The organism is Pseudomonadota bacterium (assembly GCA_039193195.1).
Classification (GTDB): Bacteria; Pseudomonadota; Gammaproteobacteria; order Steroidobacterales; family JBCBZW01; genus JBCBZW01.
The window spans coordinates 57672-114754 of record JBCCWS010000012.1; the positions used below are offsets into that span (position 1 = coordinate 57672).

The 57083-nt window shown below is 64.4% G+C and carries 59 protein-coding genes (2 of these 59 cut by a window edge); 9 read left to right on the plus strand and 50 right to left on the minus strand.

What is annotated here, in order from left to right:
* Both mfd and AAGA68_12125 read left to right on the plus strand, forming a co-directional pair.
* On the plus strand, positions 1–190 hold the 3' portion of the coding sequence (mfd, locus tag AAGA68_12120) for a transcription-repair coupling factor (GenBank protein ID MEM9385801.1). The gene continues 3299 nt to the left of window position 1, outside the view; the window shows 190 of its 3489 coding nt (coding positions 3300–3489); the start codon falls outside the window, past its left edge; the stop codon is at positions 188–190.
* A 47-nt stretch (positions 191–237) separates the two neighbouring features.
* Positions 238–1167, plus strand: a complete 930-nt coding sequence (locus AAGA68_12125; protein ID MEM9385802.1) for a CsiV family protein — start codon at positions 238–240, stop codon at positions 1165–1167.
* Between the two features lie 222 nt (positions 1168–1389).
* Here AAGA68_12125 and AAGA68_12130 read toward each other — a convergent pair whose 3' ends face one another.
* The 20 genes from AAGA68_12130 to AAGA68_12225 form a co-directional block, all read right to left on the minus strand.
* The gene (locus tag AAGA68_12130) at positions 1390–1956 is read right to left on the minus strand and encodes a hypoxanthine-guanine phosphoribosyltransferase (GenBank protein ID MEM9385803.1); all 567 of its coding nucleotides are present in this window, start codon (positions 1954–1956) and stop codon (positions 1390–1392) included.
* A gap of 85 nt (positions 1957–2041) precedes the next feature.
* A complete protein-coding gene (locus AAGA68_12135) occupies positions 2042–2545 on the minus strand; it encodes a L,D-transpeptidase (protein MEM9385804.1) in 504 nt (167 codons plus the stop codon).
* 10 nt (positions 2546–2555) lie between these two features.
* Entirely contained in the window at positions 2556–3944 is a 1389-nt protein-coding gene (gene rlmD / locus AAGA68_12140) for a 23S rRNA (uracil(1939)-C(5))-methyltransferase RlmD (protein MEM9385805.1), read from the minus strand.
* Between the two features lie 177 nt (positions 3945–4121).
* Positions 4122–4523, minus strand: a complete 402-nt coding sequence (gene acpS / locus AAGA68_12145; protein MEM9385806.1) for a holo-ACP synthase — start codon at positions 4521–4523, stop codon at positions 4122–4124.
* A gap of 3 nt (positions 4524–4526) precedes the next feature.
* Positions 4527–5282 (minus strand): DNA repair protein RecO, encoded by a 756-nt coding sequence (gene recO / locus AAGA68_12150; protein ID MEM9385807.1) that lies wholly within the window; start codon positions 5280–5282, stop codon positions 4527–4529.
* Positions 5279–6220, minus strand: a complete 942-nt coding sequence (gene era, locus AAGA68_12155) for a GTPase Era (protein ID MEM9385808.1) — start codon at positions 6218–6220, stop codon at positions 5279–5281. The genes recO and era overlap by 4 nt, the downstream gene beginning before the upstream one ends.
* A 59-nt stretch (positions 6221–6279) precedes the next feature.
* Complete coding sequence (gene rnc / locus AAGA68_12160) at positions 6280–6957, minus strand: ribonuclease III (GenBank protein MEM9385809.1); 678 nt, start codon at positions 6955–6957, stop codon at positions 6280–6282.
* Entirely contained in the window at positions 6954–7364 is a 411-nt protein-coding gene (locus tag AAGA68_12165) for a DUF4845 domain-containing protein (protein MEM9385810.1), read from the minus strand. The genes rnc and AAGA68_12165 overlap by 4 nt, the downstream gene beginning before the upstream one ends.
* 14 nt (positions 7365–7378) lie before the next feature.
* Positions 7379–8377, minus strand: a complete 999-nt coding sequence (lepB, locus tag AAGA68_12170) for a signal peptidase I (protein MEM9385811.1) — start codon at positions 8375–8377, stop codon at positions 7379–7381.
* An 80-nt stretch (positions 8378–8457) separates the two neighbouring features.
* Positions 8458–10263 (minus strand): translation elongation factor 4, encoded by a 1806-nt coding sequence (lepA, locus tag AAGA68_12175; GenBank protein ID MEM9385812.1) that lies wholly within the window; start codon positions 10261–10263, stop codon positions 8458–8460.
* An 88-nt stretch (positions 10264–10351) separates the two neighbouring features.
* Positions 10352–11338 carry a MucB/RseB C-terminal domain-containing protein gene (locus AAGA68_12180; GenBank protein ID MEM9385813.1) on the minus strand — a complete coding sequence of 329 codons (987 nt, stop codon included), beginning with the start codon at positions 11336–11338 and terminating at the stop codon, positions 10352–10354.
* Positions 11338–11985 (minus strand): sigma-E factor negative regulatory protein, encoded by a 648-nt coding sequence (locus tag AAGA68_12185; protein ID MEM9385814.1) that lies wholly within the window; start codon positions 11983–11985, stop codon positions 11338–11340. The genes AAGA68_12180 and AAGA68_12185 overlap by 1 nt, the downstream gene beginning before the upstream one ends.
* Positions 11986–11996: 11 nt before the next feature.
* Entirely contained in the window at positions 11997–12572 is a 576-nt protein-coding gene (gene rpoE / locus AAGA68_12190; protein ID MEM9385815.1) for an RNA polymerase sigma factor RpoE, read from the minus strand.
* Positions 12573–12683: 111 nt separating this feature from the next.
* Positions 12684–13178 carry a hypothetical protein gene (locus tag AAGA68_12195; protein MEM9385816.1) on the minus strand — a complete coding sequence of 165 codons (495 nt, stop codon included), beginning with the start codon at positions 13176–13178 and terminating at the stop codon, positions 12684–12686.
* Entirely contained in the window at positions 13147–13407 is a 261-nt protein-coding gene (locus AAGA68_12200; GenBank protein ID MEM9385817.1) for a succinate dehydrogenase assembly factor 2, read from the minus strand. The genes AAGA68_12195 and AAGA68_12200 overlap by 32 nt, the downstream gene beginning before the upstream one ends.
* A 58-nt stretch (positions 13408–13465) precedes the next feature.
* Positions 13466–14248, minus strand: a complete 783-nt coding sequence (locus tag AAGA68_12205) for a succinate dehydrogenase iron-sulfur subunit (protein MEM9385818.1) — start codon at positions 14246–14248, stop codon at positions 13466–13468.
* 39 nt (positions 14249–14287) lie between these two features.
* Complete coding sequence (gene sdhA / locus AAGA68_12210) at positions 14288–16078, minus strand: succinate dehydrogenase flavoprotein subunit (protein ID MEM9385819.1); 1791 nt, start codon at positions 16076–16078, stop codon at positions 14288–14290.
* A complete protein-coding gene (sdhD, locus tag AAGA68_12215) occupies positions 16075–16470 on the minus strand; it encodes a succinate dehydrogenase, hydrophobic membrane anchor protein (GenBank protein MEM9385820.1) in 396 nt (131 codons plus the stop codon). The genes sdhA and sdhD overlap by 4 nt, the downstream gene beginning before the upstream one ends.
* A complete protein-coding gene (gene sdhC / locus AAGA68_12220) occupies positions 16467–16871 on the minus strand; it encodes a succinate dehydrogenase, cytochrome b556 subunit (protein MEM9385821.1) in 405 nt (134 codons plus the stop codon). The genes sdhD and sdhC overlap by 4 nt, the downstream gene beginning before the upstream one ends.
* Positions 16872–16928: 57 nt before the next feature.
* Complete coding sequence (locus tag AAGA68_12225; GenBank protein MEM9385822.1) at positions 16929–17120, minus strand: DUF1674 domain-containing protein; 192 nt, start codon at positions 17118–17120, stop codon at positions 16929–16931.
* A gap of 98 nt (positions 17121–17218) precedes the next feature.
* Here AAGA68_12225 and AAGA68_12230 point away from each other — a divergent pair, with 98 nt between their 5' ends.
* Both AAGA68_12230 and AAGA68_12235 read left to right on the plus strand, forming a co-directional pair.
* Positions 17219–18136 carry a hypothetical protein gene (locus AAGA68_12230; protein MEM9385823.1) on the plus strand — a complete coding sequence of 306 codons (918 nt, stop codon included), beginning with the start codon at positions 17219–17221 and terminating at the stop codon, positions 18134–18136.
* Between the two features lie 113 nt (positions 18137–18249).
* Positions 18250–19323 (plus strand): LacI family DNA-binding transcriptional regulator, encoded by a 1074-nt coding sequence (locus tag AAGA68_12235; GenBank protein MEM9385824.1) that lies wholly within the window; start codon positions 18250–18252, stop codon positions 19321–19323.
* A 12-nt stretch (positions 19324–19335) separates the two neighbouring features.
* Here the strand turns inward: AAGA68_12235 and lysS are convergent, their stop codons facing one another.
* The 3 genes from lysS to AAGA68_12250 all read right to left on the minus strand — a co-directional run bounded on the left by lysS (position 19336) and on the right by AAGA68_12250 (position 23144).
* Complete coding sequence (lysS, locus tag AAGA68_12240; protein ID MEM9385825.1) at positions 19336–20865, minus strand: lysine--tRNA ligase; 1530 nt, start codon at positions 20863–20865, stop codon at positions 19336–19338.
* A 26-nt stretch (positions 20866–20891) separates the two neighbouring features.
* A protein-coding gene (gene prfB / locus AAGA68_12245; protein ID MEM9385826.1) for a peptide chain release factor 2 occupies positions 20892–21990 on the minus strand; the annotation gives its coding sequence in 2 pieces (ribosomal slippage) (positions 20892–21914 and positions 21916–21990; 1098 coding nt in all).
* Between the two features lie 14 nt (positions 21991–22004).
* Positions 22005–23144 carry a hypothetical protein gene (locus AAGA68_12250; GenBank protein ID MEM9385827.1) on the minus strand — a complete coding sequence of 380 codons (1140 nt, stop codon included), beginning with the start codon at positions 23142–23144 and terminating at the stop codon, positions 22005–22007.
* Positions 23145–23230: 86 nt separating this feature from the next.
* On the opposite strand from AAGA68_12250, the gene AAGA68_12255 reads away from it, so the two are divergent.
* Positions 23231–23599, plus strand: coding sequence for an Mth938-like domain-containing protein (locus tag AAGA68_12255; protein MEM9385828.1), 369 nt, complete (start codon positions 23231–23233; stop codon positions 23597–23599).
* Positions 23600–23606: 7 nt separating this feature from the next.
* On the opposite strand, the gene AAGA68_12260 is transcribed toward AAGA68_12255, so the two are convergent.
* Genes AAGA68_12260 through surE form a run of 4 tightly spaced genes read right to left on the minus strand, consistent with a single transcriptional unit; the run spans position 23607 to position 26463 of the window.
* Positions 23607–24413: a peptidoglycan DD-metalloendopeptidase family protein gene (locus tag AAGA68_12260; protein ID MEM9385829.1), complete on the minus strand. Its 807-nt coding sequence runs from the start codon at positions 24411–24413 to the stop codon at positions 23607–23609.
* Between the two features lie 30 nt (positions 24414–24443).
* A complete protein-coding gene (locus AAGA68_12265) occupies positions 24444–24995 on the minus strand; it encodes a YqaA family protein (protein MEM9385830.1) in 552 nt (183 codons plus the stop codon).
* Between the two features lie 41 nt (positions 24996–25036).
* Positions 25037–25708: a protein-L-isoaspartate(D-aspartate) O-methyltransferase gene (locus tag AAGA68_12270; protein ID MEM9385831.1), complete on the minus strand. Its 672-nt coding sequence runs from the start codon at positions 25706–25708 to the stop codon at positions 25037–25039.
* Positions 25705–26463, minus strand: coding sequence for a 5'/3'-nucleotidase SurE (gene surE, locus AAGA68_12275; protein ID MEM9385832.1), 759 nt, complete (start codon positions 26461–26463; stop codon positions 25705–25707). The genes AAGA68_12270 and surE overlap by 4 nt, the downstream gene beginning before the upstream one ends.
* 122 nt (positions 26464–26585) lie before the next feature.
* Between surE and AAGA68_12280 the strand changes: the two genes are divergently transcribed.
* Entirely contained in the window at positions 26586–27146 is a 561-nt protein-coding gene (locus AAGA68_12280) for a Smr/MutS family protein (protein ID MEM9385833.1), read from the plus strand.
* A gap of 5 nt (positions 27147–27151) precedes the next feature.
* Here the strand turns inward: AAGA68_12280 and AAGA68_12285 are convergent, their stop codons facing one another.
* The 10 genes from AAGA68_12285 to AAGA68_12330 form a co-directional block, all read right to left on the minus strand.
* The gene (locus AAGA68_12285; GenBank protein MEM9385834.1) at positions 27152–27916 is read right to left on the minus strand and encodes an enoyl-CoA hydratase/isomerase family protein; all 765 of its coding nucleotides are present in this window, start codon (positions 27914–27916) and stop codon (positions 27152–27154) included.
* Positions 27913–28935 (minus strand): tRNA pseudouridine(13) synthase TruD, encoded by a 1023-nt coding sequence (locus AAGA68_12290; protein MEM9385835.1) that lies wholly within the window; start codon positions 28933–28935, stop codon positions 27913–27915. The genes AAGA68_12285 and AAGA68_12290 overlap by 4 nt, the downstream gene beginning before the upstream one ends.
* A gap of 65 nt (positions 28936–29000) precedes the next feature.
* Positions 29001–29312 (minus strand): septum formation initiator family protein, encoded by a 312-nt coding sequence (locus tag AAGA68_12295; protein ID MEM9385836.1) that lies wholly within the window; start codon positions 29310–29312, stop codon positions 29001–29003.
* A gap of 10 nt (positions 29313–29322) precedes the next feature.
* The gene (gene eno / locus AAGA68_12300; protein MEM9385837.1) at positions 29323–30627 is read right to left on the minus strand and encodes a phosphopyruvate hydratase; all 1305 of its coding nucleotides are present in this window, start codon (positions 30625–30627) and stop codon (positions 29323–29325) included.
* Positions 30628–30672: 45 nt separating this feature from the next.
* On the minus strand, positions 30673–31506 hold the full coding sequence (kdsA, locus tag AAGA68_12305; GenBank protein MEM9385838.1) for a 3-deoxy-8-phosphooctulonate synthase: 834 nt from the start codon (positions 31504–31506) through the stop codon (positions 30673–30675).
* A gap of 16 nt (positions 31507–31522) precedes the next feature.
* The gene (locus AAGA68_12310; protein MEM9385839.1) at positions 31523–33169 is read right to left on the minus strand and encodes a CTP synthase; all 1647 of its coding nucleotides are present in this window, start codon (positions 33167–33169) and stop codon (positions 31523–31525) included.
* A gap of 108 nt (positions 33170–33277) precedes the next feature.
* Positions 33278–34639: a tRNA lysidine(34) synthetase TilS gene (gene tilS, locus AAGA68_12315; protein MEM9385840.1), complete on the minus strand. Its 1362-nt coding sequence runs from the start codon at positions 34637–34639 to the stop codon at positions 33278–33280.
* 11 nt (positions 34640–34650) lie between these two features.
* Positions 34651–35616 (minus strand): acetyl-CoA carboxylase carboxyltransferase subunit alpha, encoded by a 966-nt coding sequence (locus tag AAGA68_12320; GenBank protein MEM9385841.1) that lies wholly within the window; start codon positions 35614–35616, stop codon positions 34651–34653.
* Between the two features lie 160 nt (positions 35617–35776).
* Complete coding sequence (dnaE, locus tag AAGA68_12325; GenBank protein MEM9385842.1) at positions 35777–39298, minus strand: DNA polymerase III subunit alpha; 3522 nt, start codon at positions 39296–39298, stop codon at positions 35777–35779.
* Positions 39295–39903 carry a ribonuclease HII gene (locus AAGA68_12330; protein ID MEM9385843.1) on the minus strand — a complete coding sequence of 203 codons (609 nt, stop codon included), beginning with the start codon at positions 39901–39903 and terminating at the stop codon, positions 39295–39297. Before AAGA68_12330 ends, dnaE begins: the two co-directional genes overlap by 4 nt.
* A gap of 216 nt (positions 39904–40119) precedes the next feature.
* On the opposite strand from AAGA68_12330, the gene ppk2 reads away from it, so the two are divergent.
* Positions 40120–40908 (plus strand): polyphosphate kinase 2, encoded by a 789-nt coding sequence (gene ppk2 / locus AAGA68_12335; protein MEM9385844.1) that lies wholly within the window; start codon positions 40120–40122, stop codon positions 40906–40908.
* Between the two features lie 11 nt (positions 40909–40919).
* Here the strand turns inward: ppk2 and lpxB are convergent, their stop codons facing one another.
* The 13 genes from lpxB to rpsB all read right to left on the minus strand — a co-directional run bounded on the left by lpxB (position 40920) and on the right by rpsB (position 54028).
* Positions 40920–42110 (minus strand): lipid-A-disaccharide synthase, encoded by a 1191-nt coding sequence (lpxB, locus tag AAGA68_12340; protein ID MEM9385845.1) that lies wholly within the window; start codon positions 42108–42110, stop codon positions 40920–40922.
* A 26-nt stretch (positions 42111–42136) separates the two neighbouring features.
* Complete coding sequence (gene lpxA, locus AAGA68_12345; protein ID MEM9385846.1) at positions 42137–42910, minus strand: acyl-ACP--UDP-N-acetylglucosamine O-acyltransferase; 774 nt, start codon at positions 42908–42910, stop codon at positions 42137–42139.
* On the minus strand, positions 42907–43374 hold the full coding sequence (gene fabZ / locus AAGA68_12350) for a 3-hydroxyacyl-ACP dehydratase FabZ (protein ID MEM9385847.1): 468 nt from the start codon (positions 43372–43374) through the stop codon (positions 42907–42909). The genes lpxA and fabZ overlap by 4 nt, the downstream gene beginning before the upstream one ends.
* A gap of 19 nt (positions 43375–43393) precedes the next feature.
* Positions 43394–44434 carry a UDP-3-O-(3-hydroxymyristoyl)glucosamine N-acyltransferase gene (gene lpxD, locus AAGA68_12355; protein MEM9385848.1) on the minus strand — a complete coding sequence of 347 codons (1041 nt, stop codon included), beginning with the start codon at positions 44432–44434 and terminating at the stop codon, positions 43394–43396.
* A 16-nt stretch (positions 44435–44450) separates the two neighbouring features.
* Positions 44451–44966 carry an OmpH family outer membrane protein gene (locus AAGA68_12360; protein ID MEM9385849.1) on the minus strand — a complete coding sequence of 172 codons (516 nt, stop codon included), beginning with the start codon at positions 44964–44966 and terminating at the stop codon, positions 44451–44453.
* Positions 44967–45017: 51 nt separating this feature from the next.
* A complete protein-coding gene (bamA, locus tag AAGA68_12365; protein ID MEM9385850.1) occupies positions 45018–47459 on the minus strand; it encodes an outer membrane protein assembly factor BamA in 2442 nt (813 codons plus the stop codon).
* A complete protein-coding gene (gene rseP / locus AAGA68_12370) occupies positions 47456–48829 on the minus strand; it encodes an RIP metalloprotease RseP (GenBank protein MEM9385851.1) in 1374 nt (457 codons plus the stop codon). The genes bamA and rseP overlap by 4 nt, the downstream gene beginning before the upstream one ends.
* 154 nt (positions 48830–48983) lie before the next feature.
* Positions 48984–49832 carry a phosphatidate cytidylyltransferase gene (locus AAGA68_12375; protein MEM9385852.1) on the minus strand — a complete coding sequence of 283 codons (849 nt, stop codon included), beginning with the start codon at positions 49830–49832 and terminating at the stop codon, positions 48984–48986.
* Between the two features lie 57 nt (positions 49833–49889).
* The gene (uppS, locus tag AAGA68_12380) at positions 49890–50657 is read right to left on the minus strand and encodes a polyprenyl diphosphate synthase (protein ID MEM9385853.1); all 768 of its coding nucleotides are present in this window, start codon (positions 50655–50657) and stop codon (positions 49890–49892) included.
* A gap of 3 nt (positions 50658–50660) precedes the next feature.
* A complete protein-coding gene (gene frr, locus AAGA68_12385; protein MEM9385854.1) occupies positions 50661–51218 on the minus strand; it encodes a ribosome recycling factor in 558 nt (185 codons plus the stop codon).
* 65 nt (positions 51219–51283) lie between these two features.
* Positions 51284–52018 carry a UMP kinase gene (gene pyrH, locus AAGA68_12390; protein MEM9385855.1) on the minus strand — a complete coding sequence of 245 codons (735 nt, stop codon included), beginning with the start codon at positions 52016–52018 and terminating at the stop codon, positions 51284–51286.
* Positions 52019–52055: 37 nt separating this feature from the next.
* Positions 52056–52934, minus strand: coding sequence for a translation elongation factor Ts (gene tsf / locus AAGA68_12395; GenBank protein ID MEM9385856.1), 879 nt, complete (start codon positions 52932–52934; stop codon positions 52056–52058).
* Positions 52935–53074: 140 nt separating this feature from the next.
* Positions 53075–54028, minus strand: coding sequence for a 30S ribosomal protein S2 (gene rpsB / locus AAGA68_12400; protein MEM9385857.1), 954 nt, complete (start codon positions 54026–54028; stop codon positions 53075–53077).
* 211 nt (positions 54029–54239) lie between these two features.
* Here rpsB and map point away from each other — a divergent pair, with 211 nt between their 5' ends.
* Complete coding sequence (map, locus tag AAGA68_12405) at positions 54240–55007, plus strand: type I methionyl aminopeptidase (protein ID MEM9385858.1); 768 nt, start codon at positions 54240–54242, stop codon at positions 55005–55007.
* A gap of 3 nt (positions 55008–55010) precedes the next feature.
* On the plus strand, positions 55011–57083 hold the 5' portion of the coding sequence (glnD, locus tag AAGA68_12410; protein ID MEM9385859.1) for a [protein-PII] uridylyltransferase. 669 nt of this gene lie beyond the right edge of the window; 2073 of the gene's 2742 nt are visible here — the first part of the coding sequence; the start codon lies at positions 55011–55013; the stop codon falls past the right edge of the window.

Sequence of the window (57083 nt, forward strand, 5' to 3'; positions counted from 1 at the left end):
CATCGAGTTCCGGGCCAAGGCCAACGTCGACCCGGCGCAGCTCATCGGCCTCATTCAGAGCGATCCACACACCTTCCGCTTGGACGGTCAGAGTATCCTTCGCTTCAAGGCAGACATGGCCGATGTTGAGGATCGGATCGAACAGGTTCGAACGCTCCTAAGCGCGCTCGGCGCAGGCACCGCCGCGTAAGACCGTCAGCGAGCCGGGCGCGTCGAGGAAAAGGGGAACGTGAATAGATGACAGTGCACGGCCGATCGCGCCCCCACACGGGCGCAAGCTATCAGGGTTATCGCCCCGCGGCGGCGATGGCAGTCGCCTTCCTGGCGCTCCCATTGGGTAGCGTTGCACAAACCGAGTCGCAGCTGCGCGCCTACGCGGTGGAGATCATCTTGTTTCGGCCCCTGCAGCGATCGGATCTGGATGAACGCCAGTGGCGCGAAGCCGCCGACGCTACCGCGGCCGGCGACGCCGCGGCACTGGACCAGCTCAGCGCACCGCTAGAGGATGAGAGTGCCCAATCGCCGTCGGAACCGGCTCCCTTCGCCGATGGCTTCGGGTACTTGAGCGCTGAGGGCCTACCGCCTGTGTATCGCTACGAGGCGCCGCTTCCGGAGCGCTTTGCCGATATGGCGCCGGACACGCGCGAGCTGTCCACGCTCTTCGACCGCCTGCGCCGATCTAGCGCGTACGAACCCTTACTGCACGAGCGCTGGATGCAGCTGACCTACCCCCGCGACGTTGCCAACCCCCGTCCAATCACCTTGCAGCGCGACGACCTCTCGATAGACGGCACTGTGAAACTCGCCGTCGAGCGCCGTCTTCACCTGGAGCTTAGTCTCACCCTTTCGCAAGCGGGAAGTGTGAACTACGAGCTTCAGCAAGCCCGAGTGATGACCAGCGGAGAGCTGCACTACGTCGATCACCCAGCCTTCGGTGCTGTCTCACGGATCACCCCTATCGAGCTGCCTGAGGGCTACCCGGACGCGCTGCTCGATGATCTGCTAGAGGACGCTCGTTTGTACGGCGCCGACCCCGTTCGACGCATGCAGAGCATCCCGTGGCCTCCTCCCGCACCGCCGCCGGCCGAGGCGATGCCGAACGAGTCGTCGGACGAGACATCAGGGGATGAGATGCCACCTAAGAGCGACTCAGATGTCGCTCCCTGAAATGAATGTCGTGGTCTTAGTACTTAGCGGCAGTTTTCGTAGACTTCACAACAAGGCCCAAAAAGGCCGATTCTGGTGCGATTCTTGGGCAGTAACGTGCGTAAACGCGTCGTCAGCGAAAATGCGTCATAAATTTGGTCGCGGTCGCCACGCCAAACACCGGCTCGTCAGTTAGCGCATCCGATAGCGCGCCATAGCTCAAGGCGCAGCTGGAGTCGCGAATCAGTCGGCTGACAGTGCCCTTAGCTCAGGTAAGCCGCGGAAGTATTCCTCGTAGTCCATTCCACATCCGAACACGTAGCGATCGTCGATTTCGACGCCGATGAAATCGGGCCGGTACTCGGAGATGTAGCGCTCTCGCCGTTTCATGACGAAGGTCGCGCTGTACACGGCAGCCGCACCCGCACCCCGGCAGTACTCCACAATGGCTTCCAGGGTTTGGCCGTAGTCGAAGATGTCATCGACCACCAACACGGTGCGCCCCTCTAAGCTCGTGAACGGCTCGGCGCGCCAAGTGAGCTCGCCACCTTCCAGCCCACCTGCATAGCGACTGGCGTGAAGGTAGTCGAGCGTAAAGGGCACCGTGAGGCGCGCCATCACCTGTACCGCTGGGTACATCCCGCCCTTTAACACTGGCAATAGAAGCAGATCGCTGTCGCCGAGAACCTCGCCCAGAGATTCGTTGATTCGCCCGGTCATGGTGTCGAAGGCGTCGGAAACCGCCTCGCTGCTGTAGAGCAACTCGGAGGTGCGCAGTACGTCCACCAGTTCCTGTCGCGAGCGCTGCATCTGGGTCTCCGTTCAGTCCCTTGGGAAGTGTTGCGCGAGGTCGGAAGGAGCCCGCATCGCGCGCAGCGCAGCATACACCAGCTATTCAACCCGTCGCAGCGCTCGCCGCAATCGTCACGGGAGTGCCTACCGGCACGTGGTCGAACAACCAAAGCACATCATCATTGCGCATTCGCACACAGCCGTGGGAGGCAGGACGCCCCATAGGCTGATCGTCCGGCGTGCCATGGATGTAGATGTAGCGACGCATGCTATCCACGCGCCCGAGACGATTTAATCCGGGCTCCGTCCCGCTGAGCCAGAGAATCCGTGTCAGTATCCAGTCGCGCGCCGGAAACTGGACATCCAGCTGGGGCGACCAGATCTCGCCCGTTTCACGACGACCGACGAACACCGCGCGCAGGGGAGCGCCATCCCCTATGCGCGCCCGAACGACGTGCCGCCCGAGAGGCGTCTGCTCACTGCCCATCTGTTGCCCGATACCACTGGCGGCCGTGGATACAAGGAAACTCTGCGCGTGCCCGTGACCGTCCGACCACCGCAAGCGCTGGGAGGCGATATCCACATGTACGCTAATGGACCGTTCCATAGACAGCCCCTCAGCGCCCGCGCTCGAACACTGCGATCGACTCGACGTGGCCTGTATGCGGGAACATGTCGATCACGCCCACCTGACGCAAGCGATAGCCATGTTCATTCACCAGCTTACCAGCGTCCCGCGCGAGCGTACCAGCATGGCAGGAGACGTAGCAGATCCGTGCTGGCTTCCAGCGCCTCACCATCGGCACTACGCCGTGCGCGCCGGCGCGCGAGGGATCGAGCAGGAGTGCATCGTAAGCGCCCTTCGCCCATGGGAACGGTGTGATGTCTTCGGAGAGATCCGCCACGTGGGCCTGGATCTTGCCTTCCAAGCCGTTGCGTAGCGCATTGTCACGCAAGCGAGCTACGAGCGCTCCCTCCCCTTCCACCGCCACCACCTGCGATGCCCGCCGCGCCAAGGGCAAGGTGAAGTTACCGACGCCGGCAAACAGATCGAGGACCTTCTCATCACCTTGCAGCGCGAGCAGCTCTACGGCCCGCTCCACCATTCTCTCGTTCAACCGCGCGTTGATCTGCACGAAGTCACCTGGCAGGAAACCAATCGTGACTGCGAAGGCTGGTAAGGTGTAATGGAGCGTGGGCGATGGCGCGCCGTCTACGTCGACGACACTTTCGGGCCCCGCCGCTTGCAAACAGAGGCAAACGCCATGTGCGCGCTCGAACGCGCGTAGCGCGCTCAGGTCCGCACTGGATAGCGGTGCCAGATTGCGTAGCACGAGTACGGTCGCGTCCTCGCCCTGAGCCACCTCGATCTGCGCGATTCGCTCGCGCACTGTGAGCGCCCTGATGAGCTCGGACAGTGGGTGGAGCAAATGCCCAACCGGCGCGCTGAGAATCTCGCAGCTGTCTATGTCGGCGATGGTCGGGCTGAGACGCTCGCGGAAACCGACCAGCACCCGTCCCTTCGATCGCACGTGGCGCACCCCGAGGCGCGCCCGGCGACGGTAGGCCCAAGGCTGCGCGGTGAGAGGCTCCAACACACGCTCGGGCGTGACTTGCCCGATGCGCGAGAGGTTCTCGAGCAACACGCGCTGCTTCGCCTCGATTTGATCGGCCGCGGTGATGTGTTGCATCGAGCAGCCACCGCAGATTTCGAAGTGCTTACAGCGAGGCGTGATGCGTCTATCGCTGGGCTCGAGAATCTCGAGCAACTCGGCCTCATCATGGCGGCGGTGGCTGCGGCGCCGGGCGATGCGCACAAGTTCGCCTGGAAGCGCTCGTGAGACGAACACAACCTTCCCATCGATATGGGTAACACCACGGCCGTCATGAGTAAGATCATCGATTCGTACGGTCTGCGCCGCACGCTTGCGCGGGCGGGGCTTGGCGCCGGACGCACCGGCGCGCGAACCCTTGCCGCGCATCGGCGATTGCTCACGATCCGTCAACGCGCGCTCACCTGCTCGCCGCCTCCCGGTGTCTCGGCCGGTGAGTTCGTCGAACTAGTCGCGCCTGTTCCTGGGCGCGGCGCGACGACGCGCGTGGCAGGGCCCACGGGCGTAGGTGCGACGCACCTCGGGGTAAAGAGTAGCTGCGAATTCTCCAATGGCTAGCCGTGCAGAACCCTAGTGTGCGCTCGGCCCCGCCTGGGCACGCAACAGCACGGCCACAGCCACGATCAAGCCAGCCTCGTCGGTGAGGGTGAGGAAGCCCTCTCCCACGCCTAGCCGCTCGCGCACCTCCTCGCCGCGCGCCGAGAAGATCGGCGAGGGGCGTCCCGCCTCGTCGGACGCCACTCCAACATCACGCACCCACAGCCCGCGGGCAAAGCCCGTGCCGAGGGCCTTAACGATGGCCTCCTTGGCAGCGAAGCGTTTAGCTAGGTAGCGAGCCTTGTGCTTCGTGGTGGAGAAGCGCTCGAGCTCTTCGGGCATGAGGATACGTTCGGCGAAGCCCTCGCCATGGCGAGCATAGATATTCTCGATGCGCTCGATTGAGATTAGGTCAGTGCCGATGCCGTAAATCATGCGCTAGCGCTCCGCCGTCGAGCTTGCTGCGCTTGTGCGCCGACGGCGCACGGTGGCTTTCGCGACCTCCCGAGTGCGCAAGGCGCGCCCCCCAAGCTGGCGCTGCAGCGCCTCGCTGAGAAGTTGGCGAGCTACCTGCAGGTGCTGAGCCTCCTCAAGGCGCTCGGCGGCCAGGGCAAGCAGAGCCTCGCCCGACACCACGGTAGCGCCTTCGGCAACGCCCGCAGGCTCCGGGCCGCTCTCTGCGTAGTAATGGTAATCGCAACCGCCCTGCACTGGACGGCCGCTTAGGCCCTCGTGGGTGAGATTGAGCCCGTAGCCCAACGCGTCGAGTAGGCGCTTCTCGAACAAGCGCAGGGCGCGAGCCGCAGACTGATCATCCCCCGCCGACGCGAGGGAACGGATCACGACCTGATAGTCATCGAAGACCTCGGGATGCGGATCCTGGCGCTGCAGCAGCTTGAGCAACAGCTCGTTAACGTAGAAGCCGGCCATCAGCTGTGCAGGAGGGAGGCGAGGAGAGGCTCGGTCGCGCTCCACGGTGGCCAAGGTGCCAAGCTCGCCCCGCCCGGCCCAGCTCACGAGCAGCGACTGGAAGGGCTGCAAGAGCCCGCGTGATTTAGATCTTGCGCTGCGAGCCCCGCGGGCGATGACACCGACGCGCCCATGATTGGCCGTGAGCAGCTCGAGCAACAGAGAACTGTCCCGATAGGGGTGGTGGTGCAGCACCCACGCCGACTCGAGTTCGCACCGACTCACGGGTTCTCGTAGCCGAGTGAACGCAGCGCTTGCTCGTTGTCGGCCCAGTTAGCCTTCACCTTTACCCACAGGCGCAGGTCTACCGGCACGCCCACCTCACGCTTTAGCTGCAAACGCGATGCACGACCGGCCTCTCGCAGATTCAGTCCACCCTTGCCGACCACGATCGCCTTCTGCCCCTCGCGCTCCACCCAGATGAGGGCTTGGATACGCAGACCGCGCCCTGCCTCAACGTATTCCTCGATCTGCACCGTCAGGCCGTAGGGAAGTTCCTCACGTAGACGCATCGTGAGCTTCTGACGAACGATCTCCGCGGCCCGGAACTGAGCATTGCGATCGGTCACCTGATCTGCGGGAAACAGCATGGGGCCCTGCGGCAGGCGATCGACGACCGCCCGCTCCAGGGCCTCGAGATTTTCCTTCTTGGTGGCCGATACGGGCACCACCGCCGCGAACTCGGCGCGCTTACTAAGCTCCTCCAGAAAGGGCAACAGCCGATCGCGAGGGCGCGCTTGGTCGATCTTGTTGACGACGGCGATCACGGGCAGCTGCGTCGCCCGCAACTTCTCCAGGGCTTGCGCGTCCTCGGCCCGCCACTGGAGCGCTTCGACTATGAACAGCTCCAGATCGGCTTCGGCAGCCGTGGAGACGGCAGTGCGGTTGAGATAGCGATTCATCGCCCGCCCGCCGCTGTGGCGATGCATGCCGGGCGTGTCCATGAAGACGAGCTGGTAGTCCTCGCGCGTACGTATGCCCAGGATCCGATGCCGGGTGGTCTGCGGGCGCGGGCTCACGATGCTCACGGGATGCTCGACAAGTGCGTTCAGCAGCGTCGATTTGCCTACATTCGGTCGGCCGACGAGCGCCGCAAAGCCGCTGTGAAAGACCTTTGGCGCCGGCGAGGGCGTGGAATGTTCGGGGGAGTCCGTCTCACTCATGCGCGTAGCTTGGGGCCATGCGTCGCTGCCCGCAAGCGAAGCGGAATCCTCCAGCTGCCCTATTCGCCGGCTGCCTCTAGCCGTTCCAGCATCAGCGCAGCTGCGCGCTGTTCCGCAAGCTGGCGACTGGTGCCGTCGCCTCGGGTGAGTAGGGCAAGGTCTTCCACCGCACAGCTGGCAGTGAACCGCTGGGCGTGCGCCTGTCCCTGGGTGGCGATGAGCTCGTAACGCGGCAGTGCGAGGGCGCGCGCTTGAAGCAGCTCCTGCAAGCGAGTCTTGGGATCTTTCTGGGCGGCATCGGGCAGATCGCTCAAGCGCGACCCGAACAGGCGTAGCACGCAACCACGGGCCGCATCGAAACCGGCGTCGAGGTAGATCGCACCGAACAGTGCCTCCAGCGCATCGGCCAGAATCGACGACCGTCGGAAGCCCCCGCTACGGTGTTCCCCGACGCCGAGATGAAGGTAATCGCCAATGGAGAGTTCGCGAGCCACGTCGGCCAGCGTGTCTCGCTTGACCAAGCTGGCACGCAGGCGACTGAGCTCTCCCTCACGGGCCTGGTCTCGAGCCCGGAATAGCGCTTCGGCGATGACCAGCCCCAACACAGCGTCGCCCAGAAACTCCAGGCGCTCGTTGTTGCGTCCGCCCGCGCTGCGATGGGTAAGGGCCGCCGCCAACAGTTCGCCGTCCGCAAACTCATGGCCGATCGCCCGCGTGAGTTTGCGCAGGTCTGTCAATTGTCGCGAGCGATGGACACGGAGTGGTCGAAGCGCACGAGGAAGTGCACGTTGGCGATGAAAGGCACTTCGTTCTCATACTGGGCCGTCATGCTCATGAAGTCACCGTCGCGCTCCACCTTCACGTCGCGATACCGGATGATGTCGATCATCTCGATATCGAAGCGCTTCTCCAGCGCGGCGAGCAGTTCCAAGCGGCTCGCGTTCTCTCCCTCAAACTCGTTCTGGACGCTCGTCATGGCTCCCACCACCTTCATGTGGCCGATGTATACGGGGATCAGCCGAAACACGCCCAAAGCAATAAGGGCCAAGCCGGCCAAGATGACGATCAAGGTGGGCAGGGTTACCCCCCGGCTGCCACGCCAGGGGGGGGCGATACCGGGATTCACGGTCGAGGTACTGGGCATGCTTGACAAATCCCCTAGGTGATGCTGTCGCCGAAGCGGCCGAAGCGAATTCCTGGCAAGCCGAAACCGGACGGCAGCTTGACGCTGAGCCAGACGATTTCAGCCCGTCCCACGAGGTTCTCTTCGGGCACGAATCCGACAGCGTTGAGGTAGCGGCTGTCCTGACTGTTGTCGCGATTATCCCCCATCATGAAGTAGTGACCGGCGGGCACCACCCACTCACCGCTTCCGTGCCTGTAGTTAGGTCGCTCGATCTGCAGCACATCGTGAACACGCTCTCCCAAACGCTCCCTGAGGAGCACCTGGGGCTCAGGCGACTCCTCCGCACCGGGACCGGTGTAGCGTTCGATAGGCTCCATCTCCACTCGCTCACCGTTGATGAGTAAAACTCCGTTGAGGTAAGTCACCGTGTCACCGGGTAGGCCGATCACCCGCTTGATGTAGTTGGTTCGGTTGTCCGAGGGCAGGCGAAACACCACGACCTCGCCGCGCTCCGGTTCGCCGAAATCCAGCACCTCTGAGCGCAGTACGGGCAAGCGAATGCCGTAGGAGAACTTGTTGACGAAGATGAAGTCGCCGACTAGCAGGGTCGGCACCATCGAAGCTGAGGGGATGCGGAAAGGCTCGAACAGGAACGAGCGGACCACGAGCACTAGCAAGATGACGGGGAAGAACGAGCGCGCGTACTCCACCGCAGGTGGCTCTGGCGCCTCCTCCCCCAGCGCCTCGATGCGCCGCTTGCGCAGGAAACCGACCTCCAGGGCGTAGACAACACCCGTCAACAGGGCACCCACGACGAGCGCTAGCTCCAAGCCCTCGATCAGGATGGTCCACCACAGGAGGGCGATGACGAGGGTCCACGCGAAGACCGTTCGCGCAGAGCTGATCCAAGCCGGCGGTGCTTCGCCCCGCGCCTGTCGTCCGCTTCGCATCAGAACCAAATCACCGACGACGATCGCACCACTAATCGCAGCGATGATGAGCACGGTCGGTAACGATAGGAGTTTGAACATCAGGAACGGCTCGCTTTCGGCGTTAGGTTAGTAGGCGTGGGGTAACCGGGCGAGGGGGTAAGCGCGAAGGCGCTGGCGCCCTACTTCTTGCCCCCGCCCGAGTCGGCGCGCAGCACCGCGAGGAATGCCTCCTGGGGCACATCCACGGAGCCGAGCTTCTTCATTCGCTTTTTGCCTTCTTTCTGCTTTTCGAGCAGCTTGCGCTTGCGCGACACGTCGCCGCCATAGCACTTTGCGGTCACGTTCTTCCGCAGCGCTTTGACGTTGCCGCGAGCCAGCACATGGCTGCCAATTGCTGCTTGTACCGCAACGTCGAACATCTGCCGAGGAATCAGCTTGACCATGGCTTCCACCAGCTCCCGACCGCGCCGCTGCGCGTTGTCCTTGTGAGTAATGATGGACAAGGCGTCCACTCGGTCGCCGTTGATCAGCAAGTCCAGCCGCACAAGTGGCGCCGCCTGGAAGCGCTCGAAGTGGTAGTCGAAGGAGGCGTAGCCGCGGCTCACGGATTTTAGGCGGTCGAAGAAGTCGAGCACGACTTCAGCGAGCGGCAGTTCGAACTCAAGCTGCACCTGCGAGGCGGTGTACTGCATGCGCTTCTGTACACCGCGCTTTTCTATGCACAGGCCGATGACCGCCCCCACGTGTTCCTGGGGCACGAGGATGCTGCCGCGAATGATCGGCTCACGCAGCTCCTCGATGTCGTTGACCTTCGGCAGATCACTCGGGTTATCGAGCTTGATCGTCTCTCCGGCGGTCGTCAGCAACTCGTAGATCACGGTGGGCGCCGTGGTGATCAGGTCCAGGTTGTACTCACGCTCTAGGCGCTCCTGCACGATCTCCATGTGCAGCATGCCTAGAAAACCGATACGGAAGCCGAAGCCGAGGGCCGCGGAGGTTTCCGGCTCGTAGTTCAGGGCCGAGTCGTTGAGGGTGAGCTTCTGGAGTGCCTCGCGAAAGTCCTCGTAGTCCTCGGAATTGACCGGGAACAGGCCCGCGAATACTCGTGGCTGCACCTGCTTGAAGCCAGGCAGCGGCTCGGCACATGGCCGCTTCGGGTGGGTGAGCGTATCGCCCACAGGGGCCCCGCCGATGTCCTTCACGCCGGCGATCACAAAGCCCACATCGCCAGCGCTGATACTGTCCGTGTCGAGCATCTTCGGGGTGAAGCGGCCAACCCGGCTCACCTCGTAGTCTTGGCCCGTGGACATCACGCGCATGCGCTGCCCCTTGCGCAGCTCGCCGTTGACTACGCGCACGAGGGACACCACCCCAACGTAGTTGTCGAACCAACTGTCGATGATCAAGGCCTGCAGAGGCTCCCCAGTGCTCCCCTCGGGGGAGGGGATACGCTTGACCAGTTCCTCCAAGAGGTCTTCGACCCCGATACCGGTTTTAGCGCTCACGCGCACCGCATCGAGCGCCTCGAGGCCGATGATGTCCTCGATCTCCTGGGCCACCCGGTCCGCATCGGCGGCCGGCAGGTCGATCTTGTTAAGAACCGGCACCACCTCCAGCCCCTGCTCGATGGCCGTGTAGCAGTTCGCCACGCTCTGCGCCTCGACCCCCTGGGCGGCGTCGACAACGAGTAGGGCGCCCTCACACGCCGCCAACGACCGAGAGACTTCGTAGGAGAAATCCACGTGGCCGGGCGTATCGATGAAGTTCAGCTCGTAGGTCTCTCCGTCGCGCGCCTTGTAACGAAGGTGCACGCTCTGGGCCTTGATGGTGATGCCGCGCTCGCGCTCGATATCCATCGAGTCGAGCACCTGGGCCTCCATCTCGCGCTCCGTCAGGCCGCCGCAGATCTGGATGAAGCGATCGGCCAGCGTCGACTTGCCGTGGTCGATGTGCGCGATGATCGAGAAGTTTCGGATATTGTCCATGGGGGCGGAGTATACCCGCCGTCCGCCAGCGAACTGCGGCCGGGCGTCACGTGTCACGAGCTTCGGGCAGCGAGCAGAGGGTGAGGCCCTAGGGCTCGGGGGGGGCCGCCGGGCGAATCGAACGGCCGATCATGGTGACCGTGTCGGCCGGCACCTCGCCAATGACGACGATCTGATAGGCACCGAGCGTGCGCGAGAAGGCGTTCGCCGCGCCCAGCTCAGCGAAGGTGGTGCGTGCGCGACGGGCGGCGCGGGTCCGCTCGATAAAAACGGAGACGGACGCCAGGCCGTCAGAGTAGACCAGGTGTTCGGCCGTCGGCCCTTCCTCAGCGAGCTCGCGCGTTGCGATCGAGAGCCGAAAGCCGCGCGGCAGGCGGTCCGCAGTCCACTCGGTTTCGGCACGCAACTCATGCTCGGCGACCGGGGAAGGGTGAAGGGTTCGATAGCCATCGCTGGGCAGGGTGGGCGCCAGCAACGCCTCATCGACGGTCGCTGGAAACGCGATCTCGGTGAAGTGCATCAACTCCACCACACGGCCGTGTTCTCCAACGGTCATCGTCTTCAGCGGCATGGCTGTAGCCGTATCCAACCAGAACTGGTAACCAAAGCGAAAGCGGTCTAGAGGTCGCACGGCGATGCGGCGAGTGCGGCGACCGGCCACTCGCTCCTCGCCGAGAAAGGTGATGTTGTAGAGGTCCTGTACGCCGCCTTCGTAGTTCGGCAGGGCCGCCCGCAGTGGGCTCTCCCCGCCCGAATCGATTACGACGGCGCGATCGGCTGGCATCGTGCAACGGGTCACCTTGTCCTGGCGTAGCACCTCGCGCTCAGGGCCGTCCAAGGACAGCAGTCGCTCGGCGACGGGGGAGCGCCCGGTAGCGGCCCGGTGTACCACCTGCATCGTCCGGGATTCGCTGCCGGACAGATGCACGAAGGTACCCGTGTAGTTCAGCCCGTCGACGGCCGCATTCATGCGCTGCAGCCAGGCCAGTGGCTCGCCAGCGCTGACGCTCGTGCTCGCCAACAGGAGGAACGTGAGCCCCACCGGTGCGCGGGACGTCGCTGGGCGGATGTGCATCACTGCTGGTTGTCCTGCGAGGCAGCCTCCTCCTCATCAGCGGGGCGCGTCGCCGGCTGCAGATGGTCGTAGGCGCGCTGCGACGCCACGAAATCCGGGCGCACGGTTGGGCCCACCGTGCTCGCGTGCTTGAGCAGATAGCTGGCGAAGGCCGCATTGCCGGGCACCTCTACCAGCACGCCCTCACCTCCCGCGGACGTCACCGGCGGCACGGTGGGGAACAGGGCCTCTTCAAGCGCCGTCTCGCCAGAGTCCGCAAGCGTGGGTCCCGCATCGGGCCGCGGTAGCACCGTAAAGACCACCACGCCAGCCACCAGCGCTGCGGCGGCTACGCGGGCGAGGGGCAGCAGGCCACCGCTCGCCGCCTCGCCCGACGCCGACTCGGGGGCATCGGTCGATGCGATCGGCGGACTCGCCTCGCCGTGGATAGCGCGTCTAACACGCTCGACTAGGTCGCCTTGCAGCGGCGCCGAGTGCCCCCTCATCACCTCGCCGATGGCGGCGTAGTGGTGGAGGTGACGCGTCAAGTCAGAATCCGCTTCCAGGCGCCGAAGGAGGAACCGTGCCTCATCGGGTGCCAGTTCGTCATCGAGAAACGCGGATAGCTGCTCGCGGCCTGGATCGTGATTTGAAGTGGTGTCGTTCACGGCCGAATTCCCTAGTCAAGCAACGGCTGTAGGTGTTTTGAAATGGCCTCGCGGGCCCGGAAGATTCGCGAGCGCACGGTGCCGACGGGACAGTCCATGGCGTTGGCGATGTCCTCGTAGCTCAAACCCTCGAGTTCGCGCAGCATGATCGCGGTGCGCAAGTCCTCCGGGAGTTCCTCGATGGCACGCTCGATCGTACGTCGAATCTCCCCGGTTAGGGCTAATCCCTCGGGAGTGTCGACGTCTTTCAAGCGCCCCTGCAAGTCGTACTGCTCCTGATCCTGAGGATCGAAATCGTAGTCGATAGGCCGTCGTCTGGCCGCGACCAGGTGGTTTTTCGCGGTGTTGATCGCAATGCGGTACAGCCAGGTGTAGAACGCGCTGTCGCCGCGGAAGTTCGGCAGCGCGCGGAACGCCTTGATAAAGGCCTCCTGCGCCACATCCAACGACTCCTGCGGATCGTGTACATAACGGCGAATGAGCTGCACGATTTTGTGCTGGTACTTGGTGACCAGCAGATCGAATCCCGTGGAGTCTCCGCGCTGCGCTCGCTCTACCAGCAGCTGGTCCGTCGTGCGATTACTCACTCAGTCCTGCCTTCCCTGCAAAGTCAGACCGATGCAGTGGAGGAAAGTTCTCAACTTCACAGCGATGGGGAGAGTGGAGGCCTGATTCGACCTTTCGAGCTGTGCGGCAGGTCACAGCCGGCGCCTCGGAGCGTCGTTCGGCGAACGCGGTAACCCCGCCCGTGACCAGGCACAGAGCCGACGCCATTGGTCTTGCGGCACGGCGTCCGCCGCTAGGTACAGGTGAACCGTTCGCCGCCGATCCCCCGTCACGCGCGCCAGCCGTCGCCCACTCAGGGTGAGAAAGGGGCCTCGCTTGACCAGTGCCACCTCACCAGCTTGCAGAACCTCCGGCGCGCCTGCCTCGCGCCGCACGTACAAGGTACCGTCGGCGTGAAGCTCGAGCTGCGACCCGCCGCCGCTCTGCGATGGGAAGGCGAGCCGGCTGGCGCCGACACTACCGCTGAAAAGGGCTAGGGCGGCGGCGAGCCAGGCCCACGGCCCTGCGTGGAGCGAGAGTATGCCGAGCGCGGCGAGCACGGTGGCGCCGGCGCAGGTGCTGCGCCACAGGGTCAGCCACCGAGATGGCCCATATTCAGTCCGAATGGGTGCGTCGAAGCTCGGCAACGATAGCCTCCCCGTCTCTGTCGCAAGCTTCCGTCTGCCCCCGCAGCAGGTCGAATAGTTCCGGATCGGAGAGCTCCAGTAGCGCTTCGAAGGCGGCCTGACGCGGGGCTGGCGCCTCGCCGTAGTGCCGATCCAGATAGCGGCTCAGCACCACGTCGAGCTCGCGCATGCCCCGGCGGCAGCGCCAGCGCAAACGGGCCAGGTGCGCACGAGGATCTGCCTCGCTCACAGCGCGCGAGGTCCGTCCGAGGAGTCGCAAGGGGCTCGGTGAGTAGTTGGCATCGAGATCAGTGCCGGCGCTCCACCATCATCTTCTTGATCTCAGCGATCGCCTTCCCCGGATTCAGGCCCTTAGGACAGGTACGCGTGCAGTTGAGAATCGTGTGGCAGCGATAGAGGCGAAACGGGTCTTCCAAATCATCCAGTCGCTCACCGGTCGCTTCGTCGCGGCTATCGACGATCCAACGGTAGGCCTGGAGCAGGACCGCCGGCCCCAGGTAACGGTCGCTGTTCCACCAGTAGCTCGGGCAGGAGGTGGAGCAACACGCACAGAGAATGCACGCTGAGGGCTCATCAATCTTTTGCTGATCCTCCTTAGACTGCAGCCGCTCGCTGTCCGGTGGCGCCGGCGTACGCGACTGCAACCAGGGCTTCACGGATGCGTACTGAGCGTACAACCCCGTTAGGTCAGGCACGAGGTCCTTGATGACCGGCATGTGTGGTAGGGGAAAGATCTTCACGTCCCCCTTCACCTCGTCGCAGGCCTTGGTGCAGGCGAGCGTGTTGGTGCCATCGATGTTCATCGCGCACGAGCCGCAGATGCCTTCGCGACAAGAGCGACGGAACGTGAGCGTCGGATCGATCTCATTCTTCACCTTGATCAAGGCGTCGAGCACCATCGGTCCGCACTCGTCCATGTCGACCTCGTAGCTATCCACGCGCGGGTTGGCGCCCGAGTCTGGATCGTAGCGGTAGATGTCGAAGCGCTTCTTGTTCTTCACCCCTTTGGCAACAGGATACTGCTTGCCCTTGCCGATACGGGAGTTCTTTGGCAGTCGGAACTGAGCCACGACATATTCCTCTGTTATCTAGCCATCACCGCAGGAGACCTAGTAGACGCGCGCCTTAGGCGGCACCACCTCGACCTCATCGGTCAGCGTTCGCATGTGCACAGGACGATAGTCGATCCGATAACTGCCGTCGTCCTCAACCCAGATGAGCGTGTGCTTCATCCAGTTATCGTCGTCACGATCCGGGAAGTCCTCGCGCGCCTGAGCGCCACGGCTCTCTTTGCGGTTGCGCGCGCCCTCCACGGTGGCGACTGCCTGCGTGAGCAGGTTGTCGAGCTCCAAGGTCTCCACAAGGTCTGTGTTCCAGATCAACGACCTATCGGACACGCCGACGTGGGCAAACTCCTGCACCACTTCCTGCATGCCCGCCGAGCCCTCCTCCAGCGTCTCGCCCGTGCGGAACACCGCCGCGTTGCTCTGCATGATCTTCTGCATCTTAAGCCGCAAAGCCGCGGTACCGTTTTCGCCCTTGGCGTGACGTAGTCGATCCAGGCGCTCGATAGCGTATGCGCCCGCATCGTTCGGCAACGCCGGCTGGCGCGCGCCAGGTTTGACAATATCGGCGCAGCGCTTGGCCGCGGCACGCCCGAAGACGACCAGATCGAGCAGGCTGTTCGAGCCCAGACGGTTGGCGCCGTGCACTGACACGCAGGCCGCCTCGCCTACGGCCATCAGTCCAGGCACCACGGACTCGGGATCGCCATCGCGCAGGGTCACCACTTCGCCGTGGTAGTTGGCCGGCACGCCACCCATGTTGTAGTGCACCGTTGGCAGCACGGGAATCGGCTGCTTGGTCACGTCGACGCCAGCGAAGATTCGCGCGGTCTCGGCGATACCGGGCAAGCGCTCGTGGATTACCTCGGGCCCTAGGTGCTCAAGATGCAGGTGGATGTGATCGGCCTCCTTGCCCACACCACGCCCCTCCCGGATCTCGATGGTCATGGAGCGGGATACGACATCCCGGGAGGCCAAATCCTTGGCGTTGGGCGCGTAGCGCTCCATAAAGCGCTCGTTCTGTGAATTCGTTAGGTAGCCGCCCTCGCCCCGCACGCCCTCAGTGATCAAACAGCCCGCGCCGTAGATGCCCGTGGGGTGGAACTGAACGAACTCCATATCCTGCAGGGGCAGCCCCTGGCGCAGCACCATGCCATTGCCGTCGCCGGTGCAGGTGTGCGCGGACGTGCAGGAGAAGTAGGCGCGACCGTAGCCGCCGGTGGCCAGGATCACCATCTGCGCGCGGAACCGATGCAGCGTGCCCTCGGCCATGTTCAACGCCATCACACCGCGACACTCGCCCTCGTGCATAATGAGATCGAGGGCGAAGTACTCGATGAAGAAGGTGGCGTCCTGCTTCAGGGACTGCTGGTAGAGGGTGTGCAGCATCGCATGGCCTGTGCGGTCGGCGGCCGCGCACGTGCGCTGTGCCGTGCCCTTACCGAAGTGCGTGGTCATGCCGCCGAAGGGGCGTTGGTAGATCTTGCCCTCCTCCGTACGCGAGAACGGCACGCCGTAGTGCTCGAGCTCGATCACCGCGTCCGGCGCTTCCTTGCACATGTACTCGATGGCGTCCTGATCCCCCAACCAGTCCGAACCCTTGATCGTGTCGTACATATGCCAGCGCCAATCGTCCTCACCCATGTTGGCGAGGGCCGCGCTAATGCCCCCCTGAGCCGCCACCGTGTGGCTGCGAGTGGGGAACACTTTGGTTAGGCAAGCAGTGTTTAGGCCGGCTTCTGCTAATCCTAGGGTAGCGCGCAGACCCGAACCGCCCGCGCCGATCACTACCACATCATAGGTGTGGTCAACGATCTTGTAGTCGCCAGCGATCATGGCGTGCCTCCGAAACTGATCCGCAGCACGGCGTAGATACCGATGGCACCGAGTGCGAAGTGAACAAACTTGACCAGGATCAGCCCCGGCACCTTGAGCGTATCGGCATCCACGTAATCCTCGACGATCACCTGGATACCTAGATTCGAGTGGTAGCAGGCCGTGCCCACGAACATCGCCGTGAACACGGCGTTGACCGGAGAGGCGAGCCAGGCCGCGAGCCCTTCATGACTTAGCGTACCGCTGCCCGCAAGCTGCCCGACGGCAACCGCGAACCACAGGCCGAGCAGCGTGAGCGCCACGGCCGTCACGCGCTGCGACCACCAGTGCTCGGCGCCTTCCTTCGCCGATCCGAGACCGAGTACCTGACCGAGCGCGCTGCGACGGCTCATCGCCCGCCCCCAATGCCGATGACACCTAGCCACAGGGTGGCCGTCAGAGCGACGGACGCACCCACCACAATCCAGCCGCTTCGATAGATCTGCGCGATTTCGAAGTTCCGCCCCGTATCCCAGAGCAGATGTCGAATGCCGTTACACAGGTGATAGCAAAATGCGTAGGTCACTCCGACGAGCAGGATTAGCCCGAGTGGACTCGTTAGGTATGCGACAGCGCTCGCGTAGGCCTTCGGTCCGGCGGCGGCAGAGGCGAGCCAGTAGACCAGCGCCGCGAGCCCGAGCAGATTTACCACGCCGGTCGCGCGGTGAGAGATAGACAGCACGGAGGTGAGCTGCGGGCGATATACCTGTAGATGCGGCGACAGGGGCCGCGACGACGGCGTCGAAGGAGACATGCAGTGTTTGCTTCCTGGTGGATACTCGCGCGTCAGGTGATCGCGAAGGTGGGGGCTCTAAAAGTCGATGCAGCGACCGTTTTTCTCCCAATCGCCAAAGCGTGTGGGCTCCGGGCCGTCGCGGCCTCCGATCTCGCGCTCTCCGCGGTCGGAGCTCGTCTCTGATCGCTCGCTCGCGGTCGGCGCGTCCGAGGGACTCTCTGCATCGGGCGACGAAGGCGGGCTCTCGGTGGGAGGCGTCTGGGCCATGAACTACACTCCGGACATCGAAAGAGGACGCGGGCTATTCTCTCCGAAGCCCGGTGTGCGATCAAACACGGCGGTTGGACTTTTTGAAGGGAAATTCGGTGGATACGGACAAGAGTGGCAACTGGCTTGCAACCCTGGAATCGCTGGCCCTGATTAGCGTTTCCGGCGTCGATAGCGAGTCCTTTTTGCAGGGACAGCTGAGCAACGACGTTACGGCCTTGGGACCGGATCGACCGGCGCAGTTGTCGAGTCTGAGCACGGCGCGCGGGCGCGTCTTCTCCGTGATGTTAGTGATTCGCAATTCCGCTCACGACTTCGGTCTCGTGGTGCCCAAGGCTGGCACGAGCGAATTGCTCAACCGCCTGCGTATGTTCGTGTTGCGCTCGAAGGTCGCGCTGGCGGAGACGCCCGAGGCGCATTTCCAGGGCCTCAGCGGCACCATGGCCGAACGGTTCTTCGACGCTGAATCGGCGCCGGCCTCGCGCTGGCAGGCGCGCTGGCTGAGCGATGGGCAGCTTGCCATCCGTTGGCCAGATCCGAACCCGAGAGTCCTATCGGTGAGCCTTGCTCCGGCGGAGCCCTCCCAGGCACCGGCCGACGACGAGCGCTGGTGGCAGCGCGATATCAGCGCTGGAATTCCGTGGATCACCAGCGAAGCGACACGCGAGGAGTTCGTTGCCCAAATGCTCGATCTCGACTTGCTCGAGGGAATCAGCTTTCAAAAGGGCTGCTACACGGGGCAAGAGGTCATCGCCCGCACCCACTATCTCGGTCGCGTGAAGCGACGCCTGCGCCGCTACGGAATCGACGAGGAAAACGTGATTCCTGGGGCGCATATTGAAGCGCAATTGCCCAATGGGAGGTGGCAAAAGGCCGGCAGCGTGCTGCTCGCAGGCCAGTCCGAGGTACTCGCCGTTCTCCAGCTCGAGCTGGCCCAACACGCCTTGCGCTTGGCCGCCCGCGGAGAGCATGAGGCGCCCGGGGGCACACTGACACCGCTGGAGCTGCCTCGCTAGGCGTCGACAATCGTGGCAAGCCCCCCTTGGCTTGCAGTGCAGCAGATGAGATAGTCTATCTAACGGGATGCCGCATCCTGCAGCGCCCCCCGTGCAGGGACGGACCCAATGTAATGGACGACAAGACCAAGTCGAAGCAGCGCCTCACCATGGCCGAGCTCGCACGCCTCGCCGGCGTGTCACCCTCCACCGTGTCCCGCGCCCTAAGCAATAACCCGCTGGTGAATCACCAGACTCGCGAGCGGGTGCAGGCGCTGGCGCGCGAGCACAACTACCAAATCAACATCAGCGCGCGGAATTTCCGCCTGCGACGCAGCAGCACGATCGCCGTGGTGGCGCCGACGGACCCGCACACAGGTCGCTTCGCCGCCGACCCCTTCGTCACCGATCTGCTCGCCAGCATCGCCGATACGGCCGCGGATCGCGGCTACGAGGTGCTGCTGGTCAAAGGCGGCACCCGCCGCGACTGGCACGCCGACTTCATCGCGGCGTGTCGCGCAGATGGTATCGCCGCCATCGGCGGTGCGATTCCCGACCAGGGCCTGAGAGAACTGCGCGAACGCGGCGCCCCCCTGGTGGTCTGGGGGATATCACAGCCGGAAGACGTGTGCACCGTCTCGACCAACAACCGCGCCGGCGGCGCCGCCGTCGCGCGCCACCTGCTGAGTCTCGGTCGAAGGCGCATCGCTTTCCTAGGCGACCCCACAACGCCGGAGTTCTCCATGCGCTTGCAGGGCCTGCGTGAAGCCCTGGATGCGAACCAACCCGGCAGCGGCGATCGCGTCTCGGTGATCGACATCCCAGCCAGCGATGAGCATCTCGAGGCCCGCCTGGCGCCGGCCTTGGCCACCCTCGACGCCGATGCGGTGTTCGCGGCCAGCGACCTGCTGGCCCTCGCAGCCATCCGCGGACTCGAGGAGAGCGGCCGAAGCGTACCCGAGGATGTGGCGGTAGTCGGCTACGACAACACGCGGTTGGCGGCCTATAGCTCGCCGTCGCTTACCACGGTCGACCAGCAGATCGCCGAGGGTGGCCGCCTCATGGTCGATTGCCTGCGGCAGATTATCGCCGGCGAGTCTGCCGACACGTGCACCCTGACGCCGCGTGTTGTCGTTCGGGGCTCCTGCGGGGCTCGGGACAAGACGACCGCGAAGGCAAATGGACCGAAAGCGGTCGTATCAGCCTAAGTCTGCGCGGCCTCAAGCCCCGTCACTGTCGGCCGCCGTTTCGGCGGCCGGCGACTCCGGGCGCATGTGTGGAAACAGCAGCACGTCCCGTATCGATGGCGAATCGGTGAAGAACATCACTAGGCGATCGATGCCTACGCCGAGCCCCCCAGTAGGTGGCAAGCCGTACTCAAGGGCCCGCACGTAGTCTGCATCGTAGTACATGGCCTCGTCGTCGCCCGCGTCCTTGGCCGCGACTTGGTCGCGGAAGCGCTGCGCCTGATCCTCCGGGTCGTTCAACTCCGAGAAGCCGTTGGCGATCTCACGACCCGCGATAAATAGTTCGAAGCGATCGGTGAGGAACGGGTCGTCGTCGCTGCAGCGGGCCAGGGGCGACACTTCCGTGGGGTAGCCGGTGATGAAGGTGGGGTCGAGCAGCGTATGCTCCACGCGAGCCTCGAACAGTTCCATCAGCAATCGCCCTGCACCGAAATCCACCTTCGTCTCTATTTGCGCATCAGCGCAGCGTTCGGCCAGGTAATCGCGATCGCGCAGGCGCGTGGCGTCGAGCGTGGGGTCGTCCGCGAGCACCGCGTCGGTCACACTCACGCGACGGAACGGCTGAGCTAGATCGTAATCGCGCTCCTGGTAGGGAAACTGGAGCTTTCCTAGGGCCACCTGCGAGGCATCGCGAACCATCGCCTCCGTAAGGTCCATGATGTCGTCATAGTCCGCGTAGGCCTCGTAGAGCTCGAGCATCGTGAACTCGGGATTGTGGCGAACGGACAGCCCCTCGTTACGGAAGTTGCGGTTGACCTCGAAAACGCGCTCGAAGCCACCCACGGTCAAGCGCTTAAGGTATAGCTCGGGCGCTATGCGCAGGAACAGATCCATATCGAGTGCATTGTGATGAGTGATGAAGGGCCGGGCGATGGCACCGCCTGGGATCACCTGCATCATCGGCGTTTCCACCTCCATGAAATCGCGAGCGCTGAGAAACTCGCGCATGGCGCGCACGATGGCGGCGCGGGTGCGGAATACGCGACGACTCTCCTCGTTGACGATGAGATCCACGTAGCGGCGGCGGTAGCGCATCTCCTGATCGGCGAGGCCGTGGTACTTATCGGGCAGGGGCCGCAGGGACTTGGTCAGCAGGCGCGCCTGCTCCGCCTTCACCGAGAGTTCCCCCGTGCGTGTGCGAAACAAAGTGCCTTCGACGCCGATCAGATCGCCCACGTCCCAGGTCTTGAACTGCTTGTAGACCCCCTCAGGTAGGCCATCGCGCTGCATGTACAGCTGGATGCGCCCAGCGTCGTCCTGCAGCTGGGCGAAGCTGGCCTTGCCCATGACCCGCTTGGCCATCATGCGCCCGGCAACCTTCGCCCGTAACGCCTTCGCCTCGAGGGCGTCATTGTCCAAGCGCTCTGCTGCCGCATGCAGCTCAGCGCTAAGCGCGTCGCGTCGAAAGTCGTTTGGATACGCGTTGCCCGCCTCGCGAAGCTCGGCGAGCTTGCGACGTCGCTCTGCGATAAGGAAGTTCTCGTCGTCGGAAGAGGTGCTCATGGAAGGCGCTATCGTGTGATGGTGGATCAGAGGCCCTGCTGGAGGCTGGCCTTTAGGAAGGGATCGAGGTCACCGTCGAGCACGGCTTGCGTGTTGCCGATCTCGACGTTGGTGCGCAGATCCTTAATGCGGGACTGATCGAGAACGTAGGAACGAATCTGCGTGCCCCAGCCTATGTCGCTCTTACCCGCCTCTTCGATCTGTGCGGCCTCCCGGCGCTTGCGCATCTCCTCTTCAAAGAGCTTGGCGCGAAGCTGCTTCATGGCCGTTGCCTTGTTCTTGTGCTGGGATCGATCGTTCTGACACTGGACCACAATGTTGGTGGGCAGGTGTGTGATTCGCACGGCGGACTCGGTTCGGTTCACGTGCTGACCGCCCGCACCAGATGCGCGGTAGACATCGATTCGCAGGTCGCCGTCGTTGATCTCCACCTCTACCGAGTCGTCGATTTCAGGCGATACGTAGATCGAGGCAAATGATGTGTGGCGACGGTTCCCGGAATCGAAAGGTGACTTGCGAACGAGACGATGCGTACCGGTTTCCGTACGCAGCCAACCGTATGCATAGGCTCCCTTAACGAGCACGGTTACGCTCTTGATGCCGGCGACTTCGCCCTCGGACTCTTCAATAATCTCCACGGAGAACCCGTGGGCTTCGCACCAGCGCAAGTACATGCGCTGGAGCATGCCGGCCCAATCCTGGGCCTCCGTGCCGCCGGCGCCGGCGGTGATGTCGACGAAGGCGTTGCTCGCGTCTGCCTCGCCGGAGAACATGCGTTGGAACTCCAGGGAGCCTACCCGCGCGTCCACTTTCTCGAGCTCTGCTCGAACATCCTCGAGCGCGCTCTCCTCGTTCTCCTCGACGGCGAGATCGAGCAGCTCAGCGACGTCTTCCAGGGACTGGCTAATCGTGTCCAAGCCCTGCACGATCTCTTCCAGGCGCGCTCGGTCGCGGCCCAGCTCTTGGGCGCGTTCCGGGTTACTCCAAACCTCCGGGTCTTCGAGCTCGCCGAGCACCTGCTCTAGCTGGTCGGCCTTTCCGGCGTAGTCAAAGATACCCCCTGAGCTGCTCGCTGCGAGATGCAAGATCGGCAATGGTGGCGCGCAGCTGGCTCACGTCTTCCATCGAGCTAGAATCTCCTATGACGGTGGCGGTTGGCGAAGCCCGCGAGAATACCATGGGTGGGCATCAGCCCGACCGCCGCTGCCGTCCAGGAGTTGCGTGAGGTCTACTACCCGAGCTGGGCTAGGCCACCAACGTCGCGCCCTAAGGCCCGTTGGAAACTGCCAAAGACTCGCCCCTGCCACCAGACGCACGCATGTGCCGCGGCGGGCGACGAGCTTGGCCAGTACCGCCTCCAACCAGACGCGGCTGGCCTGCGCTGACTCGGTCGCATCGAGGTACGCGGCATCCAACACGATCAGCAGATTGCCTGGGCCGGCGAGCGCCTCGAGCAATCGGGCACGGCGCGCGCCTGGCGATCCTGCATCAGCGTGGGAGTTTCCGTCGAGGCGACCCGCGTAAGCCCAGGCACCCAACAGCTCCGGCTCAGCGCTCACCAGCCGCGGAAGCGCGGCCGCCCAAGCCGGCAGCTCGGGCAGCAGCTCCACGCCCCCACCCCAAAGCCATAGGGAGTTGACTGTGGGTAGGCCGCACTGGTCCCGCCCCTCGTTGAGAGGGGCTTGCGACAGCAACATCTGGCACTCCGTCGCCAGACCTAGCAGCGCGGTCGCGTCGGGCCCCGTGGTCAACAGGGCACGCAGATCGCGGCCCGCGGCAAAGGCGGTGGCCACGCTTTGCGCATTCCAAGGCCGGTTGGCACGCAGGTACCAGCGGGTGGCGCTGAGCACCTCCAGATCTAAGCCGACCCCTCGCAGGTGGTCCTGCAGGGGGCTGGCGAGCGTGTTCGCGTCCTCCTTGCTCAAGGCGAGGGCCGGGCCCGCGGCAGCCAAGCGCACGTGATCGATGGCCGCCAGCAGATGGACCGGATCCGCGCGCCACCAACGGGCAGGCGCGTCGAAGGCCTTGGCGAGCTGACAAGGGTCTTCCCCAGCCAAGGCGAAGGCCGCGCTGGGCCAGCCGCTCAACGGCGCGCCCCATAGGGCGCCTAGCAGCCCCGGCCAATCGACGGATGCAGAATCGCAAAGCGCTCGGGAAGTCGCGCGAGCGAGTAACTTTCCTAGGTAGGTGATCTCCCCACCCGTGACGCTCGCACGCAGGCGGGCCAGCCAGTCGGCAGTGAGGACAAGATCGACGGTGTGGCGCGTAGCACGTGTCATGGCTTGGTCGTCGCAGCGGGGTCGAGGCGGGCTCAGCCGAGGAGCGGTACCATGCCCCGCTCACCCGCGAGTGTCGAGGAGATCGCGTGAAGCTGACCCTACATACGGAGTCGGGCGTGCATCTGGTCCGCGCCTACCAACCGGGCTTGTTGCGCCTGGCTGACCGGGAGGTGGACACCCCCGTGCTGATGAGCCCCTCGGAGCTCGTCTGCCCCTGGGACGCACCCGCGGTTAGCGAACTGGACCTCAACGCACTCAAGCCCCTGTTGGATTGGCACCCGGACATTTGCGTACTCGGCACCGGCCCGACCCAGGCATTCCCACCTGTCGCGCTCATCGCCGAGCTCGCCGAACGGGGCATTGGCCTCGAGGTGATGAGAACCCCTGCGGCCTGCCGGACTTACAACGTGCTGGTGGTGGACGGACGGCGCGTGGCGGCGGCCCTCATCCTCTAGCCGGGCGTCAGCGACCACTATCACGTGCCGGTAGGTAGCGCAGGGGATCGACGGGTTTGCCGTTGACGCGGATCTCAAAGTGCAGCCGTGGCTGCTGCCGCGGGCCTAAACCCATACGCGCGATACGCTGACCGGCGCGCACGTCATCACCCTGGGAAACCAGCAGCGCGTCGTTGTATCCGTAGGCGCTTAGGAACGTGTCGTCGTGCTTGATGATCACGAGATTCCCGTAGTAGCGAAGTCCACTGCCGGTGTACACCACGCGACCGCTCGCCGCGGCCCGCACACCGTCGCCCTTTTTTCCACCCACGTCGATTCCGCGCCCGGCCTCCGCTGGATCACTGAAGGTAGCAACCAACGGACCACTCGCCGGCCAACGCCAGCTAGGGGCGGACGCGACGCTCGCCGCTGGCGTGGACAGAGGCGGTGAGGTCTTCGGCGCTGGTGTACTGGCGCGGGTCGGTCGACGTTGCCTTGGCGCCGTCGATGACGACTGGGACGATGGCGTGGAACGACGGGCCACGCGCGTCGATTGGCTACGTCGCTTGCTCGGCGGCTCGCTCAGCACCAAGCGCTGGCCGGGGTGGATCAGCGAGGGGTTGTCCAGTCCGTTCCAGCGGGCCAGATCTCGCCAGTCAACCTTGAGGCGAAAGGCGATCGCGTACAGCGTGTCGCCAGGCAACACCGTGTAGTGCGTGGGCTTCGCCGGCTGGTAGGGCGTATCGTCTTCGGACACCACGACGCAGGCGTTGAGCACCATCAGGGCAGCGCCCGCAATCCACGCCGCGCAAGCACTGCGCCGAAGCAAGTCCACCCGGTCACCTGCGCGCCCGGCCCGCATCGCTCAGTGTCCGAAGGTGAGCGCCACGATCAACACGGCAATGGCGAGCACCAGCGCCCACCCCAGCCACTCCACGTGACGTCTTACGGCGGCCTCCATGGCGGGTCCGCCCGCCTTCATCAACCCGGCCACGAGAAAGAAACGCGCGCCCCGACCGAGCAGGGACATCAGCACGAATCCCGGCAGGAACATGCCGAGGGCACCTGCTGCGATCGTGAACACCTTGTATGGGATGGGCGAAAAGCCGGCCGCCAGCACCGCCAACAAGCCCCAGCGTTCGAACCAGTTCCGCGCCAACTCGTAGGCCTCAACGTAACCGGCACGTTCCAGGAGCGGGGCAATGCTCTCGATAGCGATGACACCGATGAGGTAACCGAACAGCCCTCCGGTCACGGATGTAACAGTGGTGATGGTCGCCAAAAACCATGCCCGCGTCGGCCGTGCCAACGTCATTGGGATCAGCATCACGTCGGGTGGAATCGGGAAAAAGGAGGACTCGGCGAAGCTCAAGCCGCCGAGATACCAGGTGGCTTGCGGCGTGCCTGCGCGACCCATCACCCACGCGTAAAGGGCGCTGAACCAACCCCCCTTGGCGCTCAAGCGCGCCCCTCAACTAGGGGCACGAACACCACAGGGTCCAACACTTCGCGCTCGAATTGATCGCCCTGGCGACGAATGCATATAAGCTGTTGAGCGCGACGCCCACCCACGGGAATCACCAAACGTCCTCCTTCGGCAAGCTGAGACTCCAGCATCGCCGGCACCCGCGCAGGTGCCGCCGTGCACAGAATGGCATCGTAGGGGGCGTAGGTCGTCCAGCCCTCCCAGCCATCACCGTGGCGCAGGTGTACGTTTGCGAGCTTCAAAGAGCGCAGCTGCTCGCGAGCACGGTCGTACAGCGGCCCTAGACGCTCCACGCTGTAGACCATACGCACCAGCCCCGCGAGCACGGCGGTCTGATAGCCGCAGCCCGTACCGATCTCCAGTACCTTAGCGGGCCGCGGCTGGGTGGCGAGGATCGCTTCGGTCATGCGCGCCACCACCCAGGGTTGGGAGATGGTTTGGCCGTGCCCGATGGGCAAGGCGCTGTCCTCGTAGGCGCGACTGGCTAGCGCCTCATCGACGAAAAGATGGCGCGGAACCTCGCGCATGCGATCCAGTACCGCCGTGTCCGAAATGCCCTGCTCCGCCAGCCGCCTGACTAACCGCTCGCGCGTGCGCAGGGAGGTCATCCCGATACCCGAGGAGCCGCCACCCTCGCCTCTCATGCGCCCAACTCCGACACCCAGCCGGCGAGGCTCGGCAAGGCCGAGTGGCGCGTTAGGTCGACCTGAAGCGGAGTAATGGAGACGCAGCCCTCGGTGAGCGCGTGAAAGTCCGTGCCCTCCCCCGCGTCCTGCTCTTCGCCAGCAGGCCCCACCCAATAGATCCGGGCTCCACGCGGATCCGTGGACGGGATCGCCGGTTCGGCTTTGTGTCGATGGCCAAGGCGCGTGCTGCGGTACCCACCAAGATCTTCAACCGCGACAGCCGGCACGTTGACATTGAGAATCGTGTCCGCGGGCAAGGGATCGGCCATCAAGCGACGCACCAGCTCGGCCGCCACGTGGGCACCGGCAGACATGAAACGGCTGCGCGGCGAAGCCAGGGACATCGCGAGGGCTGGTAAGCCCAGGAAGCGCCCTTCCATCGCCGCCGCGACTGTGCCCGAGTACAGCACGTCATCGCCGAGGTTAGGTCCATGGTTGATCCCGGAGATCACCATGTCCGGCTCGAAGTCGAACAGGCCGCCGGTCACTGCCAAGTGCACGCAATCGGTGGGGGTGCCGTTGGTGAAGTAGACATCCTGCGCATCTTTCCAGACACGTACGGGCTGCTCCAAGGTGAGCGAGTTACTGGCGCCGCTGCGATTGCGATCCGGTGCCACGATGACGGTTTGCTCAACGAGCGGAGCGATTGCATCGCGCAAGGCCCGGATACCGGGTGCGCGATAGCCGTCATCGTTGCTGATCAGTACCTTCATGCGCTCGCGTTTCTCGTGTGTGCGGCGTGCCGCGGCGGCCTTGCGTGCTCAGGCGCTACTATACTGGATCGGGCGAGCATCCATGCTCGCATTCACACCCGATCTGGCGGGGGCGAGGGACCATGGCGGGCGGCGACGACGCTGACGAACAGCGAGAGGCTCAGCGCTTGTTTCGCGACGCGATGCGCGACGTGCGCAGGCTTGACGCGGATGATGCGCTCAGCGTGCTGCCACGAACGCACGGCCCAGCCCGCCCGCGCCCGATCGACAAGGCATCGACCGCCGATGCGTTCAGCGCGCAGTCCCTGCCGATGGTGGGTCGAGGCGAACCCCTCGAGTACCGCGCGCCCGGGGTCGCCACCGCCACCTTGCGCCAGCTGCGAAGGGGGCAGTATCGGATCGAGGGGGCCGTCGACCTGCACGGCCTGACCACGGTCCGCGCCACCAGGGTGCTCAGCGACTTCATGGCCGAAGCGCGCCAGGAGCGAGCGCGCTGCGTGAAAGTGGTCCACGGCAAGGGGATCGGCAGCGGCGATCGTGGGCCGGTTCTCAAGACTCTGGTCAACGCCTGGCTGCGTGAGCAGCCCAACGTGCTCGCCTTCATCTCCGCGCCACCGGAGGACGGCGGCACGGGTGCGGCATACGTGCTGCTGCGCCGGGCCCGCCGCGAGTCCGACGACTGAGGCCCTCAGCGCTTGGCCAGCCGCGCCACCAGCGCCTTCATCGAGGCCTGCGTCTCATCGCTGAACCACACCTGCGCCATGCGTTGCCCGAGGCCCTCCCCGCGCAGCTCCTCGAAACGCCTGAGCAAAGCGTGGCGGGCGTAGTGTCGCGTCTGGCACTGAGCGATGGGCGGGAACGTCGCCAGGCGGCGCGCTTCTTCGAGCGCCCGCGACACTACCTGCTCCCCCGCCACCACCTCGTCGACCAATCCGGCCTCGAGCGCTTCATCGGGCGACAACAAGGCGGCGAGGCTCAGCAGGCGCTCCGCCCGCGCGGCCCCGACCAATCTAGCGTAGGCATCGACGACGACCGGCGGCACCGGCAACCCAACCTGCACTTCGTTCAGACCGATCGTGTACTTCCCTTGCGCCATGATGCGGTAGTCGCAGAAAACCGCGAGCACCGCGCCCCCAGCTGGGCTGTGGCCAGTGATCGCCGCGACGACGGGCACCGCGCTCGCCGCAATCGTGTGCATGAGATCGATGAAGTCCTCCCATACCTCGCCAATCGCAGGTCTATCGAGCTGCAGCAGAGTGGGCACGTCGAGCCCTGCGGTGAACATGCCTGGGCGTCCGGATAGCACTAGGGCGCCCGCGGACTCGCCAACAGCTTTCACTTGGTCTCGCAGGGTGGCGATCAGCTCGGGATCCAAAGCGTTCACCGGCGGACGCGCCATGCGCAGTTCGCGCACGGCGCCCTCGTGGTCGATCACTTCCACGATAGCGCTCATCGTCGGTCTCCTGGTTCGGTCCGCGTGCGCTCACGCGCGCGATCGGGTTCGTCAATGTCGGCCAGTTCGCGCACGAGGGAAGTGGCGTAGCTGCCCGGAGGTAGGGTGAAGCGCAACAGCGCGGTACGCTCGTGCTGCTCGATCCTAGCGCCCGACGGACAGGCACGCAGGGAGCGACGCTGCTGGCGCGAGCCACTGCTGGCCAACCCCGTGGCAAACCCTTCATGCTCCTGTGCTACGACCTGCTCTAGCTGGGCAACGCCGGCTCCCGTGACGGGCTCGCCAGTGCCCCAGAGAGGACCGCTTGGGTGAATGTCGAAGCGCCGTAAACGCTCCACCAACGCGTCGTCGATCGCGTCGACCGCAAACCAACTCTGCGACCCCGCCAGCATCGCCGCATCGCCGGCGAGTAGGCGGTTCCAAGTGCCGTGCGCTACGCGCCGCGCCAGCACTTCATCGAAGAGCAGGCTGCGAGCTGCCGAGATCGCCATGCTGCGCTGCTCGCGCTTGAGGCGCCGACCCTTTCCTGAAAACAGGGTTTGCGCGCTCTGCAGATTGCGCTGCCCGTAGCGCTGGGCACCGAAGTAATTCGGAAAGCCGTGGGCGACGAGGGTTGTGAATCTATCCGTTAGGTCCGCATCAAGTTCGCGGAGTGTTAAGGAGAAGTGATTGGCACAGTGGGTGCCACGGCGCAACTTGCGGCCGTGGCGGGCGCTACTCAGTACCTGCACTCCATCGATGGCAAGCTCCGAGAGCGGCGGATCCTCCCGGCCACCAAGGCGCAGGGAAAACCACTGACGTGCGACAGCGTGGCGGTCCTTCATGCCGCTGAAACTCACGTCAGCCGGAGGAATCTGCGCCCAGCGAGCAAGCTGACGCGCCACCCAGGACGTGTTGGCACCGGTCTTCTCCACCCGCAGCAGCAGATGCTCGCCGATGCCGTCGGGCTCCAACCCGAGGTCCTCATCGACAACGAAGTCCTCGGGCGTAGCCCGAAGGACACAACGGGTAGCAGGCACACCCTGAGCCCGAGGACGGGCGAAGGAGGGAGGTGCCGAAGCGGTCGAGAGCGCCGGTGGCCCGCTCACGGCGTCGGCGAGGCGTTGCCGATACGCAAGGCGCGGTTGGGCGATCGATAGAAGGTTTCGTCGTCGCGAATCATGCCGAGATCCGTGCGAGCGCGCTCTTCGATCGCCCCGAGGCCCTCTCGAAGATCGGCGACTTCCGCATCGAGTTTAGCGTTACGCCGCGCCAACGCCGCATTCTCCTCGCGCAGCTGATCCAACTCAGCGCCAAGGCGGAACACCTCGCGCAGCCCCTGTGGGGTCAACCACAGCTGGTACTGCAGCAGGGCGAACGCTGCGATGAGGCCGATCAGCAGTGCACGGAAGGCCATCGGTGCGTGCCTAGCCTGGCAAGTCTAGTGTGAAGGCTTTGGCCCCCGGGTAGACAGCAGCTTCCCCCAGCGCCTGTTCGATGCGTAGGAGCTGGTTGTACTTCGCCATGCGATCCGAGCGCGATAGAGAGCCTGTTTTGATCTGCGTGGCGCTCGTGCCTACCGCGATATCGGCGATCGTATAGTCGGAGGTCTCACCCGAGCGGTGCGAGACGACGGCGCCGTAGCCCGCAGCGGCCGCCATCTCGATGGCCTGCAGGGTCTCGGTAAGTGTGCCGATCTGGTTAGGCTTGATCAGGATCGCGTTGGCGATGCTGCGATCGATGCCCTCACGCAGGATAGTCGTGTTGGTAACGAAGAGATCGTCACCCACCAACTGCACCTTGTCGCCGATAGCCTTAGTCAGCAAGTCCCACCCCTCCCAATCGCTTTCATCCATGCCGTCTTCCACAGAGATGATGGGGTAATCGCGGGTGAGGGTCGCCAGGTACTCGACGAAGCCGCCCGCGTCGAAGCTTCGCCCCTCGGCGGCCAGCGTGTACTTGCCATCGGCGTAGAACTCGGAGCTGGCGACATCGAGCCCGAGAAACACATCGCGGCCGACCTGCAGGCCCGCTTTCTCGATAGCCTGCATGATGGTCTCCAGGGCCACCGCGTTGGAGGGCAAGTCCGGTGCGAAACCGCCCTCATCGCCAACCGCCGTGTTCAGCCCCTGTGCCTTCAACACGCTCTTCAGAGCGTGGAAGATCTCGGCGCCGTAGCGCATCGCCTCGGTAAAGCTGGGCGCACCCACGGGAAGTACCATAAACTCCTGTATGTCGAGCGCGTTGTCCGCGTGGGCGCCGCCGTTGATGATGTTCATCATCGGCACGGGGAGCTGGCCCACAGCGCCCTCCACGCCGGCCGTCGCCGCGAGGCGTCGATACAGTGGCTGCCCAGTCGACACGCTCGCCGCCTGAGCCGCTGCGAGTGAAACCGCCAGCAACGAGTTGGCACCCAGGCGTCCCTTGTTGTCGCTCCCATCCAGGCTGATCAAGCGCGCATCGAGAGCGGTCTGGTCCAACACATCCATGCCGACGACCACATCGCGAATCTCTCCGTTGACGTTGGCCACCGCCTTGCCCACGCCCTTGCCCAAGTAGCGAGCCTTGTCGCCGTCACGTAGCTCCACCGCTTCACGAGTGCCCGTGCTGGCGCCAGAGGGCACGGCGGCGCGCCCCACGGCCCCATCCTCGAGCAGCACATCCGCCTCCACGGTCGGATTGCCCCGTGAATCAAAGATCTGGCGGGCGAGGACATTGGCGATGGTGGTCATGGGCGCTGCACTCCGGGGGCCGGATATTAATGTTGGTCGCGCATTCTACAGGGTTGTCTCGGCGAAGCCTTCAGTCTTCACCAGCCGGTCCAACGCGATCAGCACACGCAACAGGGGCTCAAACAGGCCGAGTGGCCAGGCGTTTGGGCCGTCACTTAGGGCGCGCTCCGGGTCCGGATGGGTCTCCATGAACACGCCGGCGACGCCTGCTGCCACCGCCGCCCGCGCCAGCACGGGCACGAACTCGCGCTGTCCGCCAGATGCGTGGCCCTTACCGCCGGGCAGCTGAACGCTATGGGTAGCATCGAACACGACAGGGCATCCAGTCTCCCGCATTACCGCAAGGGATCGCATGTCCGACACCAGGTTCTGGTAGCCGAAGCTAAAGCCACGCTCGCACACCATGATCTGCTCATTGCCCGTGGCCCGCGCCTTATCCACCACGTTTGCCATCTCCCAAGGCGAGAGGAACTGTCCCTTCTTTATGTTCACGGGCTTTCCGGCGGCGGCAACCCGCTGGATGAAGTTGGTCTGGCGGCATAGGAAGGCCGGCGTCTGCATGACGTCGACCACCGAGGCAACCTCCTCGACGGGCGTATCGTCGTGCACGTCCGTGAGCACAGGCACGCCGACCTGCTCGCGCACTGCCTCGAGGATTTTTAGCCCCTCCTCGATGCCCGGGCCGCGGAAACTGCCTGCGGAAGAGCGATTCGCCTTGTCATAGGAACTCTTGTAAACGAAATGGATACCTAATTTCTTCGCAAGGTCCCGAAGCGTGCCCGCGGTCTCCATTGCCATCGCCTCGCTCTCGATGACGCATGGACCGGCGATCAGAAAGAGGGGGTGCTCTAGGCCCACCTCCACGTCGTTGAGTCTCATCGGGGAACGTCCGTGCTCAGGCGCGAACCTCACGCGGCATCATGCCCTGCCGATAGGCGCGGGCGGCGCTGATGAAGCCAGAGAACAGGGGGTGGCCGTCGCGCGGGTTCGAGGTGAACTCCGGGTGGAATTGACAGGCCAAGAACCAGGGATGGTTCGGCACCTCGATGATCTCCACTAAATCATCGGCGGAGCGGCCGGAGAAGCGCAGACCCTGGGCCTCGAGCTGAGCCATGTAGTTGTTGTTGAACTCGTAACGATGGCGATGGCGTTCGGAGATCGTCAGGTCGCCGTACAGCTGATGCGCTAGCGTACCGGGCCGCAGACGGCACTCCTGAGCGCCGAGACGCATCGTGCCACCGAGGTCGCTGTCTGCATCGCGTTGCTCGAGCGCGCCGCTACGATCCTGCCACTCAGTGATCAGGGCGATGACCGGATCGGGCGTGGCCGGATCGAACTCAGAGCTGTGCGCCGCCGTCAGGCCCGCCATGGAGCGCGCATACTCGATTACCGCCACCTGCATGCCGAGACAAATGCCGAGGTACGGGATGCGCTTTTGTCGAGCATACCCCGCCGCCAGTATCTTGCCTTCGATACCGCGCTCGCCGAAACCACCAGGCACCAACACCGCGTCCATGCCGGCGAGCCTCCCGGGACCGTCCTCCTCCAGGCTCTGCGCTTCGATGTAGTGCACACGCACGCGCGTGTGCGTGTGCACGCCCGCGTGCATGAGCGCTTCGGTGAGGCTGATGTAGGAGTCGCGGAAATCCACGTACTTACCCACCATGGCCACCTCCACCTCGGCCTGCGGGTTAGCGCGCGCATCGACCACGCGCTGCCAGTCGTCGAGCTGGGCCTCGGGCACGTCCAGTGCGAAGTGCTCGGCGACGATGTCGTCCAAGCCCTGGCCCTTCAGGATGAAGGGAATCTTGTAGATGTCATCGGCATCGTGGCAGCAGATGACGGCACGCGACTCTACATTGGTAAACAGGGCGATCTTGCGCCGCTGCTCCTCGGGGATCATCTTCTCGGCGCGACACAGGAGGATGTCGGGCTGAATACCAATCGAGCGAAGCTCCTTCACCGAGTGCTGCGTCGGCTTTGTCTTGATCTCGCTCGATACACTGATGTAAGGCACTAGCGTCAGGTGCATGAACAGCGAGTTGCGCACACCCACTTCCACGCGGAACTGTCGAATCGCCTCGAGGAACGGCAGCGACTCGATATCGCCTACGGTGCCGCCGATCTCCACCATGCAGATGTCGGCGCCATCCGCGCCCTGTCGGATGCAGCGAATGATCTCATCGGTGATGTGCGGGATGACTTGCACCGTGGCGCCGAGGTAGTCGCCCCTGCGCTCCTTGCGGATCACGTTCTCGTAGATACGCCCGGTGGTGAAGTTGCTGGAGCGGCTTGTAGTGTGGCGCACGTAGCGCTCGTAGTGACCCAGGTCGAGGTCAGTCTCGGCACCATCGTGGGTGACGAACACCTCGCCATGTTGGAAGGGACTCATGGTGCCTGGATCGACGTTGATGTACGGATCCAACTTCATCATGCTGACGCGCAGGCCGCGCGCTTCCAGCAGAGCTCCCAAGGAAGCGGAGGCGATGCCTTTCCCCAACGAGGAAACGACGCCACCGGTCACGAAGACGTATTTAGTCATGAGAGGGAACCCCGTCTGTGCGGATGCAACAGGCGCATCAGCAAGCCGGGAGTAGAAACTACCAGATTTGCCCCCTAACGACAAAAGAAAGCGCCACTGAGGGCGCCCTCACCGCACGCTCGGGTGACCTTCCCAGCGAACTTCGAGCGCTGCTGCATCGGGTTTTGCAGCATAGTCGGCGGTCACTGCCAGATCGCCGATGACCACGATCGCATCTCCCTGATACAAAAGGGGGATGCGCCCGCGCATCCATGGCACCACGCCCCATTCCTGGAGCAGGTGCTTGAGGCGTCGGGTGCCCTCTCGCCCCGATAGGCGCACCCGTTCGCCACCTTGGCGGAAGCCCACGCGAATCGGCGCGGCGTACCAGCGATCGCGGTCGATGCGCAGGGTACCGACACCGGGCTCGACCAGGGTGATCGCCAGGCGCCCCAGGCCCCTGGGGAGCGCCAGCGGATCACTCGAGGGGCAGGCGGGCGGATCGAGGGTCACGCTCGGCGGCGACACGAGGTAGAGCTTATCTCGATAGCGACGCAACGCAACGTCGTCCCACTGCACACTAGGCAACGCGTCCGCGGCACAGCCAAGCAGATCCGAAAGCCCTTGCGCCAGGCGCCGCTCCGGCGGCGGCCGGTGGCCTCGTGCGCGACACCAACTGCGCAGCAGATTGCGTTGCCGATCCGGGCTCAAGGCTGTGAGGCGCGGCAACGGCAAGCGCTCTAGGGCGGCCAAGCTCGCGCCGGCATCTGCGTTGGCTAGCACATCTCCCAGCGCTGCAGCTACGCCACAGTGCGCCGCGCTGCGCACGGCACTGACGGCGATCCCTGGCCAGCGGGTATGCAGCAGCGGCAGCACCTCACGGCGCAGATAGCTGCGCGCGTGGCGTGGGTCGGCGTTCGAAGGATCATCGACGTACTCGATCTGATGGCGGCGCGCGTAGGCGTCCAATTGCTCGCCCGTCCAGTGCAACAGGGGACGCAGGTGCCAGCCCTCGCCTCGCCGTTGTACCAAGGGCATGGCTGCCAGGCCTTGTACGCCCGCCCCGCGCGCCAGGGCCAAGAGCATGGTTTCCAACTGATCCTCCGCATGGTGGGCTGTGAGCAAGCGTCCATTCGGCGCGAGATGGCGCAACAAGGCGGCGTAGCGTGCCTCCCGGGCCAGCGCCTCTTCGCCCAGATCCCCACCGTGGCGCGTCAAGTTCAGGCGCTCGACCTCCAGCGGGACGTCCAGCGCCATCGCCTGACGCGCACAGTGGGCCACCCAACGATCGGCCTGGGGATGAATGCCGTGGTGCACGTGAACGGCGCAGAGCTGAAAGCCCGGCAGAGATCCCCTTGCGCAAAGGGAATGGATGGCGTGCAGCAGCACGCTGGAGTCGCGACCGCCGCTATAGGCAAGTAACAACTGCCCCGGCGGGATGTCGGGCGGTTGGGCGAGCGCCTCGCGGGACAGAGCGCTCGCCGACGGCATCGCCTCGCCGGTCAGGCGGCCCCGTCCTTGAACATGCCAAAGTTGGCGAGGCGCTGGTAGCGAGCGGCGACCAGGTCGTCGGCGGGGATGCCGCTCAGCTGATCGAGGAGCCTATCGAGGGTGCTTCCCAGAGACTCGGCCATCGCCTGTGGGTTGCGGTGGGCGCCGCCAAGGGGCTCGTCCAGCACTTCATCGATGAGGCCAAGGTCGTACAAGCGCTCGCCCGTAATCCCCATCGCCTCAGCCGCGTCCTCTGCCTTCTCCGCGCTGCGCCAAAGGATGGAGGCGCAGCCCTCGGGGGAAATCACCGAGTAGATCGAGTGCTTCAGCATCAGCACCCGATCGCCGACGCCGATGGCGAGGGCGCCACCAGATCCGCCTTCGCCGATCACCACGCAAACGATGGGCACGCGCAGGCGCGCCATGACTGCCAGGTTGCGGGCGATCGCCTCGCTTTGACCGCGCTCCTCGGCGCCGATCCCCGGATACGCCCCTGGGGTGTCGATTAAGGTGATGATCGGCAGCCCAAAGCGCTCAGCCATCTGCATCAGGCGTAGGGCCTTACGATAACCTTCGGGTCGCGCCATTCCGAAGTTTCGGCGAACTTTCTCGCGCGTATCGCGCCCCTTCTGATGCCCGAGGATGAGAACGGGACGGCCCTCCAGGCGGCCGATTCCGGCGATCAGCGCCGGATCGTCGCGGAAGGCGCGGTCGCCGTGCAGCTCCTGGAAGTCGGAGAACATCATGTTCACGTAGTCCAGCGTGTAGGGGCGCAGGGGATGACGGGCCAGGCGGGCGATCTGCCAAGCGCTCAGGCTGGAGAAGATCTGCTCCGTGAGCGCGCGGCTCTTCTCTTCAAGCTTCGCCACTTCCTCATTGATGTTGATCTCCGAGTCGCCCGTGACATGGCGCAGCTCGTCGATCTTGGCCTCGAGTTCGGCGATCGGCCGCTCGAAGTCGAGAAAATCCGTATCCATGTTCGCGGTCAAAATTCGCAACCCCGATATGTCGTGGAGACCGGCGCGGTTGGTGAGTGCGGCTCGAGGGGCACATTCTGCGTCGCCGATACTGATCGAAGCCCGCAACCTTAGCGGTCGTGGGCTAGGTCCACAAGCAACTCGCGGGAGAGTGCATCGCCTACGCGTCCAGCTGTTGGGCGTACACAAGCCTCACTCGACGGCCCCCGGTGAGCGAGTGCAGGCGATCCAACAGTTGGCGCGTGGGGCGTACGCGCCAGTCATCGCCGAGCGACAGGCGGGCACCCGCTTGGGTACTACGGTAGAGCACGTTCACCTGGCAACAGCCGGGCGCGGTGAAGGGGCTCAGGGCCTCACGCAGCTCGCTGGCGAAGCGCTGTGCGTCCTCACCCCGATCCACGTCCGAGGGTGCTTGCCAAAAGATGTCCATGCGCCGAGCACACTTCTCCCACAGCTGATCGAGGTCCATGATCTCGCGCGCATCACCGCGCCAAGCGTCGCTGTAGTCGTCGTAGCGGAGCACGCAATCCACGACCAAGATTGTGTCCTTGACGATGGCGTTGCGCGCGCGCTGGTACAGATCGTCGTTGACCACGATCTCCATGCGCCCACTGCGATCATCGAGCATGAGCATCAGGCGCTGGCCACGTTTGCGGATGTCTACCAGCAGCCCCGCCACCCGCACGTTGCGCCGCCCAGCAGAGTAGCTGCGTTCACGTTGCGCTTGCGTCGGCTCCTCAGCCTGCAGCTCGCCGAGGCGACCGCTGGTGACCTCCGCAATCTCCGCCTCGTACTGGGCGAAGGGATGACCGCTCAGATAGAGCCCCAAGGCGTCACGCTCGTACTTCAGGCGCAGGCTCTCCGGCCACTCGGGACGAGGAGCGGCGCGCGGCGCGCTGGCTGCATCCGTCGCCGCCGACGGCGCCTCACTCGCGACCAAACCAAACAGATCATCCTGCCCTGCCTCGCTGGCCCGGGCTCGCTGCTCGGCGGCACGCAGGGCGTCGCCAAGCTGCGCATCGAGGGTGGCTCGATTGGCCCCGATACTGTCCATGGCACCGGAGCGGATCAGCCCCTCCAGCACTCGGCGGTTGATCCGCTGCAGATCGATGCGATCGCACACATCGTGAAGGCTCGTGAAGGGGCCGCCCCGTTCGCGTTCTTCGATCACCGCCTCCACGGCGCCGCGCCCCACGCCCTTGATGGCGCCAAGACCGTAGCGAATACCCTCCTCTTCCGTGGTGAAGTAGTAGTCGGAGGCGTTTACGTCCGGCATCTTGACCTCGAGCTTCATTTCACGGCAGGCATCGACGAGGTGCATCAGCTTGTCCGTGTGCTCGAGATCGGCCGACAATACGGCCGCCATGAACGCCGCTGGGTAGTGCGCCTTCAGCCAGGCCGTATGATAGGAGAGCAGCGCATAGGCGGCAGAGTGTGACTTGTTGAACCCATAGCCAGCAAACTTCTCCATCAGGTCGAAGATGTGTGTTGCCACGCCCTCGTCGACGCCACGCGCAAGGGCACCCTCCATGAAGATGTCTCGCTGCTTCGCCATCTCCTCGGGCTTCTTCTTACCCATGGCGCGACGCAGAAGATCCGCGCCGCCGAGAGAGTAGCCGGCCAACACCTGGGCGATCTGCATCACCTGTTCCTGGTACAGGATCACCCCGTAGGTTGGCTCCAGGATCGACTCGAGCTCCGGGTGCGGGTAAGCGATCGCCGCCAAGCCGTGCTTGCGAGCGATGAAGTCATCCACCATGCCCGACTGCAGGGGGCCAGGACGGAACAAGGCGACGAGGGCTACGATGTCCTCGAAGCGATCCGGCTGCAGGCGCTTGATCAGGTCGCGCATACCGCGGGATTCGAGCTGGAACACGGCCACCGTGTCGCACGCCTTGAGCAAGTCAAAAGCGGCAACGTCATCCATGGCAACGGCGCGCAGATCGAGCGGCGCCTGACCCGCGCCCGCACGGGCCACGTCGATGGTCTTGACGGCGCGGTCGATGATCGTGAGCGTGCGTAGGCCCAAGAAATCGAACTTGACCAGGCCGATTGCTTCGACGTCGTCCTTGTCGAGCTGCGTGACCTTATTGCCGCCTCCCTCCTCGCATACCAGCGGCGTGAAGTCCGTCAGCTCACCGGGCGCTATGACCACCCCGCCGGCATGCTTGCCGGCGTTGCGCGCCAGCCCTTCGAGGGATTGCGCCAAGTCGATCACCGCGCTGACCTCTTCATCGCTGTGGTACTGGCGCTTGAGCTCCTCGTCCTGCTCCAAAGCCTTGTCCAAGGTCATACCGATTTCCATTGGGATGAGCTTGGCGATGCGGTCGACGAAACCGTAGGGATGCCCCAGCACGCGACCCACGTCACGCACCACGGCGCGCGCGGCCATGCTGCCATAGGTGATGATCTGGGAGACGCGATCACGGCCGTAGCGGTCGGCAACGTAGTCGATCACCCGGTCTCGACCTTCCATGCAGAAGTCGATATCGAAGTCGGGCATGGAGACGCGCTCAGGGTTCAGAAAGCGCTCGAACAGGAGGTCGTACTCGAGGGGATCTAGATCGGTGATGCCCAAGGCGTAGGCCACCAGAGAGCCCGCGCCTGAGCCACGGCCAGGGCCCACTGGCACGTCGTTATCGCGCGCCCAGCGCACGAAGTCCGCCACGATGAGGAAGTAACCGGCGAAGCCCATGCCCTGGATGACGTCGAGCTCGCGGGCCAGGCGCTTATCGTAGACCTCCTCGGTGTGCTCCGTCGGGTGCTCGAGAAGCTTGGGCGCCAGGCGGCGAGCCGACTCTTCGGCGAGGAAGCGGTTCTCGTCGTAGCCATCGGGCAGTTCGAAGTCCGGCAGCACGCTCTTGCCGAGCGTCAGCTCCAGATTGCAACGCAGGGCGATCTCCACGCTGTTCTCAAGCGCCTCGGGGAGATCGTCAAATAGCTGGGCCATCTCCTCGACAGAGCGCAGGTACTGCTCCTGCGTATGCCGGCGCGGGCGCCGCGCGTCGGCGAGCGTGTAGCCATCGTGGATACACACGCGCGCCTCGTGGGAGTCGTACTCGTCAGGTTGGAGGAAGCACACGCCGTTGGTAGCCACCACCGGCACGGAGAATTCGGCACTCAGCAGAACGGCGTCAGCGAGGTACTCATCTTCGCCCGGGCGGCCGATCCGCTCGAGCTCGACGTAGAACCGATCCTCGAAGACCCCTAGCCAGTGCTGGAGGCGTTCGCGGGCCAGGGGCGCGCGATTTTGCACTAGTGCTTGGCCGAGGTCGCCGTCCATAGCGCCGGAGAGCGCGATCAGCCCGCCGGTCGCCTCAGCGCTCAGCCACTCGCGTTCCACCCGCGGACGCCCATCGCGCAGTCCGTCCAGGTATGCGCGAGTCAATATATTTGATAGGTTACGGTATCCTGTGGCGTCTTGGCACAGAACGGTGAAGCGGTAGTCCGCCTGGCGCTCTTCATGGGCAGCGATGGTCAAGTCGGCGCCGATGATCGGCTTGATTCCAGCCTTCTCTGCGGCGCGATAGAACTTGACCATGGCGAACACGTTGCTGTGGTCAGTGATCGCCACCGCCCCCATGGCGTTATCCGCCACCTGTCGCACGAGGCCTGGGATCCGCACCACGCTGTCGATCAGCGAATACTCTGAATGCACGCGCAGGTGTACGAAGGCGCTCATGCCGCGCCCTCGCGCAACTCCTTGAGGGCCGCATGCACAGGCGCGAAGCTGCGACGATGCAGCACGCATGGCCCGGCCTCCCGCAGCGCCTCCAGGTGCGCTCGCGTGGGGTAGCCCTTGTGTTTCTCAAACCCGTAAGCGGGAAAGCAGGCGTGCGCCTGCACCATGTGCTCATCGCGCCACACCTTCGCCAAGATGGACGCTGCGCTGATCGACGCCACGCTCGCGTCGCCACCGATCACCGCCTCAGCGCGCCCGACGCCCTGCGGTAACTTGGGCAGTTCACGTCCGTCAACCAAGGCGCGATCTGCGGGCCCATCGCTTACCACGCCGGCGAGCGCTCGGGTCATCGCCAGAAGGCTGGCCCGCAGGATGTTAAGGCGATCAATTTCCTCAACCGCGGCGCTCGCGATACACCAGGCAGTCGCCTGCTCGCGCAGCTCGGCGGCGAGGCGCTCGCGCTGCCGCGCCGTGAGCTTCTTCGAGTCCCGCAGGCCATCGGGAATCCGGCGTGGGTGCAGGACCACTGCAGCGGCGACCACCGGCCCCGCCAGGGGCCCGCGCCCCACCTCATCGACGCCGATGGGCCAACGCCGCGCGCGCACGCCACGGCGCCCGCCTCCGTGAACGGTCGCGCCCGGCAAGGGCAGCTTCTGCGATACCGCGTCCCCTACTCGCCCTGTGCTCCTACTGCCCCCGACGGCCAATATGCCTCCCATCGCCCGTTCGCTGTCTTGTGCCCGCCCATCTAAGAGCGTGTCTGGCGCTGGCAGGCGCGTCAACCTTGATCTCGCTGTGCCACTCGTGCCTGATTGGGCGCCATGAGTTCACCGTACAAGCAGGCGCTGCGAGCGCTGCAGATACAGCTAGTGCGCATGCAGCGGCGGATCATCGACGAAGGTCTGCGAGTGCTGGTGCTGTTCGAGGGACGTGACACCTCCGGTAAGGACGGCGTCATCAAACGCGTTACACAGCACTTGAGCCCGCGCGATCTGCGCGTGGTTGCCCTGGGCAAGCCCTCTGACCGCGATACGGCCAGCTGGTACTTTCAACGCTACGCTCACCACCTGCCAGCCGACGGGGAGCTCGTGCTGTTCAATCGCAGCTGGTACAACCGCGCCGGCGTCGAGCGCGTAATGGGCTTCTGCAGCGATGAGCAGCACGAGCGCTTCCTGCGCCAGGTGCTCCCCTTCGAGCGCATGTTGGTCGACTCGGGGACGATCCTGCTTAAGTACTTCTTGGACATCTCCCGCGACGAGCAGGCCGAACGCCTGGCGGCGCGTCGGGAAGATCCTCTGAAGCAATGGAAGATCAGTCCCATCGACGCCGTGGCCCTCGAGCATTGGGACGAGTACTCGGCTGCCCGCGATGAGATGTTGACCCGCACCCACACCCGGGAGATCCCCTGGTGGGTGGTGCGCACGAACGAAAAGCGCGAGGCACGCCTCAACGTGATCCGGCACCTGCTTAGCGAAGTCTGTCCCGACCTCACGCCACAGGCAGACGCCCCGGAAGGTAAGTTAGACGAGGACGTGCTGTTCGCCTTCGGCCCCGACCGCCTGCCCGGTAAGAGCGCCGCACAGCGGAACACCACCACCTTGGCGCACTGATGGACGTGCCCCTACGAGCTCGCCCGCGCTCGCGCTTCGAGGAGATCCTGCAGCGCCTGCGCTGCGCGCTCGCTGGCGCCGCGACGCAAAAGTCGGTGCAGCCGCTGGTAGGTACTCGTGAGCCGGGCCTGCGCCGAGCCAGGCGCATCGAGTTGCTCGAGCACCGCGCTGCCGAGGGCAGGGCCGCTCACCTCCTCTTGAATGATCTCTGGCACCAGATCCTCCCCCGCCAACAGGTTGGGCAGGGAAAAGCGTTCCGTGGTCATCAACTTCAATCGCCTGGCCACCCAAGCGCTCACGGGAGAGACCCGGTAGCACACGACCATCGGCCGCTTGATGAGCAGCGCCTCCAGCGTTGCGGTACCGGAGGCGAGGAGCACGACGTCAGCAGCTGCCATGACCTCGCTGGAACGACCATCGAACAGCGTGAGTGGGAGCGGTGGTCCAGCCTGCGCCGCCAACAAGGTCTCGAAGGTGCCGCGCACCGCCGGGCTCGCCATCGCACTGATGAAGCGCGCTGACGGCCGACGCGCTAGCAGCCAACGCATGGCCTGGCCCAGGGGCTCCGCGAGGCGGCGCACCTCGCCCTGGCGACTGCCCGGCAGTATCGCTACCACAGGAGAGTCTTCCTTCACCGCAAGGCCCAACCCGGCTCGCGCGCGCGTCTGATCGTTGTGCATCGGGACGTGATCGGCCAACGGATGACCGGTGAAGGTGGCCCCGACGTCGTGCTGCGCGTAGAACTCCGCCTCGAAAGGCAGCAGGCAGAGCACGTGATCGACGCTTTCGCCGATCCGCCTTACCCGACCGCTGCGCCAGGCCCAAAACTGCGGACTCACGTACTGCACAGTGCGCAGACCGCGCGCGCGCGTACGCAGGCGCCGCGCCAGCCCTAGGGTGAAGTCCGGCGAGTCGATGCCCACGTACAGGTCCGGAGCGGCGGCGGAGATCTCGCGCACGAGGCGCGCCCGCAGGCGCAGCAACCGCGGAAGGTGACCTAATACTTCCGCAAGACCCATGACAGCAATCTCATCGCTGTCCGCCAGCAGCTCGCAGCCTAGGGCACGCATGCGCGGGCCTGCCATGCCGAAACAGTGGACCTCAGGATATCGCTCGCGAAGCGCCTCGATCAGCCCGGCACCGAGCGCATCACCGGAAGCCTCACCGGCGACCAGAGCGATACGGGGCGCACGCTTTGACATAGGCGCCGTCCCCGGGGGCCGCGACGCTAGCGGATGATGCTGCGCTGAGTGTCGCGCAGGAAATCGACCAACGGTTGCAGCTCCGGCTGTTTGCCGACGAGCACCTCCAGCTGGGCCAGCGCCTGCTCGAAACGCAGATCGCTGCGGTAAAGCACCTTGAACGCGTTGCGGATGTTGCGCACCTGCTCGGCGGTGAACCCGCGGCGCTTCAGCCCCTCGCTGTTCACCCCACGAGGCTCGGCCAGGTGCCCCGCCGCCATGACGTACGGCGGCACATCGCGCGATAGACCACAATCCATCGCGGTGAAGGCATGGCGACCGATTCGGCAAAACTGATGGACTTTGGTGAAACCACCGAGCACCGCGTAATCGTCGATCGTGACATGGCCCGCGAGCGTCGTGTTGTTGGCCATGATCGTGTGGTCACCGACCCGGCAATCGTGAGCCACGTGCACGTACGCCATGATCCAATTGCCCTCACCGATACGGGTGAGGCCACCGCCACCGCGCGTGCCGCGGTTGATGGTGCAATACTCGCGGATCGTGTTGTTCGCGCCGATCTGCAGGCGACTTTGCTCGTCGTCGTCGAACTTCTTGTCCTGCGGATCGCCGCCGATTGCAGCGAAGGGGTAGATGCGGGTGCGTGGACCGATGGTAGTAGGTCCATCGATCACCACGTGGGCGCCGATCCGGCAACCCTCCGCGATCTCCACGCCAGCGCCGATTACCGCGAACGGATCGACCTGCACCGAGTCATGTAGGCGAGCCTGCGGTGAAATCACCGCGCGCTCGTCTCTCAACTGCCAATCTCCACCCGTGCAGCCATGATCTCCGCCTTCGCCGCGACGTCCCCGTCGACCTCCGCCACCGCATCGAAGCGCCAGATGTTCTTCACCGTGCGCAGCGAACGCACCTTCAGGGTGAGCGTATCGCCGGGTTCTACGGGGCGCTTGAAGCGGGCTTTGTCGATGCCGCAGATGTAGTAGAGCACCGTCTCATCCGGCACTCCGAGGGTCTGGAAAGCGAGCAGCCCCGTCGCCTGGGCGAGGGCCTCGATGATGAGCACGCCCGGCATGACCGGCCGATGGGGGAAGTGCCCGGTAAAAAACGGCTCGTTGATGGTGACCTGTTTGATCGCCACCAGGTGGCTATCCGCCACGCACTCGAGCACCCGGTCGACGAGAAGAAACGGGTAGCGATGTGGCAGCTGGCTCATCACCTTGTGGATGTCCATCACCGGCTTTTGCTCTCCTGCTGCCATCATCTCCCCTTGTTCCGCCGATCTATCGTTTGCGAGTGGCCACCTGTTTTTCCAGGCGCTTCACGCGGCCCGCCAACTCATCGAGCTGCTTGTAGCGCGCCACGCCGCGCGCCCAACGCTTGTTCTCTTGTACGGGAATGCCGCTGGAGTAAACACCGGGACCGTCGAGGGACTTGGTCACCATGGTCATGCCGGTCACTACCACGTCATCGCCGATCTCGATATGGCCGTTGAAACACGCTGCGCCGCCAATCATACAGCGTTGGCCTATGCTCGTGCTGCCGGAGATCCCGACGCATGCGGCAATCACCGTGTGTTCGCCGACAGTGACGTTGTGCGCTACCTGGATGAGGTTATCCAAGCGCACGCCGTTGCCAATCACAGTGTCCCCGATCGCCCCACGATCGATAGTGGTGGAGGCGCCGATCTCGACATCGTTTCCTATCCGCACCCCGCCCACTTGGGGCACACCGATCCAGCCCCCAGCCGTGCGAGCCATGCCGAACCCGTCTGCGCCGATGACCACTGCTGGGTGCAGCACCACGCGATCACCCAGCGTGACCTCATGGCAGAGGGTCACGTTTGCTGCCAAGCGGCAGTCAGCCCCGAGACGAGATTTCGTGCCGATGACACAGCCAGCGCCGACAACGGTGTTTCGCCCTATGCGGACCTCATCCTCGATGACTGCATTCGGGCCGATGGCGACGCCTCTCGCGAGCTCTACGCGCGCGCCGAGCACAGCGGAGGGATGGATCCCCGCTTCTGGACGCACTCGAGGGTAGAGCCAGTCGGCGATGCGTGCGTATGTCAGGTAGGGGTCGTCGCTGATCAGCGCATCGACCGGACAGGAGTCCAGATGGCGGCGCTGGAGCACCACAGCCCCAGCGCGGGTAGTGGCGAGCGCCCGTGTGTAGCGCGGGTTGGCAAGAAAGCTCAGAGCGTCTTCGCCGGCGTCGCTGAGGGTGGCGACGCGGGCAATCGTGCGGGTTGGGTCTCCCCGCAGCGACGCACCGGCACGCACGGCCAGGTCACCCAGGCGCAGCGCCAGAGGCCCCTCACGCACACCGGCGCCCTCGCGATCAGCGGGCGTTCTTCTCCAGAGCCTTCAGAACGTCGTCGGTGATATTCGCCTTGTCGCTCACGTAGAGCACACCTTCACCCACCAACAGGTCGTAGCGCTTGCTCTTAGCGTAGTCCTGTACCGCCGTCAGTAGCTCGCGCTGCAGCTTGCTCAGCGCTTCGTTGCGAGCGATGTTGAAGTCTTCCTGCAGCTCGCGCTCCTTGCGCTTGTAGTCGAGCTCGCGACGCTTGATATCGGCTTCCTTGCGCTCGCGCTCGCTGGCGCCCATCACCGGGCTGTCGCGACGGAAATTCTCCACCTCACGCTGCAGCGCCTGACCCTCGTTCTGTACTTCCTTCAAGCGGGGTGCGAACTGCTGGTTCAGCTGCTCCTGCACGGACTGGGACTGCGGAGCGGCGTCCACCAGGCGGGCGAAATCTACCACCCCCACTTTCAGGTCGGCGGCGGTAGCAGCGGTCGTAGCGCAGAGCATCAGCGCCACGCTCAGGAACATGGTTTTGGTCGCTTGTCGCATGGGGTGTACCTCTATTTTCCTTTTCGTTAGGTAAATGGGTGCGGGAAGCAATTAGAACGTTTGACCCACGGAGAACTGAAAACGCTCGACCTCGTCGAGAGGGCCCGCGTTGAGCGGCACGGCGAGACTGAATCGGAAGGTGCCGAGGGGCGCCAGCCATTCGACGCCGATACCGACCGAACTCCGTAGCTCATTCAGATCGAACCCAAAGTCCGCCCGGGTGGCGCTTGGCGTGCTGCAGGACGTACCCACTAGATTGCCATTGTCAGCTCGGGCCGTACAGAAATCAGTGTCGCCTTCGTAGAAGATGTTGCCGATATCGTAAAACAGGGCAAATCGCGTACTGTCGCCGAAGTTCTCTGGCGTCGGGATCAGCAGCTCTAGGTTGCCCACCACCTTGACATTACCGCCGTAGGGGTTGTTGAACGAGTCGCGCGGCCCTAGGAATCCGTTTCGATAGCCGCGCACAGACCCGGGTCCACCGGCGAAGAAGTTCTTGAACGGCGGCAGGTCGGTAGTGTCATTGAGCGGTTCCCCGTAGCCGAGCTCCGCGTTCGCTCGAATACCCCAACGACCAGGCAGATTGATGTACTTGAGGTAGTCGTAGCGGGCGGTAACGTACTCCACGTCGCTAACCTCGGGCGCCGTTACACCGAGGGTCAGACGCTGGCGACTGCCGCGCGTTGCGAAGATGACCCGGTTGCGGGTGTCGCGCCCCCAACCAAGGAAGGCCTCGATGGTGCGGAAGGTAGTACCGAAAAATCCGTCGGCCACTTCAAAGGTGTCGCCGTTGTTGAGCACGAAGGCACGGGCCTGCTCGGCGCTGAACTGGCCGGTGACGAGATCGGCGCTCTGATACGCCAATCCGTAGCGGAAGAATCCGAACTCGGAGATTGGCACACCGAATTCAAAGCTGGCATTGATCGTCTCGGTCGAGAAGTCCGAAGCACCGATGATGAACTGCGTGGAATCGCGATAACCCAAGCCTAGCGTTAGCTGGACGCCGTCCTTGGTCCAATAGGGGTTGGTATGGGAGACCTGCGCTGAGGTCACGAACTGGCCCAAGTTGAGGTCGGCAGCGAGACGAGTGCCGCGGCCGAGGAAGTTGGTGTGGGTGAAGTTGCCGTTTAGAAGAATGCCCTGCGTGCCCGAGAAACCGATACCGCCACCGAACTGCCCCGGCAGGCCTTCCTCGATTTCCATCTCCACGTCTACCAGGTCGTCTGACCCCGGCACCGGCACGGTCTCCGTCGACACGTTGGTGACGAACGGCAGGCGACGAACGCGTTGCTCAGAGCGCTCTAGCTGCACGTTGGATAGGTAGCCCCCTTCCAACTGACGCATCTCGCGGCGAAAAACATCATCGTCCACTGTCGTCGTGCCGTTGAAGTTCACACGACGCACGTACACCCGCTTGCCAGGTTCAACGAAGAAACTGATGGCGACTTCGCGAGTCTCCGGGTTTATGTCGGGAATCGGGTTGATGTTGGCGAACGCATAGCCCTCTTGGCCCAAGCGAAAGCCCATCAACTCAGTGCTTTGCGTGACCTGCTTGCGCGAGAAGGTCTCGCCTGGCTTCGACAGGACAAGGCTCAGGAGGTCTTCTTCCGGCACCACTAAATCGCCGGTCATGCGCACTTCGGAGATCGTGTAGCGTTCACCTTCCTCTATGTTCACCGTGATGAACATGTCCTGCTTGTCGGGGGAGATCGCCACCTGAGTGGACTCGATTTCGAAGGAAGCAAAGCCGCGGTCCATGTAGAAGGAGCGCAGGCTTTCGAGGTCGCCCTGTAGGGCCTCGCGCGCGTAGCGATCGCGTTTGTTCAAGAACGAGAGCAGTGTGGGCGTGCTCAGCTGGAACTCATCCAGCAGCTCCGTGTCCTTGAAGTTGTCGTTTCCAACGATATTGATCTGTCGAATGCGTGCGCGCACGCCCTCTTCGACGAACACCTGAATGCTTACTCGGTTGTCCGGCAGGTCGGTTACGGAGGTATCGACTGTGACCCCGTACTTGCCACGCTCGAAGTACTGTTGAGTGAGAAACTGGGTCACGCTGTCGAGAACGGAGCGATCGAAGGAACGGCCAGGGGAGAGGCCGACCTCGCGCAGGGACCCGAGGAGATCCTCAGTTTTGATGTCCTCGTTGCCGCTGATGTCGAAGGAGGCGATCGACGGCCGCTCGCGTACCACCACCACTAGCGTGTTGCCGTCGCGGCGGAACTCAATCCCATCGAAGAACCCCTGCGCGTAGAGCGCCCGAAAGGCCTCGCGCAGACGGACGGGGTTTAGTTGATCTCCGATGTTGATCGGCAGGTAGTTGTACACGGTGCCTTCAGAGATGCGACGCAAGCCCTCGACGCGCAAGTCCTGCACGGTGAAGTTGGCATTCGCTGCGACCTGAGCATAGGCAGGTACGAAAAAGCACGCGAGCCAGCCGATCGCGAGGCAACCGAACAGCGCCCTCGCCTTCCTTGGCGCGAGCCAATGCATCATCCGATAAGCCTCGACAGGTCGTTGTACAGGGCGAGGGTCATGAGAGCGAGCACGGCGAAGATCCCCACCTGCTGCCCGAGGAGCTGGACGCGATCAGACAGCGGACTGCCACGAACTCCCTCGATTGCCGTGAAGACGATTTGACCGCCGTCCAGCATGGGAACGGGCATCAGGTTGATCAGGCCCAAGCTGACGCTGACCAGCGCCAAGAAGCGGACGAAGTCGACGAACCCGCTGCGAAAGGTATCACCGGCGTAGACCGCGATATTGATCGGGCCGGAAAGGTTCTCCACGGAGACCTGTCCGAACAGCATGCGCCGAAACAGATCGAGGGTCAGACTGGTCATCTCCCAGGTCTTGGCCGCTGCGTTGCGGGCCGCGACTACGGGCCCAAAGCGCTGCTGCGACCACAGCTGATCGATCGTCTCCGACGAAAGTGGCGATGCCGCGACGCCGGCGTAACCTACGCGCTCTTCGCCATCCATCTGCTCGCCCAAGGTGATGGCCAGGACGGCTTCACTGCCGTCGGCCCGCACCACCGTGAGCGAGGTGCTGCGACCGGGGAACGGCCGCACCTGATCGACGAAATCGCTCCAAACGTCCACCGGTGCATCGCCGACCGCGAGGATCCGATCACCAGGCAGCACGCCAGCGCTCGCCGCGGGCCCATCGCTCGGCACCTCGCCGATGATCGGCGGAACATCGGGAATCCACACGTTGAGCCCGAGTCCGGGCAGTAGCTCACCAGGCCGCGTGAGCTCGCGCAATGACGCAGTTGGCCGGAGCACCACCGAATCGCGCGCTCCGGAAGCGTATCGCTCGACCGTCAGGGGAACCTCGCCGTTATCGAGGACGGTGCGATAGATGGCGAGCAGCGTTCCCTCCCAGGTCTGCACATCGTTGCCGTCCACGGCGAGGATCAGATCCTGCACTTGGAGGCCGGCCTCGGCCGCCGGCGTACCCGCGTCGGTGGCACCGACGAAGGGCCGCAGGCCGGGCATGCCCACCAGAAAGATCAGCCAGAACGCTGCGATGGCGAACAGGAAATTCGCCGCCGGCCCGGCAAAGAGCACTGCGATGCGGTAGGAAGGCGGCCGCCGGTTGTAGGACCGGTGCACCTCATGCTCGGCGACCGGGCCCTCTCGCTCATCGAGCATCTTCACGTAGCCGCCGAGCGGAAGGCTGCCCAGCACGTACTCCGTTCTATCGGCGCCGGCAACACGGCGAAACAAAGGCTTACCGAAGCCAACGGAGAACCGCAGCACCTTGAAACCCAGGCGCCGTGCCATCCAGTAATGACCGTACTCGTGCACGGCGACCAGCAGGCCAACCGCGAACAAGAACGCAAAGACGTAGGTGAGTATCGTCATCGTGTTACTCGAGACCGTTTCTTACTCGCAGATGCGACCGCGCTGCCCGTCGCGCAAACGCGACAGTATAAGGCGTCCTCAGGCGCGACCGGGCCCTGGTCGCCTGATTCAGACCCGCCGCCCCTGGTGTTGGTTCCAGTGCGCACCACCGTCCTCACGCTGCACCACCCGCCAGCGCAAGCCATAGCGCCCAGGCGGGAGCGGTGGCACAGAAGCTGTCGATGCGGTCCAACACGCCGCCGTGGCCCGGCAGCAAGGTACCGCTGTCCTTAACACCCGCACGCCGCTTGAACAGGCTGACCGTCAGATCCCCGAGCACGGAAACAAGCGCAATGACGACCGCCGCGAGGAGGACCGCCGGCGGTGTATAGACGGGCAACAGCAGCAGGGTCGCGGCGACTGCAAGGGTCCAGACGACGCCGCCCAAAAGGCCCTCCAGCGTCTTGCCTGGACTCACCCGCGGCAGGAGCCGGTGTCGACCGAAGATGCGGCCGATCGTGTAGGCCCCAATGTCCGCCGCCACCGTGAGGCCGATGATCGTCAACATGGCCCAGCCGCCGGACGATTGCGCGTGTACCGCGCCGAGGCCCAACCACGCCGGCACCAAGCAAAGCGCCCCCGCTAACGCGACCGCCCAGCGCTGCCAGCGGGTGCGCTGCTCCGGCGCCCGCGCTGCCTCATCGATGCCATCAACCCCAGCCCTCAACACGATGACCAAGGCGAGGGACCACCACACTGCTGCGATCCACCAAATGACGATCCCCACGCCGGGATCCCGCGCCGTGGCGAACCAGGCAAGGCTCATGGCGAGCGCAATTATCGCCACATAAAGCGCCCGATGAATCTGGCCAACCCGCCGGTCGATCAGCGCCGCCCACTCCCAGGCGCCCGCGAGCACCAGCAACCCGATTACCGCGACCGCGGACCAGCGCGGCCCGAGTAGGATGCTCGCGCCCACGGCCGTAGCGAGCGCGATGCCGGTGAGTGCGCGCTTGATCAGCACCGCCTAATCACTCGGCAATGGCGATGCGAGCGCACCATGGGCGGGCGAGCGCGCCGCCTACGCGCCAGGTGCCTGACCGACTAGACGGCCGAAGCGCCGCTCGCGGTGCGCGAAGAACTCGAGGGCTTCATCGAGGGCGGTCGCATCGAAATCGGGCCAGAGGCAGTCGGTGAAATGCAGCTCCGTATACGCCAAATTCCAGAGCAAGAAGTTGCTCACGCGACGCTCGCCACCGGTCCGGATGAACAGGTCTGGGTCCGGCAGCTGGGCCAGCGCGAGGCGCTCTTGAAGGTGTTCTTCACCGATCTGCTCCGCGTCGAGCTTGCCGTCTTTCACGTCGATGGCGAGCTGCTTGGCCGCCTGTGCCAAGTCCCAGCGCCCACCGTAGGAAACCGCCACGACAAGGCGCAGGCCCGCGTTGTTGAGCGTGGTCTGCTCAGCCTCGAACATCAGCTTGCGCAGCTGGGGGTTGAGCGCTTCGCGGTTGCCGACAAACTCCAGGCGTACGCCGTTGCGATCCAGTTCTGCGATCTCGCTGCGCAAGGCCTCAGCAAACAAAGTCATTAGGAGGCCCACCTCGCGGCGCGGCCGCTCCCAGTTCTCGCTTGAAAACGCGAACAGCGTGAGCGCTTCTACGCCACGATCGGCACACGCCCGCACCACTGCTCGGGTGGCTTTCACGCCGGCTCGGTGACCCGCGCTACGTGGTAGGGAACGATTCGTGGCCCAACGCCCGTTTCCATCCATGATAATGGCCACGTGCTTCGGGAGCCCACCCGGCTCGCGAGGTAGGGGTGCGTTGGCTGCACTGGCCGGCGTACTCACCGGTCAGACCTCCATCAACTCGGCTTCTTTCTCCGACAGTACATCGTCGATCTGCGCGACGTACTTGTCGGTGAGCTTCTGCGTCTCTTCCTGGGCCCGACGCTCGTCGTCCTCGGTGATCTCCTTCTCCTTGGCGAGCTCCTTAAAGTCCTGGTTGGCGTCGCGTCGGATGTTGCGCACAGCCACTCGCGCTGCCTCCGCTTCCTGGCGGACAAGGCGCGTCATCTGCTTACGCCGCTCTTCGGTCAGGGCGGGTAGAGGTACGCGAATCACCGTGCCCGCGCTCGAGGGATTGAGGCCGAGGTCGCTATCGATGATCGCCTTCTCGATCACCGACACCATGTTCTTGTCGAAGGGAGTTACGGTAAGCGTGCGCGAATCAGCGGCGGCGACGTTCGCGGCCTGGTTGAGGGGCACGCTGGCGCCGTAATAGTCCACACTCAGCCCGTCCAGCAGGCTGGGGTGAGCCCGACCGGTTCGGATCTTTTTCAGGTCCGAACGCAGCGCTTCGACGCTCTTAGCCATGCGTTCGGCGGCGTCTTTCTGAATGTCATCGATCATTCGTCACTCCAGGCGCGTGATCCTTGACACATCAAGGACTGCGTCGCCAGATCGCTAGTCGTCAGCTACCGCGGGTCATTGGTCAGCAGCGTCCCCACATCCTCGCCGCGGACGATGCGCTCAAGGCCCCCGGGATTGTGCAGATTGAACACGCGCAGGGGCAAGTTGTGTTCACGACACATCACGATCGCCGTGGTGTCCATGACGCGTAGGTCGTCCGCAAGCACCTGGTTAAAGGACAGGCGTGGGTAGTGCTTCGCATCTGGCGTGGTCACGGGGTCCGCCGAGTACACGCCATCGACCTTGGTCGCCTTCATCAGCAGGTCGGCCCCGATTTCCGTCGCCCGCAGGCTGGCCGCCGTATCCGTGGTGAAGAACGGGTTTCCCGTGCCCGCAGCGAACACCACAACCCGCCCCTTCTCCAGATGCCGAATCGCCCGGCGGCGGATGTAGTCCTCGCACACCTCGTTGATGCGAATCGCGGACATGACTCGAGCGGTGACCCCGCAAGACTCGAGGGCATCCTGCATTGCCAGGGCGTTAATGACGGTGGCGAGCATTCCCATGTGATCGCCGGTCACCCGGTCCATACCGGCGCGGGCCAAGCCCGCGCCGCGGAAGATATTACCGCCGCCGATGACAACAGCCACCTGCAACCCCAGCGACACCACGTCGTGTATCTCCCCGGCGATGCGCTTTAGCACCGCGGGGTCGATGCCGTAGTCGACACTGCCGAGCAGTGCCTCGCCGCTCAGCTTTAGCAGCACGCGACGGAAGATCAGGGGACTGCTAGCACTCATCCAGTCGGCAGCTCCTTAGGGGCCTGAAACGCGCCTATCAATTGCTGCCGCTAAGGGCAGCCACCTCGGCGGCAAAGTCGTCTCCGCCCTTCTCGATACCCTCACCCACCTCGAAGCGCTGATAGGCGCCGACCGTAGCCTTGGCAGCGGCGACCAGCTTCTTCACCGACATATCTGGGTCCTTCACAAAGGGCTGACCCATGAGGGTGATCTCACCGAGGAACTTGCGCAGGCGCCCCTCCACCATCTTCTCGATGATGTTGGCGGGCTTGCCGGAGCCTTCGGCCTGAGCGATCAGAATCTCCCGCTCCTTGGTGAGCGTATCGCCGGGAACCGCGGACTCATCCAGGTATTGGGGCTTAGCGGCCGCAACGTGCATCGCGAGGTCCTGACCAAGCTGCTCGTCGCCGCCCTCGTAGGCCACCAGCACGCCGATCCGACCGCCGTGGGAGTAATGGGCGATTTGGCCGTCACTGCTGACGCGAGAGATGCGGCGAATGGTGATGTTCTCACCTACGCGAGCGGTCAGCTCTCGGCGTGCCTCGTCGACGGTTTTGCCGTCCGAGAAGTCCGCGCCAGCAAGGGCTTCAACATCCTCGGAGCCTAGGCCCAAGGCGACGCTGGCAACCGTATTAGCGAACCCACGGAAGTCATCGCCGTTGCCGACAAAGTCGGTTTCGCTATTCACTTCCACGAGCACGGCCTGTTTGCCACCCTCGGCCACGGCCGCGGCGATGACGCCCTCGGCAGCGACGCGGCCGGCCTTCTTGTCGGCCTTGGCAATGCCTGCCTTGCGCAGGTTCTCGGCGGCAGCATCGAGGTCGCCCTCGGTCTGCACCAGTGCCTTCTTGCACTCCATCATGCCGGCGCCGGTACGCTCCCGGAGCTGGCGCACCATGTCAGCGCTGATCTTCATGTCCTGATATTCCTCAGCTGGGGCCAAAGATGCCGTGCCGCCGATGCTACGGCGGCCCGGAGTGGAGTTGTCTCGTCCCGCGCCCGGCCGACGCCTCGGTCGGCCCCGACTGCGCGCAGGCAGCAGGCGTGACGACGTAGCTAAGCGCTCGTGTCGTCGCCGCCCGGGTCTTGCGCTACCGCCGCCGGCGCCTCCGCCGGGGCATCGCTCGCTGGCGCTGCCGCTGGCGCCGGTGCTGGCGTGGGCTCCGCGCTGGGCGCTGCGCGACGCGCGCCGCCACCGCTGGCACTGCGACGCTTGTTGTTGCCTCGACCACGGGCCTCCCGGCGACCGGTGTCAGCGGCCTTGCGTGGCTTGCCATCCTCGTCGAGCTCAACGAAGTCGTCCTCGCCACCGAGGTCGAGCGCCGGCGAGGACTCGCGGCCCTCAAGCACCGCGTCAGCGATGCCCATGGTGTAAAGCTCAATGGCGCGCATGGCGTCGTCATTGCCGGGGATCGGGTAGTCCACGCGCTCCGGGGAGCAATTCGTGTCCACCACGCCGACCACGGGGATGTTCAGCTTGCGCGCCTCGTTGAGGGCGATGGTCTCGTGCCCGACATCCACGATGAAAAGGGCGTCGGGAAGACCCGGCATATCCTTAATCCCGCCCAGGCTGCGCTCGAGCTTCTCGAGCTCGCGGCGGCGGTTGAGGGCTTCCTTCTTCGCGAGGCGATCGAAAGTGCCGTCCTCGAGCTGGGTCTCAAGCTCCTTCAGGCGCTTGATCGACTGGCGCACGGTACGGAAGTTGGTGAGCATGCCGCCGAGCCAACGATGAGATACGAAGGGCATGTCGCAGCGTGCCGCTTCTCGGGCGATCGTGTCGCGAGCGGCCCGCTTGGTGCCAACGAACATGACCCGGCCGCCGTTGGACACCATGTTCTTCACAAAGCCCGCCGCCTCCTGGTACAGGGGCAACGTGCGCTCGAGGTTGATGATGTGGATCTTGTTGCGTTCGCCAAAGATGTACGGAGCCATCTTCGGGTTCCAGTAGCGAGACTGGTGGCCAAAATGCACACCGGCCTCCAGCATCTGACGCATGGAGGGAGTAGTCATCTGATTTTTCTCCGGGTTAGGCCTCCACACGCCCCACCCGGAAACCCGCGGATCCCAAGCGGATCGGTAGGGCACCCAACCGGAGTGTGACGACGTGTGTGAGAAGTATTGGTAGCTGCTGGAGCCACCAGTTGCTGCTATGCCAAAATGGCGGGCGCTTTATAGCACGGAATCCCCTCAGCGACAATCGGTTCGGTACCCAAGTCCCAATATGGCGATAAGCATCAAGTCCCCGGAAGATCAGGAAAAAATGCGTGCGGCGGGAGCAGCCGCTGCGCAGGTGCTAGACATGGTCCGTGAGCACGTCAGTCCAGGCGTAACCACGGATGAGCTCAACGAAATATGCCATCGCTACATCACCGATGAGCTGGAGGCCATTCCAGCGCCCCTTAACTACAAGGGATTTCCGAAATCCATCTGCACCTCAGTCAATCACGTGGTGTGCCACGGCATCCCGTCCAACAAGAAGTTACGGGCGGGCGACATCGTCAACATCGACATCACGGTGATCAAAGACAACTTCCACGGCGATACGAGTCGTATGTTCTACGTGGGAAAACCCACGGTGATCGCCGATCGGGTGTCGAAGGTCGCCCACGAGGGCATGCGCCGCGGCATCGAGCTAGTCCGTCCCGGCACCACCCTGGGTGACATCGGTCACGCGATCCAAACCTATGTGGAGGGAGAGAACTGCACCATCGTTCGCGAATACTGCGGTCACGGGATTGGCCGCATCTTCCACGAGGAACCGCAGGTCTTGCACTACGGTAAGCCCGGCGCCGGGGTCACTCTCGAAGAGGGCATGACCTTCACCATCGAGCCGATGGTGAACGCAGGCAAGCGCCACGTACGCCTGCTCCCCGATGGCTGGACCGTGGTCACCAAGGACCATTCCCTCTCCGCCCAGTGGGAGCACACGGTGCTCGTCACCCACGACGGCTTCGAGGTCCTGACGCTCGGATCCGCTGGCGACATCTGACCCATGGCGCCGCTGTACTCCGCCGAACCGGGCCTTGCCGCCAGCACCCTCGCCGGCGAGGGCACCGTGACATGGTTGCCACGAGACACGCTCAATCGCGCCGCCGGGGCGAAGCATCAGGAGGCGATTGCCCTGTTTCGCGAGGCCCTGGAATTCGGCCATAGTGAGCTCAATCGGCGCTTTGAGGCGGGCGATAGCATCGAGTCCCTGGTCCGCGGGCGCGCGGCGCTGGTGGACGAAGTGCTTACCCGCGTCTGGCAGCGCGTCTTCGAGTCCTGCGAGATGCCGATCGCACTCATCGCGGTCGGCGGCTACGGCCGCGGCGAACTTCACCCCTGCTCCGACATCGACATCATGCTCCTGCTGCCCGACGGCGCCTCGCCCAAGGACAAGCAGGACCCGATCAGCCAGATGATCACGACCCTGTGGGATATCGGCCTGGAAGTCGGCCACAGCATCCGCACCGTGCGCGATTGCGAGCGCGAGGCTCGATGCGACGTCACGGTGCTCACAGCACTGATGGAATCGCGTTGGCTAGCCGGTTCATCCGAGCATTTCGCGCGCATGCAGGAGGCCATCAGCCCAGCGCGCATGTGGCCCTCCGCTGGGTTTTTCGAAGCCAAGACCGAGGAACAGGCCCAACGTCACGCGCGCTACCACGACACGGCATACAACCTAGAGCCTAACGTCAAGGGCAGCCCCGGCGGCCTGCGCGATATCCAAACGGTCGCTTGGGTGACACAGCGCCACTTCAATACCCACACCCTAGATCAGCTCGCGGATCAGGGCTTTTTGACTCCGGACGAGTACCAAGCCCTGCTCTCCGGGCAGCGATTCCTTTGGCGCATCCGCTTCGCGCTGCATTTGGCCAGCGGCCGCCGCGAAGACCGCCTACTCTTCGACCTACAGACTCGCCTAGCTAAGATGTTTGGTTACGAGGACGCCAGCTACACGCTCGCCGTCGAGCAGTTCATGCAGCGCTACTACCGCACCGTGAAGGAGCTCTCGCGCCTGAACGACATGCTGCTGCAAATGCTTCGCGAGGCGATCATCGACGCGGGAGCCGACCAGGCTCCAACGCCCATCAACGAGCGCTTCGAGATCCACCGGGACTACGTGCGGGTACGCCACGAGGGCGTATTCGCGCAGGAGCCCTCGGCGCTGCTCGAGATGTTTCTGATCATGCAGCAGCACTACCACCTGCGCGGGATCAGCGCGAGCACGATCCGCTCCGTGCGCAAGCACCTGCACCTGATCGACGAGGAGTTCCGCCAGAACCCGCGCCACCACCGAATGTTCGTCCAGCTGCTACGTGCTCCCGAGGGGGTCACCCGCGAACTGCGACGCATGAACGCCCTCGGCGTGCTCGGGCGCTACATTCCCGCCTTCGGGCGCGTCGTCGGACGCATGCAGTTCGACCTCTTCCATACCTACACGGTCGACGAGCACACGCTGTTCGTCCTGCGCAATCTGCGCCGCCTGGCCCTTTCGCGCTTCGACGCAGAGTTCCCAGACGTCAGCGAGATCATGCAGGCCCTGCCCAAGCCGGAGATCGCCTACCTCGGCGCTCTCTTCCACGACATTGCTAAGGGCCGTGGCGGCGACCACTCGGAGCTGGGCGCCGTGGACGCGGAGGCATTCTGCTTAGAGCTTGGGCTGCCGCGCTACGACGCGCGGCTCGTGGCCTGGTTGGTTCGCCACCACCTGCTCCTGTCGGTGACCGCGCAGAAGAAGGACATTAGCGATCCGGAGGTGCTACACGAGTTCGCCTCGGTGGTCGGTGACGAAACCCACCTCGATTACCTTTACGTGTTGACGGTCGCGGACGTGCGCGGCACCAACCCCAAGCTCTGGAACTCCTGGAAGGCCTCGCTCTTCCGCGAGCTGCACCAGGCCACGCGACGCGCCCTCAGACGAGGCCTAGAGAACCCCATCGATCGCGAGGAGTTGATCGATCAGACGCAGGCGGCCGCTCGCGAGCAGCTGCTTGAGGGCGGGTTGGAGCCCGCGGCTATCGACAGCGTGTGGAATCGCTTCACGGACGAGTACTTCCTGCGCCACTCGCCCCAGGAGGTC

Coding starts and splice junctions, on each gene's coding strand:
- AAGA68_12125 (MEM9385802.1), top strand. CDS start 238: ATGACAGTGCACGGCCGATCGCGCCCCCACACGGGCGCAAGCTATCAG.
- AAGA68_12130 (MEM9385803.1), bottom strand. CDS start 1,956: ATGCAGCGCTCGCGACAGGAACTGGTGGACGTACTGCGCACCTCCGAG.
- AAGA68_12135 (MEM9385804.1), bottom strand. CDS start 2,545: ATGGAACGGTCCATTAGCGTACATGTGGATATCGCCTCCCAGCGCTTG.
- acpS (MEM9385806.1), bottom strand. CDS start 4,523: ATGATTTACGGCATCGGCACTGACCTAATCTCAATCGAGCGCATCGAG.
- era (MEM9385808.1), bottom strand. CDS start 6,220: ATGAGTGAGACGGACTCCCCCGAACATTCCACGCCCTCGCCGGCGCCA.
- AAGA68_12165 (MEM9385810.1), bottom strand. CDS start 7,364: ATGCCCAGTACCTCGACCGTGAATCCCGGTATCGCCCCCCCCTGGCGT.
- lepB (MEM9385811.1), bottom strand. CDS start 8,377: ATGTTCAAACTCCTATCGTTACCGACCGTGCTCATCATCGCTGCGATT.
- lepA (MEM9385812.1), bottom strand. CDS start 10,263: ATGGACAATATCCGAAACTTCTCGATCATCGCGCACATCGACCACGGC.
- AAGA68_12180 (MEM9385813.1), bottom strand. CDS start 11,338: ATGCACATCCGCCCAGCGACGTCCCGCGCACCGGTGGGGCTCACGTTC.
- sdhA (MEM9385819.1), bottom strand. CDS start 16,078: ATGATCGCTGGCGACTACAAGATCGTTGACCACACCTATGATGTGGTA.
- sdhD (MEM9385820.1), bottom strand. CDS start 16,470: ATGAGCCGTCGCAGCGCGCTCGGTCAGGTACTCGGTCTCGGATCGGCG.
- sdhC (MEM9385821.1), bottom strand. CDS start 16,871: ATGTCTCCTTCGACGCCGTCGTCGCGGCCCCTGTCGCCGCATCTACAG.
- AAGA68_12225 (MEM9385822.1), bottom strand. CDS start 17,120: ATGGCCCAGACGCCTCCCACCGAGAGCCCGCCTTCGTCGCCCGATGCA.
- AAGA68_12235 (MEM9385824.1), top strand. CDS start 18,250: ATGGACGACAAGACCAAGTCGAAGCAGCGCCTCACCATGGCCGAGCTC.
- lysS (MEM9385825.1), bottom strand. CDS start 20,865: ATGAGCACCTCTTCCGACGACGAGAACTTCCTTATCGCAGAGCGACGT.
- AAGA68_12250 (MEM9385827.1), bottom strand. CDS start 23,144: ATGACACGTGCTACGCGCCACACCGTCGATCTTGTCCTCACTGCCGAC.
- AAGA68_12265 (MEM9385830.1), bottom strand. CDS start 24,995: ATGGGTCGCGCAGGCACGCCGCAAGCCACCTGGTATCTCGGCGGCTTG.
- AAGA68_12270 (MEM9385831.1), bottom strand. CDS start 25,708: ATGAGAGGCGAGGGTGGCGGCTCCTCGGGTATCGGGATGACCTCCCTG.
- surE (MEM9385832.1), bottom strand. CDS start 26,463: ATGAAGGTACTGATCAGCAACGATGACGGCTATCGCGCACCCGGTATC.
- AAGA68_12280 (MEM9385833.1), top strand. CDS start 26,586: ATGGCGGGCGGCGACGACGCTGACGAACAGCGAGAGGCTCAGCGCTTG.
- AAGA68_12285 (MEM9385834.1), bottom strand. CDS start 27,916: ATGAGCGCTATCGTGGAAGTGATCGACCACGAGGGCGCCGTGCGCGAA.
- AAGA68_12295 (MEM9385836.1), bottom strand. CDS start 29,312: ATGGCCTTCCGTGCACTGCTGATCGGCCTCATCGCAGCGTTCGCCCTG.
- eno (MEM9385837.1), bottom strand. CDS start 30,627: ATGACCACCATCGCCAATGTCCTCGCCCGCCAGATCTTTGATTCACGG.
- kdsA (MEM9385838.1), bottom strand. CDS start 31,506: ATGAGACTCAACGACGTGGAGGTGGGCCTAGAGCACCCCCTCTTTCTG.
- AAGA68_12310 (MEM9385839.1), bottom strand. CDS start 33,169: ATGACTAAATACGTCTTCGTGACCGGTGGCGTCGTTTCCTCGTTGGGG.
- tilS (MEM9385840.1), bottom strand. CDS start 34,639: ATGCCGTCGGCGAGCGCTCTGTCCCGCGAGGCGCTCGCCCAACCGCCC.
- AAGA68_12320 (MEM9385841.1), bottom strand. CDS start 35,616: ATGGATACGGATTTTCTCGACTTCGAGCGGCCGATCGCCGAACTCGAG.
- dnaE (MEM9385842.1), bottom strand. CDS start 39,298: ATGAGCGCCTTCGTACACCTGCGCGTGCATTCAGAGTATTCGCTGATC.
- ppk2 (MEM9385844.1), top strand. CDS start 40,120: ATGAGTTCACCGTACAAGCAGGCGCTGCGAGCGCTGCAGATACAGCTA.
- lpxB (MEM9385845.1), bottom strand. CDS start 42,110: ATGTCAAAGCGTGCGCCCCGTATCGCTCTGGTCGCCGGTGAGGCTTCC.
- fabZ (MEM9385847.1), bottom strand. CDS start 43,374: ATGATGGCAGCAGGAGAGCAAAAGCCGGTGATGGACATCCACAAGGTG.
- AAGA68_12360 (MEM9385849.1), bottom strand. CDS start 44,966: ATGCGACAAGCGACCAAAACCATGTTCCTGAGCGTGGCGCTGATGCTC.
- bamA (MEM9385850.1), bottom strand. CDS start 47,459: ATGATGCATTGGCTCGCGCCAAGGAAGGCGAGGGCGCTGTTCGGTTGC.
- rseP (MEM9385851.1), bottom strand. CDS start 48,829: ATGACGATACTCACCTACGTCTTTGCGTTCTTGTTCGCGGTTGGCCTG.
- frr (MEM9385854.1), bottom strand. CDS start 51,218: ATGATCGATGACATTCAGAAAGACGCCGCCGAACGCATGGCTAAGAGC.
- pyrH (MEM9385855.1), bottom strand. CDS start 52,018: ATGAGTGCTAGCAGTCCCCTGATCTTCCGTCGCGTGCTGCTAAAGCTG.
- tsf (MEM9385856.1), bottom strand. CDS start 52,934: ATGAAGATCAGCGCTGACATGGTGCGCCAGCTCCGGGAGCGTACCGGC.
- rpsB (MEM9385857.1), bottom strand. CDS start 54,028: ATGACTACTCCCTCCATGCGTCAGATGCTGGAGGCCGGTGTGCATTTT.
- map (MEM9385858.1), top strand. CDS start 54,240: ATGGCGATAAGCATCAAGTCCCCGGAAGATCAGGAAAAAATGCGTGCG.